The 49,367-nt window shown below is 68.1% G+C and carries 54 protein-coding genes and 1 tRNA gene; 29 read left to right on the top strand and 26 right to left on the bottom strand.

Annotated elements, in window-relative coordinates:
* Positions 1–2,660, top strand: a 2,660-nt coding sequence (locus AC3WPZ_RS14230; protein WP_492440191.1) for a DUF349 domain-containing protein, incomplete at its 5' end; no start/stop codon positions are given.
* A 3-nt stretch (positions 2,661–2,663) separates the two neighbouring features.
* Here the strand turns inward: AC3WPZ_RS14230 and AC3WPZ_RS14235 are convergent.
* From AC3WPZ_RS14235 to AC3WPZ_RS14260, 6 genes are all read right to left on the bottom strand, one after another.
* Complete coding sequence (locus tag AC3WPZ_RS14235; RefSeq protein WP_382324107.1) at positions 2,664–3,512, bottom strand: M90 family metallopeptidase; 849 nt, start codon at positions 3,510–3,512, stop codon at positions 2,664–2,666.
* A gap of 22 nt (positions 3,513–3,534) precedes the next feature.
* Complete coding sequence (locus tag AC3WPZ_RS14240) at positions 3,535–4,353, bottom strand: UDP-2,3-diacylglucosamine diphosphatase (protein WP_492440193.1); 819 nt, start codon at positions 4,351–4,353, stop codon at positions 3,535–3,537.
* 30 nt (positions 4,354–4,383) lie between these two features.
* Positions 4,384–4,890, bottom strand: coding sequence for a peptidylprolyl isomerase (locus AC3WPZ_RS14245; protein WP_492440195.1), 507 nt, complete (start codon positions 4,888–4,890; stop codon positions 4,384–4,386).
* 2 nt (positions 4,891–4,892) lie between these two features.
* The gene (locus tag AC3WPZ_RS14250) at positions 4,893–5,495 is read right to left on the bottom strand and encodes a peptidylprolyl isomerase (RefSeq protein ID WP_291112228.1); all 603 of its coding nucleotides are present in this window, start codon (positions 5,493–5,495) and stop codon (positions 4,893–4,895) included.
* Positions 5,495–6,895, bottom strand: a complete 1,401-nt coding sequence (locus AC3WPZ_RS14255; protein WP_492440197.1) for a L,D-transpeptidase family protein — start codon at positions 6,893–6,895, stop codon at positions 5,495–5,497. Before AC3WPZ_RS14255 ends, AC3WPZ_RS14250 begins: the two co-directional genes overlap by 1 nt.
* Before the next feature lie 83 nt (positions 6,896–6,978).
* The gene (locus AC3WPZ_RS14260) at positions 6,979–7,998 is read right to left on the bottom strand and encodes a L,D-transpeptidase Cds6 family protein (RefSeq protein WP_492440199.1); all 1,020 of its coding nucleotides are present in this window, start codon (positions 7,996–7,998) and stop codon (positions 6,979–6,981) included.
* 341 nt (positions 7,999–8,339) lie between these two features.
* On the opposite strand from AC3WPZ_RS14260, the gene cysS reads away from it, so the two are divergent.
* From cysS to AC3WPZ_RS14300, 8 genes are all read left to right on the top strand, one after another.
* Entirely contained in the window at positions 8,340–9,725 is a 1,386-nt protein-coding gene (gene cysS / locus AC3WPZ_RS14265) for a cysteine--tRNA ligase (protein WP_492440201.1), read from the top strand.
* Complete coding sequence (locus AC3WPZ_RS14270) at positions 9,725–10,375, top strand: DNA-3-methyladenine glycosylase family protein (RefSeq protein ID WP_382158841.1); 651 nt, start codon at positions 9,725–9,727, stop codon at positions 10,373–10,375. The genes cysS and AC3WPZ_RS14270 overlap by 1 nt, the downstream gene beginning before the upstream one ends.
* Before the next feature lie 52 nt (positions 10,376–10,427).
* A complete protein-coding gene (locus AC3WPZ_RS14275) occupies positions 10,428–11,414 on the top strand; it encodes an acetyl-CoA carboxylase carboxyltransferase subunit alpha (protein ID WP_382324119.1) in 987 nt (328 codons plus the stop codon).
* A gap of 91 nt (positions 11,415–11,505) precedes the next feature.
* A complete protein-coding gene (gene tilS / locus AC3WPZ_RS14280) occupies positions 11,506–12,396 on the top strand; it encodes a tRNA lysidine(34) synthetase TilS (protein ID WP_492440228.1) in 891 nt (296 codons plus the stop codon).
* A 92-nt stretch (positions 12,397–12,488) separates the two neighbouring features.
* The gene (locus tag AC3WPZ_RS14285) at positions 12,489–13,769 is read left to right on the top strand and encodes an aspartate kinase (protein WP_492440203.1); all 1,281 of its coding nucleotides are present in this window, start codon (positions 12,489–12,491) and stop codon (positions 13,767–13,769) included.
* Positions 13,770–13,822: 53 nt separating this feature from the next.
* Positions 13,823–13,915: transfer RNA gene (locus tag AC3WPZ_RS14290), tRNA-Ser, on the top strand.
* A 121-nt stretch (positions 13,916–14,036) separates the two neighbouring features.
* On the top strand, positions 14,037–15,788 hold the full coding sequence (locus AC3WPZ_RS14295; protein WP_492440205.1) for a tetratricopeptide repeat protein: 1,752 nt from the start codon (positions 14,037–14,039) through the stop codon (positions 15,786–15,788).
* Positions 15,789–15,816: 28 nt separating this feature from the next.
* Positions 15,817–16,731: a DMT family transporter gene (locus tag AC3WPZ_RS14300; RefSeq protein ID WP_382158833.1), complete on the top strand. Its 915-nt coding sequence runs from the start codon at positions 15,817–15,819 to the stop codon at positions 16,729–16,731.
* 3 nt (positions 16,732–16,734) lie between these two features.
* Here the strand turns inward: AC3WPZ_RS14300 and AC3WPZ_RS14305 are convergent, their stop codons facing one another.
* Genes AC3WPZ_RS14305 through AC3WPZ_RS14315 form a run of 3 tightly spaced genes read right to left on the bottom strand, consistent with a single transcriptional unit; the run spans position 16,735 to position 19,312 of the window.
* Positions 16,735–17,193 (bottom strand): RNA-binding S4 domain-containing protein, encoded by a 459-nt coding sequence (locus tag AC3WPZ_RS14305; protein ID WP_444686298.1) that lies wholly within the window; start codon positions 17,191–17,193, stop codon positions 16,735–16,737.
* Positions 17,190–18,581 carry a sensor histidine kinase gene (locus AC3WPZ_RS14310; protein ID WP_444687464.1) on the bottom strand — a complete coding sequence of 464 codons (1,392 nt, stop codon included), beginning with the start codon at positions 18,579–18,581 and terminating at the stop codon, positions 17,190–17,192. The genes AC3WPZ_RS14305 and AC3WPZ_RS14310 overlap by 4 nt, the downstream gene beginning before the upstream one ends.
* Before the next feature lie 56 nt (positions 18,582–18,637).
* Positions 18,638–19,312, bottom strand: coding sequence for a response regulator transcription factor (locus AC3WPZ_RS14315; protein WP_382158829.1), 675 nt, complete (start codon positions 19,310–19,312; stop codon positions 18,638–18,640).
* Positions 19,313–19,452: 140 nt separating this feature from the next.
* Here AC3WPZ_RS14315 and AC3WPZ_RS14320 point away from each other — a divergent pair, with 140 nt between their 5' ends.
* The 5 genes from AC3WPZ_RS14320 (at position 19,453) to AC3WPZ_RS14340 (ending at position 24,909) form a co-directional block, all read left to right on the top strand.
* Positions 19,453–20,469, top strand: a complete 1,017-nt coding sequence (locus AC3WPZ_RS14320; protein WP_444686299.1) for a porin — start codon at positions 19,453–19,455, stop codon at positions 20,467–20,469.
* A 116-nt stretch (positions 20,470–20,585) separates the two neighbouring features.
* A complete protein-coding gene (locus tag AC3WPZ_RS14325) occupies positions 20,586–21,545 on the top strand; it encodes a tripartite tricarboxylate transporter substrate binding protein (protein WP_382158825.1) in 960 nt (319 codons plus the stop codon).
* A 93-nt stretch (positions 21,546–21,638) separates the two neighbouring features.
* Positions 21,639–22,169, top strand: coding sequence for a tripartite tricarboxylate transporter TctB family protein (locus tag AC3WPZ_RS14330; RefSeq protein WP_291112259.1), 531 nt, complete (start codon positions 21,639–21,641; stop codon positions 22,167–22,169).
* A gap of 22 nt (positions 22,170–22,191) precedes the next feature.
* Positions 22,192–23,691, top strand: coding sequence for a tripartite tricarboxylate transporter permease (locus AC3WPZ_RS14335; protein ID WP_382164011.1), 1,500 nt, complete (start codon positions 22,192–22,194; stop codon positions 23,689–23,691).
* A gap of 348 nt (positions 23,692–24,039) precedes the next feature.
* Entirely contained in the window at positions 24,040–24,909 is an 870-nt protein-coding gene (locus AC3WPZ_RS14340; RefSeq protein WP_382158823.1) for a DUF6882 domain-containing protein, read from the top strand.
* A 19-nt stretch (positions 24,910–24,928) separates the two neighbouring features.
* On the opposite strand, the gene AC3WPZ_RS14345 is transcribed toward AC3WPZ_RS14340, so the two are convergent.
* A complete protein-coding gene (locus tag AC3WPZ_RS14345; protein ID WP_492440208.1) occupies positions 24,929–26,143 on the bottom strand; it encodes a hypothetical protein in 1,215 nt (404 codons plus the stop codon).
* Positions 26,144–26,443: 300 nt separating this feature from the next.
* On the opposite strand from AC3WPZ_RS14345, the gene AC3WPZ_RS14350 reads away from it, so the two are divergent.
* The 7 genes from AC3WPZ_RS14350 (at position 26,444) to AC3WPZ_RS14380 (ending at position 33,930) form a co-directional block, all read left to right on the top strand.
* On the top strand, positions 26,444–27,931 hold the full coding sequence (locus tag AC3WPZ_RS14350; protein ID WP_382158819.1) for a sigma-54 interaction domain-containing protein: 1,488 nt from the start codon (positions 26,444–26,446) through the stop codon (positions 27,929–27,931).
* A 167-nt stretch (positions 27,932–28,098) separates the two neighbouring features.
* A complete protein-coding gene (locus AC3WPZ_RS14355; protein WP_382158817.1) occupies positions 28,099–29,307 on the top strand; it encodes a substrate-binding domain-containing protein in 1,209 nt (402 codons plus the stop codon).
* A 142-nt stretch (positions 29,308–29,449) separates the two neighbouring features.
* On the top strand, positions 29,450–30,211 hold the full coding sequence (locus tag AC3WPZ_RS14360; RefSeq protein ID WP_291112282.1) for an ABC transporter ATP-binding protein: 762 nt from the start codon (positions 29,450–29,452) through the stop codon (positions 30,209–30,211).
* Entirely contained in the window at positions 30,208–30,945 is a 738-nt protein-coding gene (locus AC3WPZ_RS14365) for an ABC transporter ATP-binding protein (RefSeq protein ID WP_382158814.1), read from the top strand. Before AC3WPZ_RS14360 ends, AC3WPZ_RS14365 begins: the two co-directional genes overlap by 4 nt.
* Positions 30,942–31,928, top strand: a complete 987-nt coding sequence (locus tag AC3WPZ_RS14370; protein WP_382158812.1) for a branched-chain amino acid ABC transporter permease — start codon at positions 30,942–30,944, stop codon at positions 31,926–31,928. The genes AC3WPZ_RS14365 and AC3WPZ_RS14370 overlap by 4 nt, the downstream gene beginning before the upstream one ends.
* A 14-nt stretch (positions 31,929–31,942) precedes the next feature.
* Positions 31,943–33,046, top strand: coding sequence for a branched-chain amino acid ABC transporter permease (locus AC3WPZ_RS14375; protein WP_291112288.1), 1,104 nt, complete (start codon positions 31,943–31,945; stop codon positions 33,044–33,046).
* Positions 33,043–33,930 carry an alpha/beta fold hydrolase gene (locus AC3WPZ_RS14380; protein ID WP_444686301.1) on the top strand — a complete coding sequence of 296 codons (888 nt, stop codon included), beginning with the start codon at positions 33,043–33,045 and terminating at the stop codon, positions 33,928–33,930. Before AC3WPZ_RS14375 ends, AC3WPZ_RS14380 begins: the two co-directional genes overlap by 4 nt.
* A 9-nt stretch (positions 33,931–33,939) precedes the next feature.
* On the opposite strand, the gene AC3WPZ_RS14385 is transcribed toward AC3WPZ_RS14380, so the two are convergent.
* The gene (locus tag AC3WPZ_RS14385) at positions 33,940–34,398 is read right to left on the bottom strand and encodes a nuclear transport factor 2 family protein (RefSeq protein ID WP_492440209.1); all 459 of its coding nucleotides are present in this window, start codon (positions 34,396–34,398) and stop codon (positions 33,940–33,942) included.
* Between the two features lie 134 nt (positions 34,399–34,532).
* Here AC3WPZ_RS14385 and AC3WPZ_RS14390 point away from each other — a divergent pair, with 134 nt between their 5' ends.
* Positions 34,533–35,426 carry a YihY/virulence factor BrkB family protein gene (locus tag AC3WPZ_RS14390; protein ID WP_492440210.1) on the top strand — a complete coding sequence of 298 codons (894 nt, stop codon included), beginning with the start codon at positions 34,533–34,535 and terminating at the stop codon, positions 35,424–35,426.
* A 40-nt stretch (positions 35,427–35,466) separates the two neighbouring features.
* Here the strand turns inward: AC3WPZ_RS14390 and AC3WPZ_RS14395 are convergent, their stop codons facing one another.
* The 3 genes from AC3WPZ_RS14395 to hemH all read right to left on the bottom strand — a co-directional run bounded on the left by AC3WPZ_RS14395 (position 35,467) and on the right by hemH (position 37,261).
* A complete protein-coding gene (locus tag AC3WPZ_RS14395; RefSeq protein WP_492440212.1) occupies positions 35,467–35,682 on the bottom strand; it encodes a hypothetical protein in 216 nt (71 codons plus the stop codon).
* 109 nt (positions 35,683–35,791) lie between these two features.
* The gene (locus tag AC3WPZ_RS14400; RefSeq protein ID WP_382324143.1) at positions 35,792–36,142 is read right to left on the bottom strand and encodes a DUF2200 domain-containing protein; all 351 of its coding nucleotides are present in this window, start codon (positions 36,140–36,142) and stop codon (positions 35,792–35,794) included.
* A gap of 27 nt (positions 36,143–36,169) precedes the next feature.
* Positions 36,170–37,261 (bottom strand): ferrochelatase, encoded by a 1,092-nt coding sequence (gene hemH / locus AC3WPZ_RS14405; RefSeq protein ID WP_382326904.1) that lies wholly within the window; start codon positions 37,259–37,261, stop codon positions 36,170–36,172.
* Between the two features lie 19 nt (positions 37,262–37,280).
* Here hemH and AC3WPZ_RS14410 point away from each other — a divergent pair, with 19 nt between their 5' ends.
* Both AC3WPZ_RS14410 and AC3WPZ_RS14415 read left to right on the top strand, forming a co-directional pair.
* Positions 37,281–37,997 carry an HAD family hydrolase gene (locus AC3WPZ_RS14410; RefSeq protein ID WP_492440215.1) on the top strand — a complete coding sequence of 239 codons (717 nt, stop codon included), beginning with the start codon at positions 37,281–37,283 and terminating at the stop codon, positions 37,995–37,997.
* Between the two features lie 2 nt (positions 37,998–37,999).
* Complete coding sequence (locus AC3WPZ_RS14415; RefSeq protein ID WP_382326902.1) at positions 38,000–38,650, top strand: glutathione S-transferase family protein; 651 nt, start codon at positions 38,000–38,002, stop codon at positions 38,648–38,650.
* Positions 38,651–38,660: 10 nt separating this feature from the next.
* Here the strand turns inward: AC3WPZ_RS14415 and AC3WPZ_RS14420 are convergent, their stop codons facing one another.
* The 3 genes from AC3WPZ_RS14420 to hpnD form a co-directional block, all read right to left on the bottom strand.
* A complete protein-coding gene (locus AC3WPZ_RS14420; protein ID WP_382324147.1) occupies positions 38,661–39,122 on the bottom strand; it encodes an SH3 domain-containing protein in 462 nt (153 codons plus the stop codon).
* A gap of 86 nt (positions 39,123–39,208) precedes the next feature.
* On the bottom strand, positions 39,209–40,570 hold the full coding sequence (hpnE, locus tag AC3WPZ_RS14425; protein WP_382324149.1) for a hydroxysqualene dehydroxylase HpnE: 1,362 nt from the start codon (positions 40,568–40,570) through the stop codon (positions 39,209–39,211).
* A gap of 37 nt (positions 40,571–40,607) precedes the next feature.
* Entirely contained in the window at positions 40,608–41,474 is an 867-nt protein-coding gene (hpnD, locus tag AC3WPZ_RS14430) for a presqualene diphosphate synthase HpnD (RefSeq protein WP_382324151.1), read from the bottom strand.
* A gap of 96 nt (positions 41,475–41,570) precedes the next feature.
* On the opposite strand from hpnD, the gene AC3WPZ_RS14435 reads away from it, so the two are divergent.
* Complete coding sequence (locus tag AC3WPZ_RS14435) at positions 41,571–41,882, top strand: high-potential iron-sulfur protein (RefSeq protein WP_382324152.1); 312 nt, start codon at positions 41,571–41,573, stop codon at positions 41,880–41,882.
* An 18-nt stretch (positions 41,883–41,900) separates the two neighbouring features.
* Here the strand turns inward: AC3WPZ_RS14435 and AC3WPZ_RS14440 are convergent, their stop codons facing one another.
* From AC3WPZ_RS14440 to AC3WPZ_RS14465, 6 genes are all read right to left on the bottom strand, one after another.
* The gene (locus tag AC3WPZ_RS14440) at positions 41,901–42,557 is read right to left on the bottom strand and encodes a DsbA family protein (protein WP_382158783.1); all 657 of its coding nucleotides are present in this window, start codon (positions 42,555–42,557) and stop codon (positions 41,901–41,903) included.
* Positions 42,554–42,970, bottom strand: a complete 417-nt coding sequence (locus AC3WPZ_RS14445; protein ID WP_382324153.1) for a disulfide bond formation protein B — start codon at positions 42,968–42,970, stop codon at positions 42,554–42,556. Before AC3WPZ_RS14445 ends, AC3WPZ_RS14440 begins: the two co-directional genes overlap by 4 nt.
* Positions 42,967–43,482 carry a signal peptidase II gene (gene lspA, locus AC3WPZ_RS14450; RefSeq protein WP_492440219.1) on the bottom strand — a complete coding sequence of 172 codons (516 nt, stop codon included), beginning with the start codon at positions 43,480–43,482 and terminating at the stop codon, positions 42,967–42,969. The genes AC3WPZ_RS14445 and lspA overlap by 4 nt, the downstream gene beginning before the upstream one ends.
* Before the next feature lie 142 nt (positions 43,483–43,624).
* Positions 43,625–43,960: a hypothetical protein gene (locus tag AC3WPZ_RS14455; protein ID WP_492440221.1), complete on the bottom strand. Its 336-nt coding sequence runs from the start codon at positions 43,958–43,960 to the stop codon at positions 43,625–43,627.
* Entirely contained in the window at positions 43,960–44,337 is a 378-nt protein-coding gene (locus tag AC3WPZ_RS14460; RefSeq protein WP_492440223.1) for a DUF3703 domain-containing protein, read from the bottom strand. The genes AC3WPZ_RS14455 and AC3WPZ_RS14460 overlap by 1 nt, the downstream gene beginning before the upstream one ends.
* Complete coding sequence (locus tag AC3WPZ_RS14465) at positions 44,327–44,983, bottom strand: cation efflux transmembrane domain-containing protein (RefSeq protein WP_382324158.1); 657 nt, start codon at positions 44,981–44,983, stop codon at positions 44,327–44,329. The genes AC3WPZ_RS14460 and AC3WPZ_RS14465 overlap by 11 nt, the downstream gene beginning before the upstream one ends.
* Positions 44,984–45,050: 67 nt before the next feature.
* On the opposite strand from AC3WPZ_RS14465, the gene cadR reads away from it, so the two are divergent.
* From cadR to AC3WPZ_RS14480, 3 genes are all read left to right on the top strand, one after another.
* Entirely contained in the window at positions 45,051–45,482 is a 432-nt protein-coding gene (cadR, locus tag AC3WPZ_RS14470; protein ID WP_382324160.1) for a Cd(II)/Pb(II)-responsive transcriptional regulator, read from the top strand.
* A 35-nt stretch (positions 45,483–45,517) separates the two neighbouring features.
* Entirely contained in the window at positions 45,518–45,850 is a 333-nt protein-coding gene (locus tag AC3WPZ_RS14475; RefSeq protein ID WP_382158770.1) for a YnfA family protein, read from the top strand.
* Positions 45,851–45,983: 133 nt separating this feature from the next.
* Complete coding sequence (locus tag AC3WPZ_RS14480; RefSeq protein ID WP_382158768.1) at positions 45,984–46,748, top strand: Crp/Fnr family transcriptional regulator; 765 nt, start codon at positions 45,984–45,986, stop codon at positions 46,746–46,748.
* On the opposite strand, the gene AC3WPZ_RS14485 is transcribed toward AC3WPZ_RS14480, so the two are convergent.
* Both AC3WPZ_RS14485 and AC3WPZ_RS14490 read right to left on the bottom strand, forming a co-directional pair.
* Complete coding sequence (locus AC3WPZ_RS14485) at positions 46,723–47,496, bottom strand: hypothetical protein (RefSeq protein WP_492440225.1); 774 nt, start codon at positions 47,494–47,496, stop codon at positions 46,723–46,725. The genes AC3WPZ_RS14480 and AC3WPZ_RS14485 overlap by 26 nt on opposite strands.
* A gap of 71 nt (positions 47,497–47,567) precedes the next feature.
* Positions 47,568–47,816 carry a hypothetical protein gene (locus AC3WPZ_RS14490; RefSeq protein WP_291112336.1) on the bottom strand — a complete coding sequence of 83 codons (249 nt, stop codon included), beginning with the start codon at positions 47,814–47,816 and terminating at the stop codon, positions 47,568–47,570.
* A 162-nt stretch (positions 47,817–47,978) separates the two neighbouring features.
* On the opposite strand from AC3WPZ_RS14490, the gene AC3WPZ_RS14495 reads away from it, so the two are divergent.
* Positions 47,979–48,191 carry a hypothetical protein gene (locus AC3WPZ_RS14495; RefSeq protein WP_291112338.1) on the top strand — a complete coding sequence of 71 codons (213 nt, stop codon included), beginning with the start codon at positions 47,979–47,981 and terminating at the stop codon, positions 48,189–48,191.
* Between the two features lie 60 nt (positions 48,192–48,251).
* On the opposite strand, the gene AC3WPZ_RS14500 is transcribed toward AC3WPZ_RS14495, so the two are convergent.
* Entirely contained in the window at positions 48,252–49,340 is a 1,089-nt protein-coding gene (locus AC3WPZ_RS14500; protein WP_382158762.1) for a sulfate/molybdate ABC transporter ATP-binding protein, read from the bottom strand.
* Positions 49,341–49,367: the final 27 nt, after the last annotated feature.

The raw sequence follows: 49,367 nt of genomic DNA on the forward strand, positions 1-49,367 counted from the left end.
CCCCCAAGCCGGCCAGCCCCAACGCCGCCCACCCCCTGGATGCCGTCACCGGTGGTGCGTTCTCCGCGCCGACGTCGGGTGAGCGCGCTGCGCGCATCCGCGACTGGCTGGCCACCGGTCCCGCGCTCGAGCAGATGAACGAAGTGTTCAAGGAGCTCTCGCACCGCGACCGCGGAGCGGCCAAGCCCTTGAAGGAAAAGCTCGACGAACTCAAGCGCCAGAAGTCGCAGGAGCAGATGTCGGTGGAGTGGGCGCAGAAGGCCCAGGGCCTGATCGACCAGCCGCGCCTGAACCTGGCCGACGCACTGGCCTGGCAACGCGATGCGGCACGCGCAGGCGCACCGCTGTCGCGCGAGCCGCTGGCCACCTTGCGCCAGGCGCTGGCCGAGCGCGTCAAGGCCATCGAAGATCTGCAGCACCGGGTGCAGGTCGAACGTGAGGCCGCCGTGCTGATCGCGCAGCGCATCGAGGTGCTGTCCACCAAACCCTGGCGCGACGCCCAGCAGATTGCCGAGACGCTGCGCACCGATGTGGCCCAGTGGCAGCAACAGGCGAGCGCCTTGGCGCAAGACCCCCAATGGCCCAGCGTGGATGTGAAGTTCCCGCCCATGCTCGACGCCTCGCGCCAGCAGCTGCAACTCGTGTGGGATGCCTTCGAAGCCGCACTGACCCAGACCGTGGCGGCCGATGCCAACCCCCAGGCGCCATTGCCCGCCGTGCCTGTTTGGGCCGACGAGTTGCGCGCCGCGCGGGGCCAGGACGTGAGCGCCCCGGCCGACAAGGCACCGCAGGACACGCAGGCCCAGCAGGAAAAACGCGCCCGCGTGGCGGCCGAACTCGAACAGGCGCTGAGCGTGCTCGAGCGCGAGCTCGCCGAAGGGCACGGCAAGGCCACACCCAAGGCGGCGGCCGACGTGCGCGGCCTGCTCAAGAGCCATGGCCGGCTGGTCCCGGCCGCGCTTGATGCGCGCGCCCAGGCGGCTTTGGGGCAGGCCGGTGAACTCGAAGGCTGGCAGCGTTGGCGCGCCGACCAGCTGCGCGAAGAACTCGTGGCCAAGGCAGAGGCCTTGCTGCAAGCCCCCGAGGGCCAACGCCTGGGCGGGCGCAAGATGCAGGAAACCCTGCGCAGCCTGCGCGACCAGTGGAAGACCACCGATCAGGGCGGCCAACCCAACCATGCGCTGTGGAAGCGCTTCGACGAAGCCTGCACCGAGGCGCACAAGGTGGTCGAGACCTGGCTGGCGCAGGTGCGCCAGCAGAGCGAGGCGCACAAGGCGCAGCGCCTGGCCATCATCGAAGAACTCAAGGCCTGGACGCTGGCGCATGCCGACAGCAGCGACTGGAAAGCTCAGGTGCGTGAACTGCATGCGTTCTCCGAGCGCTGGCGCGAAGCCGGCCACCTGAGCGAGAAGGCGTTTGCCGACATCCAGCCGGTCTGGAAAGACGCCATGCACAAGGCGCACGAGCGACTGGAGACGGCGCAGGCCGAGAGCACCGCGCGGCGCAAGGCGCTGATCGAAGAAGCCACCGCGCTGGGCGCGGCGCCCATGCTGCGCATCGATGCGGTCAAGGCCCTGCAGCAACGTTGGCAGGCCGAAGCCCATGCCGTGCCGCTGGAGCGCAAGCACGAACAGAAACTGTGGGAAGCCTTCCGCCAGCCGATCGACGAGGCCTTCGCCCGCAAGAGCACCGAGCGTGAGAAGGCCGCCACGGCCCTGAACGCACATGACCAGCGCGTGCTTGACGCCTCGCGCGCGCTGGAAGCGGCGAGCGCCAGTGGCGACGCGCAGCGCATCCGCGCGGCCATGAACGAGCTGGAAGCGGCCCTGGCGGGTCAGGCCCCCGCGCCTGCGCCAGCAACTGTGGCCGCGCCGGCATCCGTCGAGCCAGCCGCATCCGCTGCCGAAGCGGCGCCTGCCGATGCCGCAGAAGAGGCCTCCGCCACCGAGGAGGCCGAGGCCTCGGCGCCGACGGCACCTGCACCTGCCAAACCCGCCGCGCCGCCGAAGAAGCTGGTGGCGGTGCGGGGTGACGACCGACCCGGTATGAAGAAAGCCGAGCCGGCCGGCCGCGATGGTCGCCGCGGCGATCGCCCGGAGGGGCGGCGCGACGGTGCACCGGGTCGCCCCGATGCGCGCGGTGGACGCGATGCCCGTGGACCGGGCGCACCGTCCTGGCGTGAAGAGCGCGAGCCGCGCGGCCCAAGGCTGGGCGATGCGGCGTTCCGCGCGCAGCGCCAGGCGATCGAGGCGGCTCAGTCCAGCCTGCGCAAGCTCGCGGCCCAGGCCCACGGCGAGGTGCTCACGCAGCTCATGACGGCCTGGCAGCAGCGCGATGCCGAGCAACTGCCCACCGCGCAGGCCCTGGGCCCGCGGGTGAGCACGGCCCAGCGCGGTGCGTGGGCGTCTGCGGTGTCCAAGCCGGCGGCCCCCTTGCCGGGTGAAACCTTGCTGCGCCTGGAAATGGCCGCCGAAGTGCCCACGCCGGCCGAGCACCTGAGCGAGCGCCGCATGTTGCAACTGCAATTGCTCACGCGCCGCCACGCCGCCGCACCGGTCGACACCTGGGCGGAGGATGTGGCCGCGGTGTTGGGCTCGAGCTTCGATGCCACGGCAGAGCGCCGCCTGCAGAACGTGCTGAAGGCGCTCCTCAAGCGTTGAGCGTCAACGCCCCGGGCGGAAGAAGCCGTCGTACAGCGGCATCAGCTCGGGGAACTCGGTCTCGAAACGTGGCCGGTTGACGAAGTAGGCCTCGCAGGTCACGGCGAAGAACTCGGCCGCGTCCTTCGCGGCGTAGTCGTCCAGCCAGGGCGGCTCGCCGCCGAAGCGCTCGGCCATGGCCACCGCTTCGCGAAAACGCTCGAAGCTGTCCTGCATGGTGCGTTGCCAGATCGCGCGCGCCTCGCTGCGCTGGCGCGCACCCAGGAAGCCCGAGGGGAGGGGCGGGGCCCCGTCGGGCGCTTCGCCCATCTGCATGTCGTGCATGTCCATCTTGTGCACGAACTCGTGGATCACCACGTTGTGTCCGTGTTGCGCGCGCTCCCCAGCGTGGGCCACGTCCTCCCAGCTGAGCATGAGGGGGCCCCGGTCCATGGCTTCACCGGCCAGGACCTCGTCGTAATGGTGCACCACGCCCGCGCCGTCGGTGGTCTTGCGCCGCGCCACCACGGCGCCGGGTTGCACGACGATGCCGACGAAGTCGCCGTACCAGTCCAACAGCTTGAGCGGGTCGCGCACCGGTTCGCCTGACACGCCATGCATGTGGAGCAGCGGCAGGCAGGCCTGCGCCGCGATGGCCAGCGCCATGGCGTCCGTCACGGCCAGGCCGTTGGCGCCGTGGAACTCCTTCTCCATCAGGAAGTGCGTGCAGAGCAGGCGAAGGCGCTGCAGCTCGGGCCCATCGAGTGCCGCCAGAAAGGGGTGGTGCGCCACGGTCTGGCGCCAAAGGGCATCCGGGATGGAGGTGGGGCGGCGCAGCGCGCGGGGCAGCCAGCGTTGGAGCAGGTGGATCATGGAGGAGGAAGGCGGCGGTGGCTCAGGGTCGCAAGGGCCGGCGGTGCAGGCCCTTCGCGTCCAGCCGCAACACCTCGGCGCGGGCCGGCCGCGCGCTCAGCTCCCAGTCGCTGAGCACGACGCGTTGAAGGCCGTCACCCAGGTCGTGGGTCGCGGGCCGGTGCGTGTGGCCATGGATCAGCGTGTGGGCCTCGGCGTGCCGCAGCCAGGCCTTGGCGGCCTGGGTGTCCACGTCGGCCCAGAGGCTGGGGTCGTTGCCGGTGCTGCGCTTGCGCGCCTCGCTCTGGGCGCGCAGCTCGCGCGCGATCGCTTCGCGTTGGGCCAGGGGTTGTGCCAGAAAGCGGTGTTGCCAGGCGGGCTCGCGCACCTCGGCACGAAAGCGCATGTAGTCGGTGTCGGCCAGGCACAGGGCGTCGCCATGGCTGAGCAGCCAGCGCTGGTCCAGAAAGACCAGCACGGTGGGATCGCTCAGGCCTTGCATGCCGCAGGCGTCGAGTCCGGCCGGTCCCAGGAGGAAGTCGCGGTTGCCGCGCATGAAGTAGACCGGTGCGTGCGCGCTGTAGGCCTGCAAGGCCTCGGCACAGGCGCGCCAGAACGCGTGATCGGCCGACGGGGATGTGTGGGTGGAGAGCACGTCGTCGCCGACCCACACCTCGAACAGATCGCCCAGGATGAACAGCGCGTCGGCGCGCTCGTGCGCGGGGCGGCGCAGGTAGGCGGCCCACGCCTCGAAGGTCTCGGGCTCACCGGCCTGCAGATGCAGGTCTGAAATGACATCGACCGCTTGCCAGTTCGCGGGAGCGATGCATTCGGCGAAGCGGTCGACGGGTTGGGCGGTCATGCGGAGCAGGGGCGTTGCCGCCCCTGGCGATCAGAGCGCGACGGCCTTTTCGATCACGACGTCGTCCTTGGGCACGTCGTCGTGGAAGCCCTTGCGGCCGGTGGGCGTGCCCTCGATCTTCTTCACGATCTCGCTGCCCGAGACCACCTTGCCGAAGACGGCGTAGCCCCAGCCCTGTGCGCTGGGCGCGGTGTGGTTCAGGAAGCCGTTGTTCGACACGTTGATGAAGAACTGCGCGGTGGCCGAGTGCGGGTCGCTGGTGCGCGCCATGGCCACGGTGTAGGTGTCGTTCTTCAGGCCGTTGTTGGCCTCGTTGGAAACGGGGGCGTCGGTGGGCTTCTGGGTCATGCCGGGTTCGAAGCCGCCGCCTTGCACCATGAAGCCGGGGATGACGCGGTGGAACACGGTGTTGTTGTAGTGGCCCTTGTTCACATAGGCCAGGAAGTTGCTGGTGGACAGCGGTGCTTTTTCAGCGTCGAGTTCCAGCGTGACGACGCCGTATCCGGCAATGTGCAGTTCGACTTGGGGGTTGGCCATGGTCATTTCTCCAGGGTGGCTTTGAGGATGGTGATGGGGGTTTTGGGCACGTTCTGGTGCATGCCCTGGTCGCCGACGGGCACGGCGCGGATCTTGTCCACGACATCCAGCCCCGCCACGACCTTGCCGAAGACGGTGTAACCGTAGCCGTCGGGGCTGGGGGCGTTCAGGTTCGGGTTGTTCACGGTGTTGATGAAGAACTGCGACGTGGCCGAATTGGGGTTGGAGGTGCGTGCCATCGCGATGGCACCGCGGTCGTTCTTCAGGCCGTTGGTGGCTTCCAGCGGAATCGGCGCCTTGGTGGGCTTTTGCTGCAGGTCGGGCGTGAAACCGCCGCCCTGGATCATGAAGTTGCTCATCACGCGGTGGAACACCGTGCCGTCGTAGTGCTGGTCGCGCACGTACTGCAGGAAGTTCTCCACCGTTTTCGGGGCCTTGTCGGGGTACAGCTCGACCACGATGTCGCCCTGGGATGTGGCCAGTTTCACGCGGGGCGCGGCGGTGGCCTGGGCCTGGGCGGCCAGAGGCAGCAGGGCGGCGCCGGCCGCCAGGGCCGTGAGCCAGAGGGCCGCGCGTCGGCGCAGGGGCAAAGAGGACAGTGTCATCAGATCGTTCCTTCAAAAAAGATGGTCCAGCGGTCTTGCTCGCGCACCCAGTACTGGCGCTTGGTCACTCCCCGGCTCTGGCCTGCGGCCACTTCACCGAAGGTGACGACCATGGTGTCGTCCTGGTCGCGCCAGCGCAGCACCGACAGGTCTTTCATCTGCAGCTCGCGCGAGCCATTGGCCCGCAGCTCGCTTTCGACGCGGGGCCACCATTGGGCCAGATCGCGGCCCTGGTTCATGAACCGGTTGGAATAAAACGTTTTGAGTTCGGCGAGGTGGCCCGCACTGCGGGTCTGCCGCCAGGCTTCGAGCACGGCTTCGAACTGCGTTCGGTCGCTGGCGAGGGTTTCGGGCTGCACCCATTGCAGCGAGGGCGCAATCACCACCGGCGTGGTGCGGATCTGCACCGTGCCCAGCAGGCGCTGCAGGTCGGGGTTGGACAGCACCACGCAGCCGTCGGACGCTTGCGGCGCGCGCACGAACTGCTCGGTGGGCGTGCCGTGCAGCCAGATGCCGCTGCCGGTCTTGCCGCGCTGCACATCGAGCGCATTGGGGTAGTTGATCGGCAGGGCACCCACGCCATACAGGTCGGGCAGGTCCGCCGGGTTGAGGGTGCTGGTGATGTAGTAGACGCCCAGGGGGGTGCGCTTGTCGCCCTCCGCGGTCTTCTCGATGCCCGAGAGGCCGACCGAGATGTAGAAATCGCCCAGCAGCTTCAGGCGCGGCGCACGATCGGCTTCGCTGGCGCTGCCACGGGCCGGGTTCAGGTTTTCGAACAGGTAGAGGCGGGAGCGCGAGGCGTCGATCGCGATCGCGTGGCGGCTCTGGGGGGCGAGGGTGAGGAATTGCGTCGGCACGGCCCCTTCGGGCGGGCGCTCGGTCAGCGCCAGCAGCCGGCGGCGCGACTCCTCGCGCAGGGCGCTGAGCTGTGCCGACGCGGCCAAGGCCTGCGTGTCGGGCACGTCGCCGAGCCGGCGCACCGGGCGGGTCTGCTGGCTGAGCAGGTCGCCGTGCACAAGGTGGGCCAGCTGGAAATTGGGGTGGTCGCGCACCAGGCTCTCGGCCTGTTTCAGGGCCTCGCGGTGTTGCGCGTTCCCGATGAGCTGGTAGATCTCGATCAGACGGGCCTCGGCCCGGCCCATCATGGGTTTGACGTGCTGGAGCTGTTCGCCTGTGAGGCTCACGGGCGTCAGACCCGAGGAGGGCGGACTGGCCGTTCCCTGAACGGCATCCTGCACGCGGGTGAGGGCGCTGTTGATCAGTGAGACGGCAGGGGCCTCGCTGACCGGCTCGGCGACGGTGTTGGCGTCGGCCGTCTGGCGCTTGTGCAGCGACAGAGCGAGCAGGGCGGCCACCGCCACGGCCGTGGCGACCACGAGCGTGCGATGTCTCGGTGTCACGCGTTGAGCGTTGTTCGGCCCCGGCCCCAGCAGCTCGGTCGTGAGGCTGGCATGGCCCCGTTGCGCGAACCGCCGACTGACCATCAAGAGCCCGTGGATTCCCGAACGATCAGCCAGCGGTTGCCGCTTTTGACCAGATCCAGCGTCTTGCGGCTGGTGACGTTCAGGTTGTCGGAGGTGTAGTCCTGGCGAAAGCGCACCGAAGCGCGGTCGCCGTTGACCGTGACGTTGAGGTCGTTGATGCCGACGCCGATGCGCGAGCGGGGTTCGATGCGCGAGCGGCGCTCGGCCTCCCAGGCGGCGCGCGACTGGCCGCCCGGTGGCGTGAACGCCGGGCCGTAGGCTCCCAGGTAGGCGGACACGTTCTTCGAGGACCAAGCCTTGGCCCAGGCGGCCACAGCCGCTTCCACGTCAACCTGGGCATCGGCGGCGGCTGGGGCGGGCGCTGCCGGAGCGGCGGGCGCCGCAGGGGCCGGCGCAGCCGCGACGGGAGGCTTCGCGGCGGGAGGTGTGGCCACCGGAGCCGATGGAGCCGGTGCGGCCGTCGGGGGCGCGGCGGCGACAGAGGTGGCCGGGCGGGCACCGCGCGGATCGGCCGCGAACAGGTTGCGGATCAGGCTCAGCTTGGGTGCGACAGCGGGGTTGTTCGAATCGAGTTGCAGCGCCTTGCTGTAGGCCTGGCTGGCCAGCTTGGCATAGACGTCGCCCAGGTTTTCGTGGGCGGTGGCGTAGCTCGGGTTGGTGCGGATCGCCATTTCGAGCGCGGCGCGGGCCTTGTCGAACTGGCTCTGGCCGGCATAGAGCACAGCCAGGTTGTTGTAGGGCTCGGGCAGCTCCGGGTAGTCTTCCGTGAGCTTGGCGAAGGTGGCAATTGCATCCGTCGACTTGCCGCTCTCGGTCTGGATCACACCCTTGAGGAAACGCATCTGCGGATCGCGTGGCTTGCCCACCAGGTATTGGTCCACCTTGACCATGGCTTCGTTGAGCTGGCCGGCGCGCACCAGCCGGTTGACCTCGGCATAGTCGTCGCCTTGCGCCCAGGCCAGCGAGGTGCCGAGGCTGGCGGCGGTCAGGGCCACGAGGGCCAGTTGGCGCAGTCGCATGGAAAAACCGTTTCTGGTGATGATGGGGGAGGATGGGCCGCTGCAGTGGGGGTGTGATGGAACGTGGCGAGACATGGCACCTCGAAAACAAACCTGGGCTCCCTCTCATGAAGGGGCCAGTGACACGTTGATCGAATGCCCGGCGGCGTGCTGTGGAGTGCCACCGGGCTGGATATACTGACACCGATGGATTGTATCTGAGGGGTCCCGTTCCGACGGTTGCGCCAGACCGCATGGAACGCCGACGGGCCCGCTCTTCGGATGGTGCCACGCACGGCCTGTGGAAGCCCCGTTTTTCACCCTCCGGCTGCCATCCGGAATCCCGTTCCCGTTCCCGTTCCATGACCCTGAAAATCTACAACACCTTGTCGCGCCGACTGGAGGACTTCCAGCCCATTGAGCCTGGGCATGTGCGCATGTACGTCTGCGGCATGACGATCTACGACCTGTGTCACATCGGCCATGCCCGCATGATGATGGCCTTCGATGTGGTGCAGCGCTGGCTCAAGGTCAGCGGCCTGCGCGTCACCTACGTGCGCAACATCACCGACATCGACGACAAGATCATCAAGCGCGCGCTCGAGCGCGGCATCACGCTGCGCGCGTTGACCGACGAGATGACCGCCGCCATGCACCAGGACATCGGCGCACTGGGCATTGAACCGCCCAGCCTCGAACCCCGGGCCACCGAGTACGTGCCGCAGATGCTGTCGCTGATCAACACCTTGCAACGCAAGGGCCTGGCGTACCAGGCCGACAACGGTGATGTGAACTACGCGGTGCGCAAGTTCCCTGGCTACGGCAAGCTCTCCGGCAAATCGCTCGACGACCTGCGCGCGGGCGAGCGCGTGGCGGTGGACAGCGACAAGAACGACCCGCTGGACTTCGTGCTCTGGAAATCGGCCAAACCCGACGAACCAGCCGAAGCCAGGTGGGACAGCGCCTATGGCGCGGGCCGGCCGGGCTGGCACATCGAGTGCTCGGCCATGAGCTGCAGCACCCTGGGCGAGACCTTCGACATCCACGGCGGTGGTGCCGACCTGCAGTTCCCGCACCACGAGAACGAGATCGCGCAGAGCGAAGGCGCCACCGGCAAACCGCTGGCGCGCTTCTGGGTGCACAACGGCTTCGTGCGGGTCGACAACGAGAAGATGTCCAAGAGCCTGGGCAACTTCTTCACCATCCGCGAGGTGCTGGCGAAGTACGACCCCGAGACCGTGCGCTTCTTCATCCTGCGGGCGCACTACCGCAGCGCGTTGAACTACAGCGATGCCCACCTGGACGACGCCCGGGGTGCGCTCAAGCGCCTGTACACCGCGCTGTCGCACGTGCCGCCGGCGGCTTCGACGCAGATCGACTGGTCCCAACCGCACGCTCAGCGCTTCCGCGCGGCCATGGACGAGGACTTCGGCACGCCCGAGGCCGTTGCCGTGTTGTTCGAACTGGCGGGTGAAGTCAACCGGAGCAAGGACGCGGCATTGGCCGGGCTGCTGCGCGCCCTGGGCGGCACGCTGGGCCTGCTGCAGGCCGACCCGGCCACCTACCTGCAGGGCGGTGGGGCCGAAGGCGGGCTGGACGAGGCGGCCATTCTGGACCTGATCGCCCAACGCAGCGCGGCCAAGCAGGCCAAGGATTTCGCTGGGGCCGATCGCATCCGGCAGCAGCTGCTGGACCAGGGCATCGTGCTCAAGGACAGCCCCGCGGGCACCACCTGGGAGCGCAACTGATGGCCACCACCGTCCTGCCCGAGCTCAACACGGAGGCGCCCGGCTATTGGGTGGATGCCTGTCGCCATCTCATGAAGCGCGACCGGGTGATGAAGAAGCTGATCCCCCAGCATGGGGGTGCCTGCCTGCAGTCGCGCGGAGATGCCTTCGTCACGCTGGCGCGCAGCATCGTCGGCCAGCAGATCTCGGTGAAGGCGGCCCAGTCGGTCTGGGACCGTTTCGAGCAATTGCCACGGAAGATGGTGCCCGCCCAGGTGCTCAAGCTGAAGGTGGACGACATGCGCGCGGCCGGCCTGTCGGCCCGCAAGGTCGAGTACCTGGTGGACCTTGCCCTGCACTTCGCCAACGACCAAGTCCACGTCAGCCAATGGGCCGACATGGACGACGAGGCCATCATTGCCGAGCTGGTGGCCATTCGTGGCATTGGCCGATGGACGGCCGAGATGTTCCTGATCTTCCACCTGATGCGGCCCAACGTACTACCCCTGGACGACCTTGGTTTGCAGAATGGCATCAGCCTGGCGTATTTTTCGGGTGAACCGGTCAGCCGCAGCGAGATCCGGGAGGTGGCGAACTCCTGGGCACCGTTCTGCAGCGTGGCAACTTGGTATATTTGGCGGTCGCTCGATCCGCTGCCGGTCAGTTACTGAGCGCACCGGCTTCGCCGGGACGTCGTGGCAAACAAGACCAAAGGAGCACACCTTGGCCAAAAAGAATTTTCTCGATTTCGAGCAACCGATTGCCGAGCTCGAAACCAAGATCGAAGAACTGCGTTATGTGCAGACCGAATCCGCGGTGGACATCTCCGAAGAGATTGAACAGCTGGCTGGCAAGAGCCTGCAGCTCACCAAGGACATCTACAGCAACCTCACGCCGTGGCAGATCACCAAGATCGCCCGCCACGCCGACCGCCCCTATACGCTGGACTACGTGCGCGAGATCTTCACGCACTTCCAGGAGTTGCATGGCGATCGGCACTTCTCGGACGACCTGAGCATCGTGGGTGGTCTGGCGCGCTTCAATGGCCAGCCCTGCATGGTGCTGGGCCACCAGAAGGGGCGCGACACGAAAGAGCGCGGCCTGCGCAACTTCGGCATGACCAAGCCCGAAGGCTATCGCAAGGCCCTGCGCCTGATGAAACTGGCCGAGAAGTTCAAGCTGCCGGTCTTCACCTTCGTGGACACGCCCGGCGCCTACCCCGGCATCGATGCCGAAGAGCGCGGCCAGTCCGAAGCGATCGGCCGCAACATCTTCGAGATGGCGCAGCTGGAAGTGCCCATCATCTCCACCATCATTGGTGAAGGCGGTTCCGGCGGCGCGCTGGCCATTTCGGTGGCCGACCAGGTGCTCATGCTGCAGTACTCGGTGTACTCGGTCATCAGCCCCGAAGGTTGCGCCTCCATCCTCTGGAAGACCAGCGACCGCGCCAGCGATGCCGCCGATGCCCTGGGCATCACCGCGCACCGCCTCAAGGCTCTGGGCCTGGTGGACAAGATCGTCAACGAGCCCGTGGGTGGCGCGCACCGCGACCACAAGCAGATGGCCGCCTTCCTCAAGCGCGCCCTGGGCGACGCCTGGCGCCAGGTGACGGACCTCAAGGCCAAGGAGCTGCTCGATCGGCGCTACGCGCGCCTCAACAGCTACGGCCGCTTCACCGACACCAAGGCCGAGAGCAAGGACAAGCGCTGAGGTGAATGCCTCGCCAACCCCGGCCAACCCCTGCGATCGGGCGTTGGCCGCGTGGTGCGAGCGCTGGGGCTTCCTGCAGCCAGCCGGGCCCATGGCGGTGGCCTTCAGTGCCGGTGCCGATTCCACGGCCTTGTTGCTTGCGGCGCATCGGCGTTGGCCGGGCCAGGTGATCGCCTTGCATGTGAATCACGGCTTGCAGGCGGCGGCCGACTCCTTTCAGAACCACGCCCAGGCGTTCTGCGCTCTGCACGGCATCGTCTTGCGCGCCGAGCGTGTGCGGGCTGCGCATGCGCCGGGCGATAGCCCGGAAGACGCCGCCCGCCAAGCCCGTTACACCGCCCTGGCGCGCATGGCCGAAGAGGCCGGTGCAGCCTGTGTGCTGCTGGGCCAGCACGCGGACGACCAGGCCGAAACCGTCCTGCTCGCGCTCAGCCGGGGTGCGGGCCTGCCGGGGCTGGCCGCCATGGCCGAGCGCTTCGAGCGCCATGGTCAGGTGTTTGGCCGGCCTTTGCTCGACGTGCCGTCCACCGCCTTGCGCGCCTGGCTGGCGTCCGCTCGTCACGCCTTTGTGGACGATCCCAGCAACGCCGACCAGCGCTTCACGCGCAACCGCATCCGTGCGCTGCTGATGCCCGCGTGGGAGGCCTGTTTTCCCGGCTTTCGGCCCATGCTCGCGCGCAGCGCGGCCCACGCCGCCCAGGGGCAGCGGCTGCTCGACGACCTGGCCCGCATCGATCTCGCGCAGGTGGGCACGCCTCCCGCGATCGCGGGGCTGCAGTCGCTGTCGCGCGACCGCCAGGCCAACGTGCTTCGCCACTGGTTGCGCGCCGAAGCGAATGTGGCGGCCAGCGCGGCCCAGCTGGACGAGCTGCTCGATCAGATCGCGGCCTGTACCACGCGCGGCCACCGCATCCGCCTCAAGGTGGCCAGCGGCTTGGTCACTCGCGAGGGTGGGGATCTGCGTTTCGTGGCGCCGATATAATTCCCGGTTGCCCTGAACGGCCCTTTGGGGCCTGGCATGCCGCGTGGAACACCGGTTTCGCGGCCGCAATCAACCCAATCCAATCCCTCCCGATGGCCTTGATAGTTCACAAGTACGGCGGCACCTCCATGGGGTCGACCGAGCGCATCCGCAATGTGGCCCGACGCGTCGCCAAATGGCACCGTGCCGGCCACCAGCTCGTCGTGGTGCCCAGCGCCATGAGCGGTGAAACCAACCGCCTGCTCGGCTTGGCCAAGGAGCTGGCCCCGGGCAAGACCGACAGCGCCTACAACCGCGAACTCGACATGCTCGCCGCCACCGGCGAGCAGGCCTCGTCGGCCCTGCTGGCGATCGCGCTGCAGGCCGAGGGCATAGGCTCGGTGAGCTATGCCGGCTGGCAGGTGCCGATCAAGACCAACAGCTCCTTCACCAAGGCGCGCATCGAATCGATCGACGACGCGCGCATCCGCGCCGACCTGGCCGCCAGCAAGGTGGTCATCGTCACCGGTTTCCAGGGCGTGGACCCCGAAGGCCACATCACCACGCTGGGCCGTGGCGGCAGCGATACCTCTGCCGTGGCCGTGGCCGCGGCGCTCAAGGCGGCCGAGTGCCTGATCTACACCGACGTGGACGGCGTGTACACGACCGACCCGCGCGTGGTGCCCGAAGCACGTCGCCTCCAGCGCGTGAGCTTCGAGGAAATGCTGGAGATGGCCAGCATGGGCAGCAAGGTGCTGCAGATCCGTTCGGTGGAATTCGCCGGCAAGTACAAAGTGCCCTTGCGCGTGCTCTCCAGCTTCACGCCCTGGGACATCGACCTGAATGAAGAAGCCGCCTCCGGCACCCTGATCACTTTTGAGGAAGACGAAGACATGGAACAAGCCGTCGTTTCCGGCATTGCCTTCAACCGCGACGAAGCCAAGATTTCGGTGCTCGGCGTGCCCGACACCCCCGGCATCGCCTACCAGATCCTGGGTGCTGTGGCCGATGCCAACATCGAGGTCGATGTGATCATCCAGAACCTGAGCAAGGACGGCAAGACCGACTTCAGCTTCACGGTGCACCGCAACGAATTCCAGAAGACGCTGGACCTGCTCAAGACCAAGGTCGTGCCCGCGCTGGGTGCGGCCGAGGTGGTGGGCGATGCACGCATCTGCAAGGTGAGCATCGTCGGCATCGGCATGCGCAGCCACGTCGGCGTGGCCAGCCGCATGTTCAAGTGCCTGAGCGTGGAGGGCATCAACATCCAGATGATCTCCACCTCCGAGATCAAGACCTCGGTGGTCATCGACGAGAAATACATGGAGCTGGCCGTGCGTTCGCTGCACCGCGAGTTCGATCTCGACCAGACCGCCGACACCATCACCGGTTGAACCCTCCACCAGAGGGAAATGCCTCCCGAGTTGAGGCATAATACGCAGCTTCCGGAGCGATGACCGAGTGGCCGAAGGTGCTCCCCTGCTAAGGGAGTATGGGGTGTAGAGCCTCATCGAGGGTTCGAATCCCTCTCGCTCCGCCAGTTATGCCAGGCGCCCCAGACGCGGGCTTCTGAACACCAAGCCCCACCGCCCATGGCCGTGGGGCTTTTTCACGTCCCGCCGCGTGGCGGCCGTGGCCGTTTTGATCGTCAAGGAGCCGCGATGAACGCTTCCCTCGCGCCCGCCCAGCAGATGCAGCTGGCGGTGCACTACCACTCGCAAGGCCTGCTGGACGCGGCCCGTTCGCTGTACGAAGGCGTGCTCAAGCAGTTCCCGACCGAATTCGCGGTGCTGTACCACCTGGGCCTGCTGGAGTCGCAGGCCGGCCATCCTGAACGCGCAGCGGGCTATTTCGGCCGTGCCGTGCAGTCCTCGCCGCAGAATGCCGATGCGCTGAACAATCTGGCGTTCACGCTGCAGCAGCTGGGCCGCGACACCGAGGCGCTGGCCACGTATGAGCAGGCGCGGGCGCTGCTGCCCGACGATGCGGACATCGCGATCAACCTCGGTCTGTTGCACAAGAAGCTGCAGCAGTTGCCCGAGGCCCTGGCCTGCTTCGAACGGGCCTTGCAGGCCCATCCGGCGCACACCGCGCTGCTGTGCAACCAGGGCAATGTGTTGCAACGCCTGGGGCGCCAGCCGGAGGCGCTGAGCAGCTACGAGCGGGCGCTGGCGGTCGAGCCCGACAACCCCGTGGTGCTGTGCAACCTCAGCAACGCGCTCAACGAACTGGCCCGGTACGACGAGGCCCTGGCCCGCGCCGAGCGCGCCACCGAGGCGCACCCGAAAAACGCCCAGGCCTGGGTGGAGCGCGGCAATGCGCTCAAGCAACTGGGCCGCATCCCCGAGGCCGTGGCCAGTTGCGAGAAGGCCATCGCGCTGGATCCGGCCATGGTCCAGGCGCACACCAACCTGGCGGCCACGGTGCTCAGCGACAGCGTGGACACGCCCCGCGTCATCGCCGCCGGCCGCAGGAGCCTCGAGGTGTTCCTGCAGAGCGTGTACCGCGCGCCGGCCTTGCGGCACGCGGGTCTGGCGCTCAGTGCCTTCCGCCTCAAACACGATGTGCAGCAGGCGCAGTGGCTGCAGGCGCACGGCCACGCTGTGCCCGGCCTGGCGCCGTTTCTCAAGACCGGCAGCGCGCTGCTGCAACAGGCGAAAGATTGGCCGCCCGGCGGCACGCTGCGCGCCTCGGCCAAGGAGCTGTCGAGCCTGCAGGAATTTCTGGCCACGCCCTGGCTGCATGCCATGCCCGATGCCATGCCCGACGTGCTCAACCCGGAGAACGACTGGCTCGCGCTGGAAGAGGCCTACCTTGCGGGCACGCCCGAAATCCTGACCATCGACCACTTCCTGTCCGAGCCGGCGCTCAAGGCCTTTCAGGACTTTGCCCACGCCTCGCGCGTGTGGCACGGCGAGTACGCCAACAGCTACCTGGGGGCCTTCGCCAACCGGGGCTTCAACAGCCCGCTGCACCTGCAGCTCGCGCGCGAGCTCAAGCAGCGCATGCCGCGTGTGTTCAAGGACTACCTGCTGACCCAGCTCTGGGGTTTCAAGTACGAGCCGGCCGTGACGCGTGGCATCAACGTGCACGCCGACTTCGCCAAGGTCAACCTGAACTTCTGGATCGCACCGAGCGAACACAACCTCGATCCCGAGAGCGGCGGCCTCAAGGTCTACGACGTGCCGGCGCCGGCCGACTGGACCTTCGAGCAGTACAACGCAGACAGTGCCCGCATCTACGAGTTCCTGGCGCAACACAAGGCGGGTTGCGTGACGGTGCCGCACCGCTGCAACCGCGCGGTGCTGTTCAACTCGGCGCTGTTCCACGAGACCGACACCATTCGCTTCGTGGACCGCTACGAAGCCCGGCGGGTCAACATGACCTACCTGTTCGGCCAGCAGTTGCGATAGCAAGCAAGGCCTGACCGACAATCGAGGCATGACGTCCTCCGCCCATTCCCCTGCGGCCCTGAGCCGCGCCGCCTTCGCCACCCTGTTGCTCATCGCATTCATGATGGGCGCCAACCACGTCGCCGCGCGGCTCGCGTTCGACCACGGCGTGAGCGTGGCCACGGCCGTGGCCTTCCGCAGCAGCGTGACGGCGTTGGTGGTCGCGGCCATCCTGCTGGTCTACCGCGTGCCCATGCGCCTTCAGGCGCGGCATCGCAAGGCCTTGCCCGCGATCGGCCTGCTGGTGGGTGTGCAAAGCCTGTGCCTGTACGCCGCCGTGGCGCGCCTGCCCGTGGCGCTGGCGCTGCTCGCGTTCAACACCTACCCCTTGTGGACGGCGCTCTGGGCGCGCCTGGTCTACGGCCAGCGGCCGCAGCCGCGCGTGCTGAAGGCCATGCCGGTGATGCTCCTTGGTCTGGCGCTCGCGCTCGACGTGTTCGGCGCGGCATCGGGCCTGGGCGCTTCGGGCCATTGGGCACAGATCGGTGTGGGCGTGGCGTTCGCGCTGGCCGCGGCCGCCACCTTCGGCATGGCGCTGGTGTTGACGCAGCACGAAACCAGTGAACTCGATGGCCGGCTGCGCACGGCCACCACCATGGCCATCGTCGCCGTGATGGCGATGATCGCGGCCACCGCGCAGGGCGGCCTGTCCCTGCCCACCGCGCCCACGGGCTGGTGGGGCTTGCTGGGCCTGACCTTCCTCTACGGCACCGCTTTCACCATCATGTTCACCGTGCTGCCCAAGCTCGGGGTGGTGGGCAATTCGGCCATCATGAACATCGAACCCATCTTCGCGCTGGTGCTGGCCTGGGCGATCCTGGGGCAGTCCATCGCCGCCGTGCAGGTGGTGGGCGGCCTGGTGGTGGTGGCCACGGTGATGTGGCTGGGCCTGCGCAAGGCCTAGGCCTTATTCCCCGTCGTCGAGCGACGCGCTCCAGCGCTCGTTCCATTCCCCGCGCGGCGGCGCGTCGCGCAGGTCCTCGATCTGGCGCCGGTCGCGTTTGGTGGGGCGGCCCATCGGCAGGCTGTGGGCCGGCTCGGGCGCCAGGCGCCGCTGCTCGGCGGCCTGGCTGCGCTGCAGGAGCGAGGCCGCGGTTTCTTCGTAGAGCAGGGCGGCCACCGGCGCGGGGCCGCGAACGCCGCTCAGGCCCTTCACGACCACGGTGCGCGTGTCCGGCCCGATGCGCAGCTCCAGGGTGTCGCCCGGTTTCACGTCGCGCGAGGGTTTGACCGGCAGGCCGTTGAGCCGCACATGGCCTTTGTCGATGGCTTCGCTGCTCAGGCTTCGGGTCTTGTAGAAGCGCGCGGCCCAGAGCCATTTGTCCAGGCGGACCTTGTCGGTGGCGTCGTCGGTGTCGGGTTTCATGAGTGGCTGGCAGGTGTGGCCAGGGGCAGGCGCACGATCGCTTCCAGCCCGATGACCTGGCCCTGGTGGGTGCGGTTGTTGAGTTCGATGCGGCCGTCCAGGGACAGCACGATTTCCCGGCAGATCGCCAGGCCCAGGCCGGAGCCCGACACGCCGGGCGCATGCTGCTGGTCGGTGACGAAGGGCTGGAACAGGCGTTCGCGCAGCGCGGGCGAGATGCCCGGGCCCTCGTCGCGCACGGTGAGCGCCGCGGTTTGCAGGTCCACCACCAGCACCACCGACAGGCTGGAGCCCGCGGGTGTGTTCTTGATCGCGTTGTGCAGCAGGTTGCGGCTGAGTTCGCGCAAGGCCCATTCGTGTGCCTGCACCGGCGCGGCCTGGGTGTCGATCGAGAAGTCGATCGAACGCTCCGCAATCAGCGCCGAGAGGTCCAGCGCCACCGCGCGCACCACCTGGGACCAGTCGATCACCGGCGGCTTGCCATCCTGGCGCAACTGCTCCACCTTGGCCAGCGCCAGCATCTGGTTGGCCAGTTCCGTGGCGCGCTCGACCGTGTGGCCGATCTCCTCCAGCGCCTGCTGGGGCGGGACGTCGCCGCGCCGCGCCGACTGCACCTGGGTTTTGAGCACCGCCAGTGGCGTGCGCAACTGGTGCGAGGTGTCGCGAACGAAGCGCTTCTGGTGTTCCAGCAGGTGCGAGAGCCGTTGCATGTGCTGGTTGGTGGCGTCCAGCAGCGGCAGCAGCTCGCGCGGCGCGCCTTCGGTGGACAGCGGCGAGAGGTCGTTCTCGCTGCGCATGCCCAGCGCCTGGCTGAGCGCGCGCACCGGGCGCGTGGCGCGCTGCACCACGAAGACCACCACGAGCGCAATCACCACCACCAGCGCGGCCTGCCGCCACAGCGTGTCGAGCAGGATCTGCCGTGCCAGCGTCTCGCGCAGCTCCAGCGTTTCCGCCACCTGGATGGTGGCCATGCCCTGCTCGTACACACCGGACACTGGTTGCAGCAGCACCGCCATGCGCACCGGCACGCCGCGGTATTCGTCGTCGTAGAAGTTGACCAGGGCGGCGTAGAGGTTCTTCTGCGGGATGTCGCGGCGCCAGTCGGGCATGTCGCGAAAGCCCGAGACCATCTCGCCCTTGAGGCCGCTCACGCGGTAGAAGATGCGGCTGCGGTTGTCGGCCTCGAAGGCTTCGAGCGCCGAGTAGAGCAGGGTGGATTCGACCCGCACCTCGTCGCCCGCGCCCGTCACCCGCAGCTGTTCGCCGAGCGACTTCGCGGTGGCCAGCAGGGTGCGGTCGTAGGCGGTGTCGGCGGCGTCGAGGGCCTGCCGGTACAGCACGACGGTGTTGATGATCACGAACGCGAACACCGGCAGCAGGATGCCCATGAGCAGTGTGCGGCGCAGCGACACCGCGCGCGGGCGTGGGGTCTCGGTGGTGGGGTTCACGCCGTGGCCTTCAGCAGATAACCCAGGCCGCGCAGCGTGACCAGTTGCGCGCCGGTGTGGGCGATCTTCTTGCGCAGGCGGTAGGCCACCACCTCGATGGCCTCGGGCTGCACCTGGCTCTCGCCCGGGAACACCAGCTCGAACAGGCGCTCCTTGGCGATGGCGTGGCCCGGCTTGCCGAGCAGGGCTTGCAGCAGCGCCAGTTCGCGCGGGGCGAGTTCCATCGGCCGGCCATCGAAGTAGACCGCGCCGCTGTCTTTCTCCACGTGCATGCCGCACCACACGGGCCCGCGCGCGGCCTGGTCGGCGTTGCTGGAGCGCCGCACCAGGGCCCGCACGCGGGCTTCGAGTTCGTCGAGGTCGAAGGGCTTGGGCATGTAGTCGTCGGCGCCCGTGTTCAGGCCGAGGATGCGGTCGCCCACCGTGCCACGCGCGGTCAGCACGATCACCGGGGTGCTCAGGCCGGCGGCGCGCGCCTGGCTCAACACCTCCAGCCCGTCCACGCCCGGCAGGCTCAGGTCGAGCAGCACCGCGTCGGGCAGGCTGGCCTGCCACAGCGCCAGGGCCCTGGCGCCGTCTTCGCAACCCAGCACCTGCATGCCGCGCCGCTCGAAGCTGCGCCGCAAGGTGGTCTGCATCGTGGCGTTGTCTTCGATCAGGAGCAGCTTCATGGCCTCCGATTATGGGCGTGGGGTGAACACCCGCCGGTCCGCGTCCGCGCCCGGCCTAGGGTTTGTCCCGATCGGTTGGACAGCGAACTGACAGCCGCCAAAACGAGCATGGCCTCTCCCATTCACTTCTGAAAGTCATCATGAAAAAACATGCCATCGCCTTGGCGGCTCTGGGTCTGGTCAGCGGTTACGCGAGCGCGCAGTCGTCCGTGACGCTGTACGGTGTGGTGGACGTGGCGCTCGAGCGCGTCAAGGGCGCCACCTCGGTCACGCGCGTGACCTCGGGGCAGCAGCAGGGTTCGCGCTGGGGCCTGCGCGGCACGGAGGACCTGGGCGGCGGGCTCAAGGCCACCTTCCTGCTGGAGTCCGGCTTCAACGCCGACGTGGGCACGCTCGGCCAGGGTGGCCGGCTGTTCGGGCGCCAGGGCTATGTGGGTCTGGGCGGCAACTGGGGCACGGTGCGCTTGGGCCGCCAGTACACGCCGATGGACGACATCGCCAGCATCATCGGCACCAAGGTCTACGACGTGGTGAGCGTGGTGCCCATCATCGGCAACGGGGACTACAACCGTGTGGACAACGCCATCACCTACGTGTCGCCCACCGTGGCCAGCACCGTGTTCCAGCTGCAGTACAGCCTGGGTGAGGAGCGCGCCAGCAACAACGCCAGCGCGGACTTCGGCAAACAGGTCAGCGCGCACGCGCTCTACGCGCAAGGCCCCTGGACGCTGGGCCTGTCGCTGATGCAGGTGGCCGATGCCGACGGCGTGCTGGCCGGCAAGCAGGGCAAGGACGCGCTGCTGTTCGTGGGGGCGTACGACTTCGGTCCGGTCAAGCTCACCGGCTACTACGACGTGGAAGACAAGGCCGTGGAGAAGCTCAAGCTGTTCGGCCTGGCGGCGGCCTTCAAGTTCGGCGAGACCACGGTGTCGGTGGGCGCGGCGCAGGCCAAGAACGTCAACGGCTCGGCCGCCGCGGCCAGCGACGACGCGAAGATCTACACCCTGCAGGCCACCCACAACCTGTCCAAGCGCACGGCGCTCTATGGCCACCTTACCGCCGTCTCCAACGACACGGCGGCGGCGCTCGGCTTCAACAGCCCGGTGGCCGGTTCGAGCTCCAACGGCATCCAGGTGGGCATTCGCCACCGCTTCTGAGCCCGCGCGGCGCCGGTCTGTCTCCTAGGGTTTCCCCCAATCAGAAGGACAGCGAACTGACAGCGTGCGGGCAGAAGATACGCACATCGGTTCAGCCATTCCCTAGGAGACAAGCCATGCGTCGCGACACCTTCCTCAAATCCCTTGCGGCCCTCGCCGCCGCCGGCGCGCTGCCCAACGCCGCGTGGGCCAGTGCCAACATCAAGATGATGATCCCCGCCAACCCCGGCGGTGGCTGGGACGGCACCGGCCGCGCGCTGGGCGACGCCATGCGCGATGCCGGCGTGGCCGCCTCGGTGACCTACGAGAACAAGGGCGGTGCGGCCGGTGCCATCGGCCTGGCCCAGTTCTACAACGCGAGCAAGGGCGACCCGAACGCGCTGATGGTCATGGGCGCCGTCATGCTCGGCGGCATCATCACCGGCAAGCCGCCGGTGTCCATCACGCAGCTCACGCCCATTGCGCGCCTGAGTACCGAGTACAACGTGTTCGTGCTGCCTTCCAACTCGCCGTTCAAGACCATGAAGGACGTGGTCGAGCAGCTCAAGAAGGACCCGGGCAGCATCAAGTGGGGCGGCGGTTCGCGCGGCGCCACCGAGCACATCGCCGCGGCGCAGATCGCGCAGCTGGTGGGCGTGCCCGCATCCAAGATCAACTACGTGCCGTTCCGGGGCGGTGGCGAAGCCACGGCCGCCATCCTGGGTGGCAACGTCACCGTGGGTGGCAGCGGCTACAGCGAATTCCAGCAGTACATCGAGAGCGGCAAGATGCGCGCCATCGCCATCACCTCGGCCCAGCGCGTCAAGGGCATCGATGTGCCCACGCTGAAAGAGCAGGGCATCGACGTGGAGATCGGCAACTGGCGCGGCGTCTACGGCGCGGCCGGCATCACCCAGGCCCAGCGCGACGCGCTCACCGCCATGATCGTCAAGGCCACGCAGAGCAAGTCGTGGGCGGCCGCCGTCGAGAAAAACAACTGGACGCCCGCGCTGCTGACCGGCAAGGCTTTCGACGAGTTCGTCGACAAGGACTTCTCCTCCTTGCGCGCGACCATGGTGCGTGCCGGCATGGTCTGAGCCTGCCTTCTCGGTGCGCTCCCGCCGGGAGCGCCATGCCCTCACCCTGGTGTGTTCGCGCGCCAGGGTGATTCGTTTTGATAAGGACCCGTCATGAACCCCACTCCCCAGGCCGCCGCCGCGCCCGACCACCGCCCCGGCCAACTGGCCATGGGCATCGGCGCACTGATCGTGGCCGCCGTGCTTGCCTATGGCGCGGCAGCGATTCCTTCCGACGCGGGTTACGCCGGCGTCGGCCCCGACTTTCTGCCCTGGGTGGTGAGCGCGGCGCTCGCCATCTGCGGCGTGATGCTCATCTGGGAAGTGCGCACCGGCGGCTACCGGCACATGGAAGAGCCTTCGGGCGCGGCGCGCGGCGACTGGCGCGCGCTGGCCTGGGTCTCGGCCGGCGTGCTGCTCAACGCGGCACTCATCACCACCATCGGTTTCATCCTGAGCTGTGCGCTGTGCTTCGCGCTGGCCGTGCGCGGTCTGCGCGCCAGCGAGGGCAAGCCCATCGGCGACCTGCGCCAGACCGTGAAGGACGCGGTCACCGGCATCGTCATCGCGGCGCCCGTGTACTGGCTGTTCACCAAGCTGCTGGCCGTGAACCTGCCCGGCGTCACCGCCAGCGGCTGGATCTGAATCGGAAGGCGGAACCGACATGATGGACACCCTCAACCAACTGCTCGCGGGCTTCGCCACCGCCGGCACTCCCATCAACCTGTTGTGGGCCTTCGCGGGCTGTGCCCTGGGCACCGCCATCGGCGTGCTGCCCGGCCTGGGCCCGGCCGTGACGGTCGCCATGCTGCTGCCCATCACCGGCCAGGTCGAACCCACGGCCTCCATGATCTTCTTCGCCGGCATCTACTACGGCGCCATGTACGGGGGCTCCACCACCTCCATCCTGCTCAACACGCCGGGCGAGACCGGCACCATGGTCACCGCGCTCGAAGGCTTCAAGATGGCCAAGAGCGGGCGCGCGGGCGCGGCCCTGGCCACCGCCGCCATCGGCTCCTTCGTGGCCGGCACCATCGCCACCATCCTGGTGACGCTGTTCGCGCCCATGCTGGCCGAATTCGCCGTGAAGCTCGGCCCGCCCGAGTATTTCTGCCTGATGCTGCTGGCCTTCACGACCGTGAGCGCGGTGCTCGGCCAGAGCACCTTGCGCGGCCTCACCGCGCTGTTCTTCGGTCTGGCGCTGGGCCTCATCGGCATCGACCAGATCACCGCGCAGGTGCGTTACACCGGCGGCATCCTGGAGTTCATGGACGGCATCGAGGTGGTGCTGGTTGCCGTGGGCCTGTTCGCCGTGGCCGAAGCGCTCTACAACGCGCTCTACGAAGGCCGCAGCGAGGCCAGCATGAACAAGATGAACAAGGCCCACATGACGCGCAGCGAATGGCGCCGCTCCTGGCCCGCCTGGCTGCGCGGCACCGCCATCGGTTTCCCCTTCGGCACCATCCCCGCCGGCGGCACCGAAATCCCCACCTTCCTGAGCTACGCCACCGAGCGCAAACTCGCCGCACCCGAGCACAAGGCCGACTTCGGCACCGTCGGCGCCATCGAAGGCGTGGCAGGGCCCGAGGCCGCGAACAACGCGGCCGTCACCGGCACGCTGGTGCCACTGCTCACGCTGGGTATTCCGACCTCGGTGACGGCCGCCATCCTGCTGAGCGCGCTGCAGAACTACGGCATCAACGCCGGCCCGCAGCTGTTCCAGACCTCGTCCGCGCTCGTGTGGGCGCTGATCGCCTCGCTCTACATCGGCAACGTCATGCTGCTGGTGCTCAACCTGCCCATGGTGGGCCTGTGGGTCAAGCTGCTGAAGATTCCGCGCCCGCAGCTCTACGCCGGCATCCTGATCTTTGCCACCGTGGGTGTGTACGGCATGCGCCAGAGCGCGTTCGACCTTTTCCTCATGTACGGCCTGGGCCTGCTCGGTGTGGTGATGCGCCGCTACGACTTCCCCACCGCACCCGTGATCGTGGGCCTCATCCTCGGCCCGATGGCCGAAGCGCAGATGCGCAACGCCTTGTCCATCGGGGAAGGCAGCTTCATGGTGTTCCTGCAGCGCCCCATGTCGGCCACGCTGCTGGCCGTGGTGCTCGTGGTGCTGGTGTTGCCGCGCCTGTTGGCACGGCTCAAAGGGCCTGCGGGGGCCTAGCCTCGATCCGAAACCGTCTCTCGGCTAGGGGGAATCCCTGGCCTGGAAGGCCTGGGTTGTCACCTGCATACAACGCGGCAAGCACCCAGTTTCCCGGCAGACCCACCACGATTCCTGCCCGCGCAGGAGTCAGGTGCAGGTATCTGGAATGAAAAGCCGGATGGCGGCAACGAAGCGCGTCCGGCCCTGAGGTCAAAGTCCTCCCGAGTCGTCAAGCCTGTCAGCCTTGACAGGCGTTGGACGCCGCTTTTCCCCCAAGACAGCATGGCCGCCCATGAAAAGCGTGGGGCGGCGAGCCCGTCTTCGCCCGTTGAGTCATGCCAACTTCGTGAGGTTCGGGTTTCTGCAATGAACACTTCCAGATCTGTTGAACAGGCGCATCAAGAATTGAAAGACGCCTGTCTCGCCTTCATTCGTGGGCGGCCGTGGGACTCGGTCACTTGCCATGCGGTCATCCTGAACAAGATGGCCCGAATCAGCATCTATCTGGTTCACGAGAACCAGATCGAAAGAAAAAGGCTCGCAGCGACTGGGGCTTTCACGGCACCCGAAGACGCCGTGCTGTTCCTGCGCGACGATCTTTTGAGCACCACCGGGGAGCGCATGTGGGGCCTGACCTTCACGCTGTATCCCGACGGCAGGTTCAACATCGAGTTCGACTGCCACCAGCCCAAGGGCCACGAAGCCGCATCCACGCCAGGCGAAGCCTTGTCTGTCGCCGAGAGACTGCCTCAGGCCTGGGACAGGATGGCCGCGGCGCTGTCCGCTCACCAATCCTTCGAAGACCAATGGCTCGTCACCGCCATGACCTGGCTGGAGCAGCAGACGACGAAGCACCGCCAGGCATGGGGCCTGGGCAGCGAAACCCAATGGCACCTCGACATGGACGAAGGCTGGTTGCGCTGGAGTTTCGCCGACGGCCGCGTGATGCAGGCCGCCGCGCAGGTGGTGGGGGTCTACTGCACGAAGGAGAGCCGCTTCACCTGGGGTTGGGAACACCCTTCGGTGCCCGACGCCTTGCAACGGGCCGCACAGCAGGTGCGCACCCTCGGCTTTGATCGGTGGGTCACGCGCGTCGTGAACTGCTCGCAGGATGAGGCCTGGCAATTCGCCGCCATGGCCGCACAGCACGACGGGGCCGCCGGGGCCTACCGGGGCGACAACGATGGGACGTGGATGTACCTGAGTTTCGATGAGCCCAGGGCCGTGACGCTGTGATGCCTCAGGTGGCGTGACCTCAGGTGGTGCCCGTTCGCTCGGACGGGGACCACTCGCCCCCGAAGAGCATCCTCTCCAGGCAGTGGCTGGCCTGCGGCACGTCATGGGTCTGGGCCAGCAAGAAGACGGCGTCTCGATCCGGTCGCGAGACACCGAGTTGCTCCAACAGGCCGTGCAGCCATGCCGCGTCATCCTGCTGAATCCGTTCGATCAGGCAATGGATGGCGTAGCAGGGGTTTTCCGCCGCCATCTTCAGCTTGGCGGCCGTCCATCCCTCCGAGCGGGCAGAGCGGTTCAGGGTCTCGACGAACGCGGGGGAATGGAAGTCGACGCGCCAGGCCGTCTCTCGCCGGTTCAGTTCGCGCGTCGAGAAAAACGATCGGATGCCTCGGTACACCCGGTAGCCGGCATAGGCCAGGCCTGTGGCGATGGCGATGAACGCCAGCGGGGGAAAGAGGAATGCCAAGGCGCTGAAGAGGGTGGCCGCGATGCCGGTGATGGTTTCTATCCTTGCCTTGGTCCGCTTGTCTCGGGCTTGTTGCAGCGCGTCCTTGCGTTGGCTGCGGGCGTGTCGGATCACATGGGCTTGCAGCGATGTCGGGCTGGCGGCTGTTGAGCCGCTTTCGATCAAGCGCAGCGCGCGCTTGGCCTGTTCGACCAGCTTGCTCGACGAATGCCATTTGAAGATGCCCGCCAAGGCTTGAAACGCCGAGCCCACGATGCCCACGATGCTGGCGGCCAACGAGAGCCACGCACTGGCCTTGAAGGCCAGCTTCAGGGCGGAAAACAGGCGCGATGTCCACGACACGACGGTGTAGCGAACCACATCCACGATCTGCTCCGGCGCGTGCCGCATGGCCGTCTCCAGCTGCACCTTGGAGGCGCGCGCCTGCCAGGCCTTTTTGGCGGCGTCGCACAGTCGCCGCGCCAGAGAGGGATGTGCCTCTGAATGCGCCCACCGGCGGTGGGCCTCGTCCAGCGCCAGTTGGCCTTGTGCGAATGCGGCGTGGGTCGCCTGTCGGTGCGACAAAGCCTGGCAGGTGTTGGACAGGTTTTTGATCGCCGCGCCCGTGTCGATGGCACCGCCCGCACCCTGGAGGGCCTGGAAGGCGCCCAGCGCTTCCACGGGAAAACCATCCCCGATCGGTGCGCTGTTCTCATGCCCGGTTTTTTCCAGGGGCGCCTTGCTCAGCCCCGAGGCAACGCCTTGCGGCGCCCGGGTGAGGCAGGCCATGCCGCACACGGCATCGAGTTGGGAATGCAGCCGTCGGGCTCTAACCGCCCCCTCCAGGTGCCCCGGGTCCGTGGAGGCGAGTGGGGTGTCCCTGAACACCCACACGTCCGCGTGCGCGTGGCCGTGGTGGCGTGGGCTGCCCGTCGGCCCATTCACTTCGCCACGGGAAGAGGGCGGGCGGGTCGGAAAAGCCAGGACAGAGGAAAGAACCATGTGCGTCATCGCGGCGAATCGTAGTTCTTACTTATTACTCTTCAATGACAGCGCAGGCACGGAGAAGTGCAGGGTTACCATCCCGCCATGACCCGGGACAACCGCCTGCCGCGTGACGCGCAAAGCATCCTCGAACTCGCCGCGAGGTCGATGTTCGATCTGTTCGCCAACGCCAGCGAGGGCATGATGCTGGTGGACCGCGACGCGCGCGTGGTCTGGATCAACGACCAGTACCGCCGCTTCCTGCCCGCGCTGGGCTTCGAGCGCGAGGAAGACTTCGTCGGCCACCCGGTCTCGCGCGTGGTGCAGAACACGCAGATGCACCAGGTGCTGGCCACCGGCAAGCCCATCCTCATCGACCTGCTGACCAACCGCGCCGGCACCTTCGTGGTGAGCCGCATCCCGCTGCGCGACGACGCGGGGGAGGTGATCGGGGTGCTGGGCATCGTGCTGTTCGACCACCCCGAGACCACGCTGCAACCCCTCATCAGCAAGTTCGCGCGGCTGGAGCAGGACCTGAGCGAAGCCCGGCGCGAACTCGCGAGCCAGCGCCGCAGCAAGTACACCTTCGCCAGCTTCGTGGGCAGCAGCGCCGCCGCGCTGGAGGTCAAGCGCCAGGCCCGGCGCGCCGCGCAGTCGGCCAGCCCGGTGCTGTTGCTGGGCGAGACCGGCACCGGCAAGGAGTTGCTCGCGCACGCCATCCACGCGGCCTCGCCGCGCGCGGGCCGCTCGTTCGTGAGCGTGAACATGGCGGCCGTGCCCGACACGCTGCTCGAAGCCGAGTTCTTCGGCGTGGCCCCCGGGGCCTACACCGGCGCCGACAAGAAAGGGCGCGACGGCAAGTTCAAGCTGGCCGATGGCGGCACGCTGTTCCTGGACGAACTCGGCGACATGCCGATGTCGGTTCAGGTCAAGCTGCTGCGCGCGCTGCAGGAAGGCGAGATCGAGCCGCTGGGTTCGAACAAGCTGGTGCGCTTCGACGTGCGCGTGGTCGCCGCCACCTCGCGCGACCTGCAGCAGATGGTGCGCGAAGGCAGCTTCAGGGAAGACCTCTACTACCGCCTCAACGTGTTGCCCATCCGCGTGCCGCCGCTGCGCGAGCGGCAGGACGACATCGCGCTGCTGATCGAGGCCCTGTGCGAAGACATCGCCGCGCGTGGCGGCGGCGCGCAGCTGGAGCTGACCGCCGACGCCCAGGCCCTGCTGGCCGCACAGCCCTGGCGCGGCAACATCCGTGAACTGCGCAACGTGCTGGAACAGCTTGCGCTGCGCAGCGACTCGCACCACATCGCCGCCGCGCAGGTGGGGGCGGTGCTGCAAGAAGCCGGCCTGCCCGCCCTTGCGCCGGCGGCCACGTTGCCGAAGGCCGTCGCGCGTGCGATGGAAGAGGGCGACGAACTGCGCCCGCTGCCCGAGCAGATCGCCGAGCTGGAGCAGCGCGCGATCGCGCAGGCCCTGGCCCGCACCGGTGGGAACCGCACCGCAGCCGCGAAGCTGCTCGGCATCTCGCGCGCCAGTCTGTACGACCGTTTGGCGGCCTTGGGCGATGCGTCTGAAATTCAGACGATTGTCTGAATTTCAGACAATTTCACGATTCGAGATTGTCTGAAATCTGGACAATCGCCAGGGCGTTCTGAACAAAACCCTTTGAAATCAAAGGCCTGTACCGCTGGCACGAAGTCTGCGATAAGGAAGGCACGGCGCACCGCGCTGTCACGATCCTTCCAACCAGGAGACAAGACATGACTCACACCACCCGCCGCCTGGCGGTCATCGCGCTCGCCTGCTCCGCGGCGCTCGGCACCTCGCTCGTTTCGGCCCAGGCCAACAAGGGCGAGATCCGCATCGCCCACATCCACAGCAAGACCGGCCCGCTGGAGGCCTATGCCAAGCAGACCCAGGCCGGCCTGATGATGGGCCTGAGCTACGCCACCGGCGGCACCATGATGGTGGGTGGCAAGAAGATCGTCGTGATCGAGAAGGACGACCAGGGCAAGCCCGATGTGGGCAAGAGCCTGCTGGCCGCCGCCTACGCCGACGACAAGGTGGATCTGGCCATCGGCCCGACCGCTTCGCCCGTGGCCCTGGCCATGCTGCCCGTGGCCGAGGAGTACAAGAAGATCCTGCTGGTCGAGCCCGCTGTGGCCGACTCGATCACCGGCGACAAGTGGAACAAGTACATCTTCCGCACCGGCCGCAACAGCAGCCAGGACGCCGCCGCCAACGCCGTGGCGCTGGACCAGCCGGGCAACGTGATCGCCATGCTGGCCAACGACAACGCCTTCGGCCGCGACGGCGTGAAGGCCGCCAAGGACTTCACCAAGAAGGCCAAGATCGTTCACGAGGAATACCTGCCCGTGGGCACGACGGACTTCACCGCCGGCCTGCTGCGCATCGTCGACAAGCTCAAGGACCAGCCGGGCACCAAGTACATCTCGGTGGGCTGGTCGGGCGCGCCCACGCCCTTCGGCAAGATCGCCGAGATGGAGCTGGACAAGCGCTACGGCATCAAGCTCGCCACCGGCGGCAACATCCTGCCCGCGATGGTGGCCTACAAGCAATTCCCGGGCATGGAGGGCGCGCTGTACTACTACTTCGGCATCCCCAAGAACCCGGTGAACGACGCGATGGTGGCCGAGCACTACAAGCAGTTCAAGACGCCGCCGGACTTCTTCACCGCCGGTGGTTTCTCGGCCGCGATGGCCGTGGTGACCGCGCTGAAGAAGACCAATGGCGACACCAAGACCGACACGCTCATCAAGACCATGGAAGGCATGAGCTTCGACACGCCCAAGGGCACGATGACCTTCCGCAAGGAAGACCACCAGGCCATGCAGAGCATGTACCACTTCAAGATCAAGGCCGACCCGGCGTTTGCCTGGGGCGTGCCCGAGCTGGTGCGCGAGATCAAACCCGGGGACCTTGCCATTCCTATTCGGAATGGCCGGTAACCCCCTGCGCCGCTGACGCGGCTTCCCCCTTGAAAAGGGGGACAACACCTGCGGCCCGGCAAAGCCGGTTCCGCGGTGTTTCTGGAAGTTCGCCGCACTTGCGGCTCACGGCATACCGCTGCCTTCTGCGGAGAGTCCCTTCATGCTTGAAACCCAAGACCTCACGGTCCGCTTCGGCGGGCACGTGGCGGTGAATGCCGTCTCGTGCGCGTTCGCGCCGGGCACGCTCACCGCCATCGTCGGCCCCAACGGCGCGGGCAAGACGACCTACTTCAACCTCATCTCGGGCCAGATCAAGGCCAGCGCGGGCCGTGTGCGGCTCGGTGGCAAGGACATCTCGGCGCTGGGCGCGCCGGCGCGCGCGCAGGCCGGGCTGGGCCGGGCGTTCCAGCTGACCAACCTGTTCCCCAACCTCACGGTGCAGGAGAACGTGCGGCTGGCGGTGCAGGCGAGGGCGGGCGCGGGGCTGAACCTGTGGCGCATCTGGAGCGACCGGCGCGACCTGCTGCAGCGCGCCGACGAGGTGCTGGAAACCGTGGCGCTGGCCGACAAGCGCGACGCGCTCGCCTCCAGCCTGCCGCACGGCGACCAGCGCAAGCTGGAGGTCGGCATCCTCATGGCGCTGGAGCCGCAGGTCTTCATGTTCGATGAACCCACGGCCGGCATGAGCGTGGACGAGGTGCCCGTGATCCTGAACCTCATCCGCAAGCTCAAGGAAGACAAGCGCAAGACCATCCTGCTGGTCGAACACAAGATGGACGTGGTGCGCGAACTCTCGGACCGCATCATCGTGCTGCACAACGGAGAGCTCGTGGCCGATGGCGAACCCGCCACCGTGATCGCCTCGCCCGTGGTGCAGCAGGCCTACCTTGGCATCAACCCCGAAGAAGAGGTGAGCGCATGAGCCAGGACCTGTTGACGCTGAAAGGGGTTCACACCCACATCGGCGCGTACCACATCCTCCACGGCGTGGACCTCGCCGTGCCCGCCAACCAGCTCACGATGCTGCTGGGCCGCAACGGCGCGGGCAAGACCACCACGCTGCGCACCATCATGGGCCTGTGGCACGCCAGCCAGGGCACGGTGACGCTCGACGGCCAGGACATCACCCAGCGCCCCACGCCCGACATCGCGCGCAGCGGCGTGGCCTACGTGCCCGAGAGCATGGGCATCTTCGCGGACCTCTCGGTGCGCGAGAACATGCTGCTGGCCGCGCGCGGCGCGCGCAGCCTGGACGACATCGACACCAACCGCCTCGAATGGATCTTCGGCCTGTTCCCGGCCATGAAGAAATTCTGGCTGCACCCGGCCGGCAAGTTGAGCGGTGGGCAGAAGCAGATGCTCGCCGTCTCGCGCGCCATCGTCGAGCCGCGCAAGCTGCTGCTGATCGACGAGCCCAGCAAGGGCCTGGCGCCCGCGATCATCCAGAACATGATCGCGGCCTTCCGCGAACTCAAGGCCGCCAAGACCACCATCCTGCTCGTCGAGCAGAACTTCAACTTCGCGCGCCAGCTCGGCGACACCGTGGCCGTGATGGACGACGGCCGCGTCGTGCACAGCGGCTCCATGGCCGAACTCGCGGCCGACGAATCGCTGCAATCCAAGCTGCTGGGCCTGTCCCTCGGAGCACACCAATGAAACTCAACGCCGACTTCGACTGGAAGCCGCTGGCCCTGGTGCCCGCGCTGGCGCTGCTCGCGCTGCCCGCCGTGGGCAGCCCGTCCACCTGGATCACGCTCACCGTGGCCGGCCTGGCCATGGGCATGATCGTCTTCATCATCGCCTCCGGCCTCACGCTGGTCTTCGGCCTCATGGACGTGCTCAACTTCGGCCACGGCGTGTTCATCGCGCTGGGCGCTTTCGTGGCCACCACCGTGCTGGCCAGCATGGGCAGCTACACCACGGCCAACAGCCTCTGGCTCAACCTCGTGGCCTTGCTGCCCGCCATGCTGGTGGCCATGGCCGTGGCCGGCGCGCTGGGCTGGGTGTTCGAGCGGCTCATCATCCGCCCGGTGTACGGCATGCACCTCAAGCAGATCCTCATCACCATGGGCGGCATGATCATCGGCGAGGAGATGATCAAGGTCATCTGGGGCCCGGAGCAGATCGCGCTGCCGCTGCCCGAGAGCCTGCGCGGCTCTTTCATCTTCGGCGACGCCGCGGTGGAGAAGTACCGCCTGCTCGCCGTGCTGGTGGGCGCGGCCGTGTTCGCGGCGATGGTGTGGACGCTCAACCGCACCAAGGTCGGCCTGCTGGTGCGCGCCGGTGTGCAGGACCGCGAGATGGTCGAGTCCCTCGGCTACCGCATCCGGCAGCTCTTCATCGGCGTGTTCGTGGTGGGCAGTGCGCTCGCCGGCCTGGGCGGCGTGATGTGGGGCCTGTACCAGCAGACCGTGCTGCCGCAGATGGGCGCGCAGGTCAACGTGCTGATCTTCATCGTCATCATCATCGGCGGCCTGGGCTCCACGCTGGGCGCGCTCATCGGCGCGCTGCTGGTGGGGCTGATGGCCAACTACACCGGCTTCCTGGCGCCCAAGGTCGCGCTGTTCTCCAACATCGCGCTCATGGTCGCCATCCTGCTGTGGCGGCCCCAGGGCGTGTACCCGGTCACGAACCGATAAGAAGGAGCCGAAGCATGTTGTCCCGTCTCCTCTCCAACGACCTGCCGCGCAGCCGCTGGCTGGTCGCCTTGCTGATCGTGCTCTTCCTGGGCCTGGCCTTCGCGCCCTTCCTGTTCCCGGGCGTGAAAGCGCTCAACGTGGCCGCCAAGGTGCTCATCTTCGTGGCGCTGGTGGCCAGCTTCGACCTGCTGCTGGGCTACACCGGCATCGTGAGCTTCGCGCACACCATGTTCTTCGGCATCGGGGCCTACGGCGTGGCCATCGCGCTCAACGCGGCGGAGTCACCGTCCTGGGGCGCCATTGCACTGGGTGTGCTCTGCGCGCTGCTGGTCTCGCTGGTGCTCTCGCTGCTCATCGGCCTGTTCTCGCTGCGGGTGCGCGCGATCTTCTTCGCCATGATCACGCTCGCGGTGGCCTCGGCCTTTCTCACGCTGGCCTCGCAGCTGTCGGATTTCACCGGTGGTGAAGACGGCCTGACCTTCCGCGTGCCCGAGTTGCTCTCGCCCGGCTTCACGCTGACCGAAGAGCCGCTGCAGACGCCGCTGGGCGAGGTCGATCTGAACGGCCGGCTGATCACCTATTACCTGATCTTCCTGGCCGTCACCGCGATCTTCCTCACCATCCTGCGCATCGTGAACTCGCCCTTCGGCCGCGTGCTGCAGGCCATCCGCGAGAACGACTTCCGTGCCGAGGCCCTGGGCTACCGCACCGTCGTCTACCGCACGCTGTCCAACGTGCTCTCCGCCTCCTTCGCCACGCTCGCGGGCTGCCTGCTCGCGCTCTGGCTGCGCTACAACGGACCGGACACCTCGCTCTCGTTCGAGATCATGCTGGACATCCTGCTCATCGTCGTCATCGGCGGCATGGGCACGCTCTACGGCGCTTTCATCGGCAGCGTGCTTTTCGTGGTGGCGCAAAGTTACCTGCAGGACCTGCTGCGCATGGCCGGCAGCGCCACCGAAGGCCTGCCGCTGTTGCCCGCGCTGCTCACGCCCGACCGCTGGCTGCTCTGGCTGGGTGTGCTCTTCGTCCTGTCGGTGTATTACTTCCCCACGGGCATCGTGGGCAAGCTGCGAGAGCGGGCCTCGCTCGCGCGCCTGAAAGGAGGCCGGCCATGAACACCGCCACCACCCTCGCGCCCGCGGCCACCGCCGTGACTCCGCGCTCGCGCTACCTCACCTGCGCAGGCCGCGAAATCCACTTCATGGACTGGGAGCCCGAGACGCCCAATGGTCAGACGGTGGTCGCCTGGCACGGCCTGGCCCGCACCGGACGCGACATGGACCCACTGGCCGCGCACCTCAGCGCGCAGGGCTGGCGCGTGATCTGCCCCGACACGATCGGGCGCGGCCTCTCGGAATGGAGCCCCGAGCCCGAAGCCGAGTACTGCCTGGACTTCTATTCGCGCATCGCCACCGCGTTGGTGGACCAGCTCGTCATCAAACGCTTCCATTGGGTGGGCACCTCCATGGGCGGCGCCATCGGCATGGTGTGCGCCGCCGGCCCGCTGCACGGGCGCATCGAGCGGTTGGTGCTCAACGACATCGGCCCCAAGCTGGCCGACGCGGCGGTGCAGCGCATCCGCAGCTACGCGGGCAACCCGGCCGCGTTCCACACCATGAGCGAGCTGGAACAGTACTTCCGCACCGTCTACAAGCCCTACGGCTACCTGAGTGACGCGCAGTGGCGCCTGCTCACCGAAAGCTCGGCGCGCCGACTGGCCAATGGCCGCGTCACGCCACACTACGACCCGGCCATGGTGATGCAGTTCAGCCACCACCCCGCGGACTACGACCTCTGGCCCACCTACGACCGCATCGACGTGCCCGTGCTGTGCCTGCGCGGCGCGGAGTCGGACCTGCTGCTGGCCGACACGGCCGAGGCCATGCGCGACCGCGGGCCGCGCGCGCTGGTGGTGACGATTGCCGGCTGCGGGCACGCGCCCGCGCTCAACGTACCCGAGCAGTTCGAGCTGGTGCAGCGGTTTCTGGCGGGGCACTGAGCCGGGCACTCACGGAACGATCCCATGCGCCTTCATCACGGCTTCCTCGTCGCCCGTGATCCAGCCAAACACCGTGGCCGTGTCGCCTTCCCGGCGGACGAGGTACGCGTTGGTGAAGTCGATGGTCTTTTTTTCGTTGCCGATGGCATAGGTCGCCTTCCAGTCCACGCGCGCCAGCGCGTGAAGATCGTCGATGCCGGAGATGTCCAGGCGCTGGAGCTTCATGCCGCTCATGCCGATCTGCCGGTAGCGCTCGAAGCCGTCGGCCATCACCCGCTTCAACTGGTCGTCGTTCTGCCCCGTGACCACGCCCGACGGGGTCGCCGCGATGAATGCCTTGGCGTAGAGATTCGCGACCGCCACGAGGTCTGAATCACCGCGGAGGGATCGGTTGAACTCGCGCTCATAGCGCTGGAACAATTCATTCACCAACGATTCCATGGATGGAGATCCGGTCTGGTGGGTCATGGGCTCCTCGCTGCAGGGAGAAAAAGGGCATCGCACCCGATCGATGGGGTTCAACTACCATGGCGACTGTCGTTTGGCCGTGAACCTTGGAGTGGCGTGATGCGTCTTGAGTTCGGCATTTTCCTTCTCCACCCATGAGCCGCCTTCGTGAAGCCGGGCGCCGCATTCGGCACGCCGCGCTGAACACACCAGGGTTGCGCGTGATCCTGCTGGCCATCCGCAATTACGTCCTGCACCAGAGCGCCAACCAGGCCGGCAGCCTCGCGTTCTCGTCGGTGCTGGCCATGTTTCCGCTCCTGATCCTGTTGTCCGCTTCGGCCGGCTACCTGGGCAAGCCTGGCGACGCGGCGGCGCTGGTGGGCCGCGTGGTGGGGTACACGCCGCAAGTGGTGCGCGACGTGATGCAGCCGGTCATCGAGCAGGTGCTGGCCCAGCGCAACCAGGCCTTGCTGGCCGTGGGCGTGCTGGTGACGCTGTGGACCGCCTCGTCGGGCATGCAGGCGATCCGCTCGGCGCTGAACCGCGCCTATGGCATCGAGCGCGGGCTGCCGTTCTGGAAGGCGCGCATCAAGGTCACGCTGTTCACGGTGGTGGTGGGCTCGGGCGTGCTGCTGGCTTTCAGTTCGGTGGTGGTGATGCCGTATGTGTGGCTGTTGTTGGCCGAGAACGTGGGCGTGGGGCGGGAGACCTTGTGGGCGCGCAACAGCGTGCGCTATGGCTCGGCGTTCCTGGTGCTGGTGATGTTGTATGCCTTGATGTACGGCTGGCTGCCGGACATTCGCCAGCGGCTCTACACCGTGATCCCAGGTGCCGTGGTGGGGGCGGCCCTCTGGGTGGGGGCGGCCGCGAGCCTGTCGTACACCTTGCGCACCGCGGGCAAGCTGGCCTTGCTCTACGGCAGCTTCGCGGGCGTGGTGGCCACGCTGGTGTTTCTGTACATCAGCGCCACCACGCTGATCTTCGGTGCCGAGATCAATGGGGTGCTGCGCGGCTCGGTGGAGCCAGACGGCAAGACCTCCCCGTCTTAGCGGATGCGCCGGCCCAACGGCGTGTAGCGCAGCAGCTTGCTCAAGCCATCGCGGCCGCTGGCGGCTCGGCCCACGAGGGCGGTGGCCGCCAGCTACCTGCCGTGCGCACGACCACCGAAGGGCTCGTGCGCGTGAGCGCCCATGCCGCAATGCCCGCGCCCAGCACCAGCCAGTGCTCGCCGGGAAAACTGTCGCGGGCGCCGTCTTGCGCTTTGGCTCGCTCGACGAGCGAGCCTTGGGTTTTTCTTCTGGTCACCACGGTGCATCTCCTACAGTGATCGAGGCTCCACCTTATCGCGCCAGGACACGAGGCGATGTAGGACGACTTCGCGTCCTCATGGCCGCGCGGGCCGCTCCCGGCGGCGCTATTGCCGCAGGATCTTCTCCATCGTCCTGCCCTTGGCCAGCTCGTCGATCAGCTTGTCCAGATAGCGGATGCGCTGCATCAGTGGGTCTTCCACCGCCTCGACGCGCACGCCACAGACGACGCCGGTGATCAGTGAGGTCTTCGGGTTCATCGCCGGGGCCTGGGCGAAGAAGGTTTCAAAGTCGTGCCCCTGCGCGATCTGCCGCTCCAGGCCCGCCTGGTCGTAGCCCGTCAGCCAGCGGATGACGTCGTCCACTTCCGCTTTCGTCCGGTGCTTGCGCTCCGCTTTCTGCACATACAGCGGGTAGACCTTGGCAAACGCCGTCTTGAAGATGGGGTGGGCGGGCATGGTCTTCCCTCGTGTGAACCAGCAGGATCAGTCTTTCGCGCCCAGCGCCAGGGCCCGTTCGCGACTGGCCTGCAGCTCCATCGGGTTGTCCGCTGTCTTGGTGGGCCAGCCTTGCAGGTGCCGCTCGGCCAGATCGGCCAGTGCGCGAATCCACTCGGGCGAGTCGTTCACGCAGGGGATGTACTGGAACTGCTGGCCGCCCGCGTGCAGAAAGGCTTCGCGCGCCTCCATGTTGATTTCTTCCAGCGTCTCCAGGCAATCGCTGGTGAAGCCGGGGCAGACCACGTCCACGTTCTTCAAACCCTTCTTCGCCATTGCCACCAGCGTGGGCTCGGTGTAGGGCTCCAGCCATTTGGCCTTGCCGAAGCGCGACTGGAAGGTGAGGGTGTAGCGCTCGGGCGCCAGGCCCAGTTGCTCGGCCAGCAGGCGCGCGGTCTTGCGGCATTCGCAGTGGTAGGGGTCGCCCAGGTGCAGGGTGCGCTCGGGCACGCCGTGGAAGCTCATCACCAGGTGGTCGCCCTGGCCGTGCGCCGTCCAGTGCGCGCGGATGGTCCGGGCCAGCGCCTTGATGTAGCCCGGGTCGTCGTGGTAGCGGTTGACGAAGCGCAGCTCGGGCAGGCTGCGCACGGGCTGGCTCCAGGCCGTCACCGCGTCGATCACGCTGGCGGTGGTGGTGCCGCTGTACTGCGGATAGGCCGGCAGCACCAGCACGCGGGCCACGCCCTGGGCCTTGAGCTCGTCGAGCACGGACGCGATGGACGGGTTGCCGTAGCGCATGGCATAGCGCACCGTCACCTGGTGGCCGCGCTCGCCCAGGTAGCCGCGCAGCAGCGTGGCCTGTTTTTCGGTCCACACCTTCAGCGGCGAGCCCTCGGGCAGCCAGACGCTGGCGTATTTGGCGGCGGACTTCTTCGGTCGCGTGCGCAGGATGATGCCGTGCAGGATGGGCCACCAGACCAGCGGGGGAATCTCCACCACGCGGGGGTCGCCGAGGAACTCGGCGAGGTAGCGGCGCAGGGCGGGGGCGCTGGCTTCGTCGGGCGTGCCGAGGTTGCAATAGACGATGGCCGTGCGCGCAGGTTGGCCATGGGGGATCGTCGGTTCGGGGCGGAAGGGCATGCGCTATTCTCCCGCAGACATGAATACCCCCCTCCCCACTGCGCTGGACGTCAGCCGCATCCGCGCCATCACCATCGATCTGGACGACACGCTGTGGCCGATCTGGCCCATCATCGAGCGCGCCGAGGCCGTGCTGGCCGCCTGGCTGCTGGAGCACGCGCCGGCCACCGCCGCGCAGTGGGGCGACCCCAAAGCCCTGCGCGCGGTGCGCAACGAAATGCACGCCCTGCGGCCCGACCTGGCGCACGACATGAGTGCCTTGCGCCGCGAGGCGATCCGCCTGGTGCTGACGCGCGCGGGCGACGACCCGGCGCTGGCCGAGCCGGCCTTCGACATCTTCTTTGCCGAGCGCCAGCGCGTGGAGCTGTTCGAGGACGCCTTGCCGGCGCTGGAGTTTCTGGCGAAGCGCTACCCGGTGGTGGCCCTGTCCAATGGCAATGCCAACGTGCACACGGTGGGCCTGGGCCAGCATTTCCATGCGGCGTTCAGCGCGCACGAGTTCGGCGTGGGCAAGCCCGATGCGCGGATCTTCCACGCGGCCGCCGGCAGCGCGGGCGTGGGCGCCGCCGAGGTGCTGCACATCGGTGACGACGCGCAGCTCGACGTGGTGGGGGCGCTGGGCGCGGGCATGCAGGTGGCCTGGCTCAACCGCGCCGGCCACGCCTGGGCGCACGCGCCGCTGCAACCCCATGTCACCGTGGCCGACCTGATGGCCCTGTGCCGCCAGCTGGGCTGAGCATGGGCCTCACGATCTACGGCATTCCCGCTTCCCGCGCTGTCCGCCCGCTCTGGGCCGCCACCGAACTGGGCCTCGATTTCAAGCACGTCGAGCTGGCCTACCAGGACCGCGGCACGCGCACGCCCGAGTTCCTCGCGATCAACCCCAACGGCCGCGTGCCGGCGGTGGTGGATGCCCGGCCCGAAGGCGATGTGGTGGTGTGGGAGAGCATGGCCTGCGCGCTGTACATCGCGCGCCACCACGGCCCGGCCGACGGCGCAAGCATCACGCCGGCCACACCGCACGAAGACGCCGAAGCCCTGCGCTGGAGCTTCTGGGCCATGACCGAAACCGAGGCCGATGCGCTCACGGTGCTGATGCACCGGCTGGTGATGCCCATGGAGCGGCGCAAGCCCGAGCTGGCCGACGCGGCCGAGCGCCGCCTGGCGGTGCCGCTGCGCGTGATCGAGCGGCACCTGCAGCGCCAGAAAGAGGCGGACCAGGCCCACCTCGCCGCCGCGCGCTTCACCGTGGCCGACCTGTGCGTGGCCAGCGTCTTGAACTGGGCGCGCCCGTCCAGGGCGCTGATGGACGCCCACCCGCTCACGCACGAATGGATCCGGCGCTGCATGGCGCGCCCGGCCTACCTCGCGGTGCGCGAGAACGGCTGAGCGCCGGGGCTCAGAAGCCCCAGAGCAGCTGTTTGGCGATCCAGCCGCCCACGCCTTCTTCGCGTTCCACGCGCACCCAGTCGGCCCGCTTCTCGCGCGTGCGCAGCAACTCGCCGTATTCCGCCTTGCCCACGATGCGGTGCTGTGCGCCCGGGCCGCTGCGGATGTTGGCGACCTTCGCCTTCACGACATGGTGCGGCGTGTTGCCGGTGAGCGAGCGCGCGACCCAGCCCGTGTCGCCCTCGAAGTCGCGCACCTTGACCCAGCTGCCCTTGCGCTCGGTGATCTGCAGCGGGTAGCCCCGCTTGAGTTCCCACAGCACGGCGGCCTTGGTGCTCGGGCCTTCGCGCATGTTGAGCGTGCTGCCCTGCACACTGACCATGCTTTGCGCCTGCGCCACGCTCGTGCTGAGCGCGAGCAGGCACAGGCCGGCGGCGGCGATGAGGTGTCGGGCGGGGTGGGGGGCGTTCATCCGCGAGGTCTCCTTCGGGTCGGGGTTGAAAAAAATGTCACACGGTGTGAACCCCGTGCGCCCCAGAGGTTCCGCAGATGCGTGGATCAGTGGGCTTCGGTGGCGAGCCGGGCCGCCGCGAGGCCGCTGCGCACCGCGCCTTCGAGCGTGGCGGGGTAGGGCCCTTCCACGTAGTCGCCCGCGGCCCAGAGCCCGGGGGCGATGGCCTGCACCGGCCGAACCAGGCCGGGCGTGCAGGCAAAGGTGGCGCGCTTTTCCACCACGGTCTGCACGGCCTGCAGCGCGGGCAGGCCGAGCTGGCGCCGGCCTTGTTCGAGCACCTGGGTCTGCAGGTCGTCGCGGTCCTCGCCGCTGGTGCTCACCACGAAGGCCAGCAGGCCTTGCGCGGCCGGGTCCGCGGGGCTGAGCTGGCCCCGGTCGAACACGAACTGCGCGGGGGCGGTCTGGGCGTCGGGCTCGGCGCGCAGGGCCAGCATGGGCGAGGCCAGGCGCGCGCCGGATGCCCAGGCATACACGGTCGTGATGGCCGTGAAGGGCAGCGCGCGGGCCGAGCGCGCCCAGGCCTTGAGGATGGGCTCGGTGCTTTCGTCGCAGGCGTCGGCGGCCTGGCGGATGGCCTTTTCGGCGGGGCTCGCGGCGGTGGCCCAGATCACGCGGTCAAAGGCCTCTTCGCCACCTTCGTGGCCCAGCATCCATTGCGTGGCCAGCGGGCGCAGGGTGCTCACGCGGGTGCCGATGCGCATCTGGGTCGAGCCGCCATGGCGCAGCAGCCACTCGGCCGCCGCATCGGGGAACAGGCGCGAGAGGTCGGTGCGCGGCAGCAGCAGGCTGGACGCGCTGAAGCCCGCGAAGCCCTTGCCGAACAGGGCATCGCGCAGCACGCGCAGGAACACGGCCGCGCTCGCGTCCACCGTGGGCGTGTTCAGCGCGGACACGCACAGCGGTTCGATGAGCTCCTGCACCACGCGCGCGGGCAGGCGGGCGCAGAGCTCGGCCACGGTGAGCTGGGGATCGCATTGGAAGCCCTGGCGCTGCCAGCGCAGCGAGGCGTTGACGAGCGCGAGCCGCTCGCGCCAGCGCCAGCTGCGCGTGGTGGCGATGGCGGCGAGCGCGTCCAGCGGCGCGGGCCAGTGCGCGGCCCAGGCCGGCGTCTGCAGGCCCGAGCCGTCGGTGTGCGGCAGGGCGAGGGGCAGGGCCAGCAGCGCCTGGGACAGGTCCAGCCCCACGCGCTGCATCAGCGCCAGCGTGTCGCTGTAGGCGCCGATGAGGATGTGTTGTCCGTTGTCGATCGTGAGCGGCGTGCCGTCGGGCAACTGCGCGGGCAGGGCGCGCGCGCGGCCCCCGAGCGTGCGCGCCGATTCGAACACCGTCACATCGATGCCGCGCGAGGCGGCTTCCACCGCGGCGGCCATGCCGGCCCAGCCGGCACCGACGACGGCGAGCCTCATAGGACGCGAAGACCCGCGCGGCGGCGCAGCGTGGGGCTCATAGCCTGCCCAGGGCCTGGACTTTCCAGGCCAGCCAGAACTTGCGCAAAGGCGTCAGGCTCACGCGCTGGGTCAGCACCAGCAGCGGGTCGGCCGCGATTTCCTTGAGCAGGGTGCGGTAGATGCTGGCCATCATCAGGCCCGGTTTCTGGGCACGGCGGTCGGCCGCGGGCAACAGGGCCAGGGCATCGTCGTAGGTCTGCAGGGCGCGCGTGCACTGGAACTGCATCAGCGCGTGGAAGCGGCGCTGGAAGTCGGTCACATCGGTGCCGGGCGCGGCGCCGCGCTGCAGCAGCTCGTGGGCCCGCACGTTGAAGCTCTGCAGCTCGTTCACAGGCAGGTAGATGCGCCCGCGAGTGGCGTCCTCGCCCACGTCGCGGATGATGTTGGTGAGCTGGAAGGCCAGGCCCAGGCGGTGGGCGTATTCGGTGGTGGCGATCTGCGTCTGGCCGAAGATGCGCGCCGCCACTTCCCCCACCACGCCGGCCACCAGGTGGCAGTAGCGCTGCAGGTTGGCGAAGTCGAGGTAGCGGTTCTGCTCCAGGTCCATCTGGCAGCCGTCGATCACGGCCAGCAGGTGGCGGATCTCGATCTCGTAGGTCTTGGCCAGCGGCATCAGCGCCTGCATCACCGGGTGGCTGGGCTCGCCGGCATAGGCTTGCGCCACCTCGCGGCGCCACCAGGCCAGCTTGGTCTGGGCCACGGCGGGGTCGCTGACCTCGTCCACCACGTCGTCCACCTCGCGGCAGAAGGCGTAGAAGGCGGTGATGGCCGCGCGGCGCTCGGCCGGCAGGAACAGGAAGGCGTAGTAGAAGCTGCTGCCTGAGGCAGCGGCTTTTTGCTGGACGTAGTCTTGAGGGCTCATGCGTGGTGCGATCCGGGGCCCAAGTGTACGCACCCGGGCCCACCGCCTGCGGGTAGGATGGGCCGGCGATCCAGCGCGTCCCCCACGAGGTGCCCCATGAACGATTCGAACCGTCGCGTCTTTCTGTTGCGAGCGGCCGCCACCGGCGCGGCCGGCTGGGCCGCCTCGGCGGTGGCCCAGCCGGCCATGGTGGGCGACAAGGACCCCACCGCCCTGGCCCTGGGCTACACGCCCGACACCCAGAAGGTGGATCCGCGCAAGTTCCCCAGGCACACCCCGGCGCAGACCTGCCGCAACTGCCAGCTCTACACCGGCAAGCCCGGTGACGCGGTGGGGGGTTGCACCATCTTCACCGGCAAGATGGTGGTGGCCAACGGCTGGTGCAGCGCCCACGTGCCCAAGGGTTGACGCGGGCGCCGCCCGGGCTCACTTGCGGGCCTTGGCCACTTCCTCGGCCACCAGTGCGAGGAGCTGCTCGCGCCCGAAGCTGGGCAGGCCCCGGCCATTGACGAAGAAGGTGGGCGTCTTGGTCACTTCCAGCGCGGTGAGGTCTTCGATGTCCTGCCGCAGCGCGGCCGCGAGTTCGGGCCGCTGGGCGTCCTCGATGGCCTGGTTGATGTCCAGCCCGGCCTGTTCCGCGGCCTGGAAGGCCACGCGCAAGTTGGGCTGGGCGTGGTCGGCCCACTGCGGTTGCGCGGCCAGCACGGCGTCGAGCACGGGCGCGTACTTGTTCTGCCGCTTGGCCGCTTCCAGCAGCAGGACGATCTGGTCCGAGCCCTGGTGGAAGGGCGCATAGCGGATCACCACACGCACTTCGTTGGGGTACTGCGCCAGCAGGCCCTTGACCACGGGGTGGAAGGCGCGGCAGGTCTCGCAGGCCGGGTCGAAGAACTCGACGATGGTCACCGGCGCGCCCTGCGGGCCAAACACCGGCGAATGCATGCGCACGAGGCGCGCCTGTTGCTGGGTGACCTTGTCCATCTGCGAGTTCTGCACACGCTGCTGGTACAGGTAGGCGCCCAGGCCGAACGCGGCGAGCACGACGGCGACGAGCGCGATCACGGTGATTTTCTTGGAGGTCATCGGGAGGTCTTTCGAAGGAACAGGGTGAGCAGAAGGCTGATGGCCGCGAAGGCGGCCAGGGAGAGCCAGGGAATCTGGATGCCGTTGAGGATCTCGAGCCGCTGGTCCGCGCACGAGACACCGGCGCTGCACGGCAGCCAGGCCTTGGGGATGAGGCCGGCCACCAGCAACGTGTGGTAACCCGCCATGGCGGTGCCGCCCAGTGCCAGCGGCAGCGCGTAGACCGCGCCGCGCCGGTCTTCGCTGAAGCAGGCCATGCCCAGGATGAGCGCGAGAGGGAACATGAAGATGCGCTGGTACCAGCAGAGCTGGCAGGGCACCATCAACATGACCTCGCCGATGAACAGCGCGCCGGCCGTCGCGGCGAGCGCCACCAGCCAGGCCAGGAGCAGAAGCGTCCAGGGGTTCTTCATGGGCGGGCGTCCGGTGTGGCGACGGGCGCGGCAGGCCGCCGCAGCGAGAGCAGGGCCCAGGCGACGACGGCGGTCACGACGAACACGTCGGCCAGGTTGAAGGCCGGCCAATGCAGGCCGCGCCAGTGGAGGTCGAGAAAGTCCACCACCGCGCCGGTCTGCACGCGGTCGATGAGGTTGCCCGCGCCGCCGGCCACGATCACCGCGCCGAGCCAGCGCTCCATCGGCTCGACGTGGCGCGTCATGCTCACGAAGCTGATGGCCACGACCACGATCAGGCCGACGGCGATGAGGAACGGGCGCTGCCAGCCGTCGGCATCGGCCAGCAGCGAAAACGCCGCGCCGGTGTTGAGCACATGGACCAGGTTCAGCCAGGGGGTGAGTTCGATGCCCGTGCCCAGCGGGATCGTGGCGGCGAAGTGGGCCTTGGTGGCCTGGTCCGCGCCCACCAGCGCGACGACGAGAACCAGCCAGGCCCAACGGGGGGATCGGCGGAGCCAATGGAGTGGCATGGGGTGCACCTCTTCGAAGAGCGCAAGAATGAGAGAAGAGCGGGCGACCCGGAAGGCCGCTCGCCGCTGCGTGAGGAGGGGGAGACGCGGGCGCGGCGCCGCGAACGGCGCTGCCACAGGCGGATGAAGCCGCTGCCCGGGGTCAGCCCCGGGCGCTCCACTGAGGCCGGTCGGGCAGGTCGGCAGGCCTCGACGCCGGCACCACGGCGGCCCCCGTCAGCGGGAAGGCCGGTGCGCTCGCGAAAGGGCGGCGCGGTTCGTGGAACAGGGCCATGGGACAGCCGTTGTGGCAGGTGCCGCAATCGGCGTGGTGCGCCGTGCTGGCATCCAGCCCCGGCGTGCGGGTGGCGCAATGGGGATGGGGGCAGTGCGCCCCCGCCACGGGCTCGCGTTCATGCGGGGCGGGCGTGCCCATCGCAGCCCAGGAAAACTGCAACGGCAAGAGCACCAACAGGAAGACGGCGAGCCACGAACGCATCAGGGGATTGTAGGAGTGGCCTGGGCGATGGCCTCGGCGATGTCCGCGCGCACGGCCATGGGCCGGAAGGCGCTGACCTGCGACCGGCCCGGGTTGCCGATCGGCAGGCGCCCTGTGAGGTGGCCCAGGGGCACGAGCAGCAGCCGCAGCACCTGCCCGGCCATCTCGCGCGCGTCCCGGGTGCGCCAGGCCTGGCCGAGCATCAGCCAATGGGTCTCCAGATGGGGCCGGAAACGGGTCTGGCCGACCACATGGGCCGCCTCCAGCAGCAGCCAGCGCTCGCGGGTCGCGGTGGCGGGCAGGGCGTGCAAGCGCGACAGCAGGCGGGCGTAGATCACCGGGTCGAAGCCCGGCACGGCGGTGGGCTCAGTGCGCATGGTCGTGGTGCCCGTGGGCTTCGCTTTCACCGGCGAGCTCGCCGCGCGCTTGGCGCAGCACCTGCCAGCCGCCGTGCAGGGCCAGCGCGGCCATCAGGCTGGCCACCATCAGGTCGGGCCAGGCGCTGCCGGTGCCGAACACGCCGAGCGCGGCCAGCATCACGGCTACGTTGCCGATGGCATCGTTGCGCGAGCACAGCCACACGCTGCGCATGTTGGCGTCGCCCTCGCGGAAGGCGTAGAGCATCCAGGCCACGGCCACGTTGGACACCAGCGCCAGCACCCCGATCACGCCCATGGTGGTGGCATCGGGCACCTGGCCGTTCCAGGCCGCCCACGCCGCGCTGCCCAGGATGTACAGGCCGAAGCCGATCATGCTCACCGCCTTGAGCACGGCCGCGCGGGCCCGCCAGGCCAGCGCGGAGGCGAGCACCGCGAGCGAGATGGCGTAGTTCAGCGCGTCGCCCGCGAAGTCGATCGCGTCGGCCAGCAGCGCGAGCGAGCCGGCGCGCCAGCCGGCGACGATCTCGACCAGGAACATGGCCGCGTTGACCAGCAGCGCGATCCAGAGAATGCGGCGGTAGCGGCCCAGGTTGGCGACCTCGGTGGGCTTGGGGGTGTCGTGGGTATGGCAATGGGCTGACATGGTTTTTCCTTTCGATGCCTGTATTGAAAACCCTAAAGCGGCTACAGTGTCAACAAGGAGAAAAACCATGCAGATCAAGGAACTGGCCCGTGCCACGGGCGTGGACGTGGAAACCATCCGCTTCTACGAGAAGGAAGGCCTGCTGCCCGAGCCCGCGCGGCTGGACAACGGCTACCGCAACTACGACCAGCCACACTTGGAGCGGCTGTCGTTCATCCGCCATTGCCGCGCGCTGGACATGCCCCTGGCCGACGTGAAACGCCTGCTCGGCTTCGTGGACGACCCCGAGGGCCATTGCCTCAATGTGGACCAACTGGTGGACGAACAGCTCAGCCGCGTGCGCGCCCGCCTCAAGAGCATGCGGGCGCTGGAGAAACAATTGCTGCAACTTCGTTCGCGCTGCGACGGCGAGCACGAGGGCGGGGCGCCCTGCGGCATCCTGACCGAGCTGGTCTCGGCCGCGCACGGGGAAGCCTGCGCCTGCCATCCCGGCCATTGATGCCGTTTGACGCCGTTTTTTACCGGTTCACTCCCATGGACGCCCTGCGCATCACCTTCCTCTTCGCCGTCACCGCGCTCGCCGAGATCGTGGGTTGTTACCTCACCTGGCTGGTGTTCAAACAGGAAAAAGTCGCCTGGCTGCTGCTGCCGGCGGCGCTGGCGCTGGGCCTGTTCGCCTGGCTGCTCACCCTGCATCCCGCCGCCGCCGGCCGCACCTACGCGGCCTATGGCGGCATGTACATCGCCGTGGCCCTGGTCTGGCTGCGGCTGGTGGACGGCGTCTCCCTCACCCGCTGGGACGTGGCGGGAGCGGTAATTGCCCTGACCGGGATGGCGGTGATCGCACTGCAGCCTCAGGGCGCCTGATCCCTCTCGTTCTCCTACGGCGAAAAGGGCACTTCGTCTGACACGGTGTTCGTGCGATCCCCGGCCTAATTTGGGCTCGGCTCACCCCCCGGGTGGGCCCGCGAATCGAACGACCTGTTGAAAGGGAACTGCCATGACCACCAATCCGTCTCCGCTGCCCAGCAACCACTTGCTGGCCATGCTGTCGAGCGCCGAATGGGAGCTTCTGGAGCCCGACCTCGAATGGGAAGAGCTGCGGGCCGGCGCCTTGCTGCACCAGGCCGGCGCCGAAGTGCGGCACGTGTACTTTCCCGTCAGCGCCACCGTGTCGCTGGTGTCTTCGCTGGAAGACGGCGCATCGTCCGAAGTGGCGGTGGTCGGCAACGAGGGCATGGTGGGTGTGTGCGCCTTCATGGGCGATACCAGCGCCCTGTGCGACGCCGTCGTGCAACGCCCCGGCCACGCCGGCCGCATGGGTGTGCAGGCGCTGCTGCACCACACGCGCCGCTCGCCCGAACTGCTGCAGCACCTGCTGGCCTACACCCAGGCGCTGTTCACGCACATGGCGCAGTCGTCGGCCTGCAACCGCCACCACGCGCTCGACCAGCAACTCTGCCGCTGGCTGCTCCAGCACCTGGACCGGCAGGACAACAGCGACATGCAGGCCACGCAGGAGCGCATCGCGAGCCTGCTCGGCGTGCGGCGCGAAGGCGTCACCAGCGGCGCGCTGAAGCTGCAGAAAGCCGGTTTGATCGAGTACCACCGGGGTCATATCTCCATCCTGGACCGTGACGGGCTCGAAGCGCGCAGCTGCGAATGCTACGGTGTGGTGCGCCGCGCGTACGACAAGCTCTCCTGCGGCCACGGCACACCCTCGCTTCCCACGCGGATCGTCAAACGGACCCTGCAGAGCGCCTGACCCGCGCCTCCTGCGGCGACGGTGCGGGCGCCGTGGTCAGGCCGAACACTTCGCTCAGGCTCTTGTGCTCGGGCAACACGTACACCACGGCCGACATGGTCGAGAACACCGGCTTCAGCTGCGCTTCGTAGAACGCGGCCGGCACATTGATGCAGCCATAGGAAATCCGGTTGTCGTCGATGGTCGCTGACGCGAGCCGCTCGGCGCGCCGCTCCTTGGGCTGCAGCGTGGGCCGCACGCGGTGCATCGACACGGCGGCCTCGTAGTCGACCCACACCACGTCTTCGCCCGTGAGGTTGTGGCCCAGATGCCCGACAAAGCGGCCGGCTGGTGTCGTGCGCTCATGCGGTTTCACCTGTTCCACCGGCCTGCTGCCGATGCCTGGCACGGTGTCGTCGCCAGGCGCAAACCCGAGCAGCACCGGGGTGCTGTCTCGCAGGCTCGCGTTGGCATTGAAAACATGCAACCGGGCGGCCGGCTTGTCCACCAGCACGAAAGGCATGCCCGCGTTGTCGCCCGTGCGGGCGATCCACTGCACGAGTTCGTGCGCGTTGGCGGTGGCCTCGACGCCGCCGAAGTCCGGCTCCGGCGCCGACAGGGGCGCGAGCGGCACCGCGATGGCGGCACCAGCCTGTGGGCCGTCGGGGCCCTGCACCAGCTTGGCCGGCGGCATGAGCAAGGTGAGCACTGCCGCGCCGATCAGCGCGCCGTTGCGGATGTCCTGCGCGAGGGAAGGGGGAATGCGCATGACGGTCGTGTTCTGGAAATGGGCGGCACCCGGAACCTCATCGGGCTCATGGGGGCCTGTTTCATCAAGGGTCAGTTGCGATCAGCCTGGGCATCCGTGGTCATCGGCACGGTGCTGCGTTGCGTCGTGTCCTGGCTGGGCGTCGCAGGCATCGTGGTCGACGGTGCGGGCGCGGTGGGCGTGGCGGGTTGCGCCTGGGTGGTCGAGTCCTGCGTCATGGGCGCTGGCGTGCTCGGGGTGGTGGTCTGCGCGTACACGAGGCCAGCGCCGACGACGGTCAGCGCGGCCACGGTGGTGGTGAGGAGTTTGGAAGTCTTCATGATGGGGTCCTTTGAAAGCTGCACGGGGCAGGGGGGTGACAACAGCCGGAAGAAGCGGCTGAGTCCAGACTAAGCCTCGCGTGAGCGAAGTTCTGTACGTCAACGCACAGACCCCTGGGCGCATGCCCGCGATCCTGAAGACTCCATATCGAGGAGCACGCCATGGCACAAACCGCACACATTGTTGGCAAGGTCGAGTACCGCGAAGGCGATGGCCCCAACATCGTCATTCGCCCCGGTCCCGTGAAGGTGGAAACGGGTTTGAACGACGCCACCCTCAGCTGGGTCGACGAGGAAGTGCGTGGCTCGGCGGCCATGCCGCTGGCCGACTTCAAGCGCTACGTGACGGAGGGCAAGATCAAGCTCGCCGCATGATGAAAAACGCCGCCTGCACCGGGCTGTGATACCCGATGTAAGCGGCGTAAATCTTGTGCTTCAGGCTGCCTGCGGCTGCAGGAACACCCGGGCCTTCTTCGGCGAGACCACCAGCGTGTCGCCTTCCTTGAAACCCAGTTCGCGGAAACGCTCCGACGACATGCGCGCCTCGATCAGCGGGTCGTACCCACCCGGGGCCTGTGCGTCCACCGGCAGCAGTTCGAGCCGGGCGATCGGGCCCACCACCACCGCACGCTCCAGCTTGGCCACGATGCCAGGCAGACCGGCCGCGTAACGCTGCACGTCCAGGTCGTGCGGGCGCACATAGGCAAAGGCCTTGGCGTCCTGCGCGCCAGCGTGTTCGGGTGAATCGATGGACACGCCTTGCAGGTGCAACTGGCCTTCGTTGGCACGGCCGTGGAACAGGTTCACGTCGCCCAGGAAGCCGTACACGAACGGGCTCGCCGGGTGTTCCCACACCTCCTGCGGCGCGCCGATCTGTTCCACCTGGCCTTGGTTCATCAGCACCACGCGGTCCGCCACTTCCAGGGCTTCTTCCTGGTCGTGGGTGACGAAAACGCTGGTCACGTGCAGCTCGTCGTGCAGGCGGCGCAGCCAGCGGCGCAGTTCCTTGCGCACCTTGGCATCGAGCGCGCCAAAAGGCTCGTCGAGCAGCAGCACCTTGGGCTCCACCGCGAGCGCGCGCGCCAGGGCGATGCGCTGGCGCTGGCCGCCCGAGAGCTGCGAAGGGTAGCGGTCCGCCAGCCAATCCAGCTGCACCAGCTTGAGCAGATCGAGCACCTTGGTCTTGATCTGCGCATCGCTCGGGCGCTGGCCGCGAGGCTTCACGCGCAGGCCGAAGGCCACGTTCTCGAACACCGTCATGTGGCGGAACAGCGCGTAGTGCTGGAACACGAAGCCCACGTTGCGCTCGCGCACGTGCACGTCGGTGGTGTCCTCGCCGCTGAACAGGATGCTGCCCGTGTCCGGCGTCTCCAGCCCCGCGATGATGCGCAGCAGCGTGGTCTTGCCGCAGCCCGAAGGGCCGAGCAGGGCCAGCAACTCGCCCGAGTGGATGTCCAGGTTGACGTTCTTCAGCGCCTGGAAGGTGCCGAAATTCTTGTTGATGTCGCGGATCTCAATGCTCATGGTGTCTGTCCCAGCAGGGTTGGGTGG

The sequence above is a fragment of the Hydrogenophaga sp. FW305-3-2-15-A-LB1 genome (assembly GCF_058787875.1).

Bases quoted from the DNA above. Each gene is read 5' to 3' on its own strand.
- AC3WPZ_RS14320 (WP_444686299.1), top strand. From the start codon at position 19,453: ATGAAAAAACATGCCATCGCCTTGGCGGCTCTGGGTCTGGTCAGCGGT.
- AC3WPZ_RS14445 (WP_382324153.1), bottom strand. From the start codon at position 42,970: ATGAAGAACCCCTGGACGCTTCTGCTCCTGGCCTGGCTGGTGGCGCTC.
- AC3WPZ_RS14390 (WP_492440210.1), top strand. From the start codon at position 34,533: ATGAGCCGCCTTCGTGAAGCCGGGCGCCGCATTCGGCACGCCGCGCTG.
- AC3WPZ_RS14415 (WP_382326902.1), top strand. From the start codon at position 38,000: ATGGGCCTCACGATCTACGGCATTCCCGCTTCCCGCGCTGTCCGCCCG.
- AC3WPZ_RS14460 (WP_492440223.1), bottom strand. From the start codon at position 44,337: ATGCGCACTGAGCCCACCGCCGTGCCGGGCTTCGACCCGGTGATCTAC.
- cadR (WP_382324160.1), top strand. From the start codon at position 45,051: ATGCAGATCAAGGAACTGGCCCGTGCCACGGGCGTGGACGTGGAAACC.
- AC3WPZ_RS14490 (WP_291112336.1), bottom strand. From the start codon at position 47,816: ATGAAGACTTCCAAACTCCTCACCACCACCGTGGCCGCGCTGACCGTC.
- AC3WPZ_RS14365 (WP_382158814.1), top strand. From the start codon at position 30,208: ATGAGCCAGGACCTGTTGACGCTGAAAGGGGTTCACACCCACATCGGC.
- cysS (WP_492440201.1), top strand. From the start codon at position 8,340: ATGACCCTGAAAATCTACAACACCTTGTCGCGCCGACTGGAGGACTTC.
- AC3WPZ_RS14310 (WP_444687464.1), bottom strand. From the start codon at position 18,581: ATGGGCATCCTGCTGCCGGTGTTCGCGTTCGTGATCATCAACACCGTC.
- AC3WPZ_RS14380 (WP_444686301.1), top strand. From the start codon at position 33,043: ATGAACACCGCCACCACCCTCGCGCCCGCGGCCACCGCCGTGACTCCG.
- AC3WPZ_RS14435 (WP_382324152.1), top strand. From the start codon at position 41,571: ATGAACGATTCGAACCGTCGCGTCTTTCTGTTGCGAGCGGCCGCCACC.
- hemH (WP_382326904.1), bottom strand. From the start codon at position 37,261: ATGCCCTTCCGCCCCGAACCGACGATCCCCCATGGCCAACCTGCGCGC.
- AC3WPZ_RS14285 (WP_492440203.1), top strand. From the start codon at position 12,489: ATGGCCTTGATAGTTCACAAGTACGGCGGCACCTCCATGGGGTCGACC.
- AC3WPZ_RS14300 (WP_382158833.1), top strand. From the start codon at position 15,817: ATGACGTCCTCCGCCCATTCCCCTGCGGCCCTGAGCCGCGCCGCCTTC.
- AC3WPZ_RS14485 (WP_492440225.1), bottom strand. From the start codon at position 47,496: ATGCGCATTCCCCCTTCCCTCGCGCAGGACATCCGCAACGGCGCGCTG.
- lspA (WP_492440219.1), bottom strand. From the start codon at position 43,482: ATGCCACTCCATTGGCTCCGCCGATCCCCCCGTTGGGCCTGGCTGGTT.
- hpnE (WP_382324149.1), bottom strand. From the start codon at position 40,570: ATGAGGCTCGCCGTCGTCGGTGCCGGCTGGGCCGGCATGGCCGCCGCG.
- AC3WPZ_RS14420 (WP_382324147.1), bottom strand. From the start codon at position 39,122: ATGAACGCCCCCCACCCCGCCCGACACCTCATCGCCGCCGCCGGCCTG.
- AC3WPZ_RS14335 (WP_382164011.1), top strand. From the start codon at position 22,192: ATGGACACCCTCAACCAACTGCTCGCGGGCTTCGCCACCGCCGGCACT.
- AC3WPZ_RS14360 (WP_291112282.1), top strand. From the start codon at position 29,450: ATGCTTGAAACCCAAGACCTCACGGTCCGCTTCGGCGGGCACGTGGCG.
- AC3WPZ_RS14295 (WP_492440205.1), top strand. From the start codon at position 14,037: ATGAACGCTTCCCTCGCGCCCGCCCAGCAGATGCAGCTGGCGGTGCAC.
- AC3WPZ_RS14495 (WP_291112338.1), top strand. From the start codon at position 47,979: ATGGCACAAACCGCACACATTGTTGGCAAGGTCGAGTACCGCGAAGGC.
- AC3WPZ_RS14330 (WP_291112259.1), top strand. From the start codon at position 21,639: ATGAACCCCACTCCCCAGGCCGCCGCCGCGCCCGACCACCGCCCCGGC.
- hpnD (WP_382324151.1), bottom strand. From the start codon at position 41,474: ATGAGCCCTCAAGACTACGTCCAGCAAAAAGCCGCTGCCTCAGGCAGC.
- AC3WPZ_RS14345 (WP_492440208.1), bottom strand. From the start codon at position 26,143: ATGGCCTGCCTCACCCGGGCGCCGCAAGGCGTTGCCTCGGGGCTGAGC.
- AC3WPZ_RS14410 (WP_492440215.1), top strand. From the start codon at position 37,281: ATGAATACCCCCCTCCCCACTGCGCTGGACGTCAGCCGCATCCGCGCC.
- AC3WPZ_RS14475 (WP_382158770.1), top strand. From the start codon at position 45,518: ATGGACGCCCTGCGCATCACCTTCCTCTTCGCCGTCACCGCGCTCGCC.
- AC3WPZ_RS14245 (WP_492440195.1), bottom strand. From the start codon at position 4,890: ATGGCCAACCCCCAAGTCGAACTGCACATTGCCGGATACGGCGTCGTC.
- AC3WPZ_RS14375 (WP_291112288.1), top strand. From the start codon at position 31,943: ATGTTGTCCCGTCTCCTCTCCAACGACCTGCCGCGCAGCCGCTGGCTG.
- AC3WPZ_RS14325 (WP_382158825.1), top strand. From the start codon at position 20,586: ATGCGTCGCGACACCTTCCTCAAATCCCTTGCGGCCCTCGCCGCCGCC.
- AC3WPZ_RS14270 (WP_382158841.1), top strand. From the start codon at position 9,725: ATGGCCACCACCGTCCTGCCCGAGCTCAACACGGAGGCGCCCGGCTAT.
- AC3WPZ_RS14315 (WP_382158829.1), bottom strand. From the start codon at position 19,312: ATGAAGCTGCTCCTGATCGAAGACAACGCCACGATGCAGACCACCTTG.
- AC3WPZ_RS14250 (WP_291112228.1), bottom strand. From the start codon at position 5,495: ATGACACTGTCCTCTTTGCCCCTGCGCCGACGCGCGGCCCTCTGGCTC.
- AC3WPZ_RS14350 (WP_382158819.1), top strand. From the start codon at position 26,444: ATGACCCGGGACAACCGCCTGCCGCGTGACGCGCAAAGCATCCTCGAA.
- AC3WPZ_RS14305 (WP_444686298.1), bottom strand. From the start codon at position 17,193: ATGAAACCCGACACCGACGACGCCACCGACAAGGTCCGCCTGGACAAA.
- AC3WPZ_RS14340 (WP_382158823.1), top strand. From the start codon at position 24,040: ATGAACACTTCCAGATCTGTTGAACAGGCGCATCAAGAATTGAAAGAC.
- AC3WPZ_RS14465 (WP_382324158.1), bottom strand. From the start codon at position 44,983: ATGTCAGCCCATTGCCATACCCACGACACCCCCAAGCCCACCGAGGTC.
- AC3WPZ_RS14480 (WP_382158768.1), top strand. From the start codon at position 45,984: ATGACCACCAATCCGTCTCCGCTGCCCAGCAACCACTTGCTGGCCATG.
- AC3WPZ_RS14370 (WP_382158812.1), top strand. From the start codon at position 30,942: ATGAAACTCAACGCCGACTTCGACTGGAAGCCGCTGGCCCTGGTGCCC.
- AC3WPZ_RS14235 (WP_382324107.1), bottom strand. From the start codon at position 3,512: ATGATCCACCTGCTCCAACGCTGGCTGCCCCGCGCGCTGCGCCGCCCC.
- AC3WPZ_RS14500 (WP_382158762.1), bottom strand. From the start codon at position 49,340: ATGAGCATTGAGATCCGCGACATCAACAAGAATTTCGGCACCTTCCAG.
- AC3WPZ_RS14260 (WP_492440199.1), bottom strand. From the start codon at position 7,998: ATGCGACTGCGCCAACTGGCCCTCGTGGCCCTGACCGCCGCCAGCCTC.
- AC3WPZ_RS14440 (WP_382158783.1), bottom strand. From the start codon at position 42,557: ATGACCTCCAAGAAAATCACCGTGATCGCGCTCGTCGCCGTCGTGCTC.
- tilS (WP_492440228.1), top strand. From the start codon at position 11,506: ATGGCGGTGGCCTTCAGTGCCGGTGCCGATTCCACGGCCTTGTTGCTT.
- AC3WPZ_RS14400 (WP_382324143.1), bottom strand. From the start codon at position 36,142: ATGCCCGCCCACCCCATCTTCAAGACGGCGTTTGCCAAGGTCTACCCG.
- AC3WPZ_RS14355 (WP_382158817.1), top strand. From the start codon at position 28,099: ATGACTCACACCACCCGCCGCCTGGCGGTCATCGCGCTCGCCTGCTCC.
- AC3WPZ_RS14240 (WP_492440193.1), bottom strand. From the start codon at position 4,353: ATGACCGCCCAACCCGTCGACCGCTTCGCCGAATGCATCGCTCCCGCG.
- AC3WPZ_RS14385 (WP_492440209.1), bottom strand. From the start codon at position 34,398: ATGACCCACCAGACCGGATCTCCATCCATGGAATCGTTGGTGAATGAA.
- AC3WPZ_RS14455 (WP_492440221.1), bottom strand. From the start codon at position 43,960: ATGCGTTCGTGGCTCGCCGTCTTCCTGTTGGTGCTCTTGCCGTTGCAG.